This window comes from Pseudomonas sp. SCA2728.1_7, from assembly GCF_018138145.1.
Classification (GTDB): domain Bacteria; phylum Pseudomonadota; class Gammaproteobacteria; order Pseudomonadales; family Pseudomonadaceae; genus Aquipseudomonas; species Aquipseudomonas koreensis_A.
This window is the reverse complement of record NZ_CP073104.1, coordinates 2,515,617-2,571,228: the sequence shown is the minus strand read 5'-3', so window position 1 is coordinate 2,571,228 and position 55,612 is coordinate 2,515,617. Positions and strand designations below refer to the sequence as shown.

At 58.7% G+C, this 55,612-nt stretch carries 57 protein-coding genes and 1 tRNA gene (2 of these 58 only partly in view); 34 read left to right on the top strand and 24 right to left on the bottom strand.

All coding sequences use genetic code 11. The features are described from left to right. The 4 genes in view from KBP52_RS11430 to KBP52_RS11415 are tightly spaced (at most 56 nt apart) and all read right to left on the bottom strand, a layout consistent with a single transcriptional unit that may run on beyond the window. Positions 1-1,397: the 5' portion of a tripartite tricarboxylate transporter permease gene (locus KBP52_RS11430; RefSeq protein WP_007911435.1), read on the bottom strand. It extends 118 nt beyond the left edge of the window; only the first 1,397 of its 1,515 coding nucleotides appear in the window; it begins with the start codon at positions 1,395-1,397; its stop codon lies beyond the left edge, outside the window. Position 1,398: 1 nt separating this feature from the next. Beyond that, positions 1,399-1,857 (bottom strand): tripartite tricarboxylate transporter TctB family protein, encoded by a 459-nt coding sequence (locus tag KBP52_RS11425; protein WP_007911434.1) that lies wholly within the window; start codon positions 1,855-1,857, stop codon positions 1,399-1,401. A gap of 56 nt (positions 1,858-1,913) precedes the next feature. Continuing rightward, positions 1,914-2,891: a tripartite tricarboxylate transporter substrate binding protein gene (locus tag KBP52_RS11420; protein ID WP_034153137.1), complete on the bottom strand. Its 978-nt coding sequence runs from the start codon at positions 2,889-2,891 to the stop codon at positions 1,914-1,916. Positions 2,892-2,944: 53 nt separating this feature from the next. Then, positions 2,945-4,237 (bottom strand): OprD family porin, encoded by a 1,293-nt coding sequence (locus tag KBP52_RS11415; RefSeq protein ID WP_212622772.1) that lies wholly within the window; start codon positions 4,235-4,237, stop codon positions 2,945-2,947. A 236-nt stretch (positions 4,238-4,473) separates the two neighbouring features. Between KBP52_RS11415 and KBP52_RS11410 the strand changes: the two genes are divergently transcribed. Beyond that, positions 4,474-5,145 carry a response regulator gene (locus tag KBP52_RS11410; RefSeq protein WP_034153139.1) on the top strand — a complete coding sequence of 224 codons (672 nt, stop codon included), beginning with the start codon at positions 4,474-4,476 and terminating at the stop codon, positions 5,143-5,145. Beyond that, positions 5,138-6,523, top strand: a complete 1,386-nt coding sequence (locus tag KBP52_RS11405; protein ID WP_141128008.1) for a sensor histidine kinase — start codon at positions 5,138-5,140, stop codon at positions 6,521-6,523. The genes KBP52_RS11410 and KBP52_RS11405 overlap by 8 nt, the downstream gene beginning before the upstream one ends. A 108-nt stretch (positions 6,524-6,631) precedes the next feature. On the opposite strand, the gene KBP52_RS11400 is transcribed toward KBP52_RS11405, so the two are convergent. Both KBP52_RS11400 and KBP52_RS11395 read right to left on the bottom strand, forming a co-directional pair. Next, positions 6,632-7,453, bottom strand: a complete 822-nt coding sequence (locus KBP52_RS11400) for an HDOD domain-containing protein (protein WP_016984704.1) — start codon at positions 7,451-7,453, stop codon at positions 6,632-6,634. 35 nt (positions 7,454-7,488) lie between these two features. After that, complete coding sequence (locus KBP52_RS11395; RefSeq protein WP_123594777.1) at positions 7,489-8,430, bottom strand: folate-binding protein YgfZ; 942 nt, start codon at positions 8,428-8,430, stop codon at positions 7,489-7,491. Between the two features lie 150 nt (positions 8,431-8,580). Here KBP52_RS11395 and KBP52_RS11390 point away from each other — a divergent pair, with 150 nt between their 5' ends. Continuing rightward, positions 8,581-8,835 (top strand): succinate dehydrogenase assembly factor 2, encoded by a 255-nt coding sequence (locus KBP52_RS11390; protein WP_095049216.1) that lies wholly within the window; start codon positions 8,581-8,583, stop codon positions 8,833-8,835. Continuing rightward, on the top strand, positions 8,819-9,271 hold the full coding sequence (locus tag KBP52_RS11385) for a protein YgfX (RefSeq protein ID WP_212622771.1): 453 nt from the start codon (positions 8,819-8,821) through the stop codon (positions 9,269-9,271). Before KBP52_RS11390 ends, KBP52_RS11385 begins: the two co-directional genes overlap by 17 nt. Here the strand turns inward: KBP52_RS11385 and nadB are convergent. Beyond that, the gene (gene nadB / locus KBP52_RS11380; RefSeq protein WP_212622770.1) at positions 9,240-10,856 is read right to left on the bottom strand and encodes an L-aspartate oxidase; all 1,617 of its coding nucleotides are present in this window, start codon (positions 10,854-10,856) and stop codon (positions 9,240-9,242) included. The two genes, KBP52_RS11385 and nadB, sit on opposite strands and share 32 nt — an antisense overlap. Before the next feature lie 558 nt (positions 10,857-11,414). Between nadB and rpoE the strand changes: the two genes are divergently transcribed. From rpoE to KBP52_RS11365, 3 genes are read left to right on the top strand one after another with little or no spacing between them, the layout of a single operon-like run. After that, positions 11,415-11,996: an RNA polymerase sigma factor RpoE gene (rpoE, locus tag KBP52_RS11375; protein WP_003172477.1), complete on the top strand. Its 582-nt coding sequence runs from the start codon at positions 11,415-11,417 to the stop codon at positions 11,994-11,996. 30 nt (positions 11,997-12,026) lie between these two features. After that, positions 12,027-12,614, top strand: coding sequence for an RseA family anti-sigma factor (locus tag KBP52_RS11370; RefSeq protein WP_212622769.1), 588 nt, complete (start codon positions 12,027-12,029; stop codon positions 12,612-12,614). An 8-nt stretch (positions 12,615-12,622) separates the two neighbouring features. Beyond that, a complete protein-coding gene (locus KBP52_RS11365; RefSeq protein WP_212622768.1) occupies positions 12,623-13,588 on the top strand; it encodes a MucB/RseB C-terminal domain-containing protein in 966 nt (321 codons plus the stop codon). Between the two features lie 14 nt (positions 13,589-13,602). On the opposite strand, the gene KBP52_RS11360 is transcribed toward KBP52_RS11365, so the two are convergent. Beyond that, on the bottom strand, positions 13,603-13,764 hold the full coding sequence (locus KBP52_RS11360; RefSeq protein WP_176091700.1) for a hypothetical protein: 162 nt from the start codon (positions 13,762-13,764) through the stop codon (positions 13,603-13,605). A gap of 34 nt (positions 13,765-13,798) precedes the next feature. On the opposite strand from KBP52_RS11360, the gene KBP52_RS11355 reads away from it, so the two are divergent. Next, entirely contained in the window at positions 13,799-15,232 is a 1,434-nt protein-coding gene (locus KBP52_RS11355) for a DegQ family serine endoprotease (RefSeq protein WP_116028860.1), read from the top strand. A gap of 81 nt (positions 15,233-15,313) precedes the next feature. Here KBP52_RS11355 and KBP52_RS11350 read toward each other — a convergent pair whose 3' ends face one another. Continuing rightward, positions 15,314-16,747, bottom strand: a complete 1,434-nt coding sequence (locus tag KBP52_RS11350; protein ID WP_116028861.1) for a M48 family metalloprotease — start codon at positions 16,745-16,747, stop codon at positions 15,314-15,316. 98 nt (positions 16,748-16,845) lie between these two features. Here KBP52_RS11350 and KBP52_RS11345 point away from each other — a divergent pair, with 98 nt between their 5' ends. After that, positions 16,846-17,085 carry a sulfurtransferase TusA family protein gene (locus KBP52_RS11345; protein ID WP_007911399.1) on the top strand — a complete coding sequence of 80 codons (240 nt, stop codon included), beginning with the start codon at positions 16,846-16,848 and terminating at the stop codon, positions 17,083-17,085. 32 nt (positions 17,086-17,117) lie between these two features. After that, the gene (locus tag KBP52_RS11340; protein WP_077571529.1) at positions 17,118-18,188 is read left to right on the top strand and encodes an AI-2E family transporter; all 1,071 of its coding nucleotides are present in this window, start codon (positions 17,118-17,120) and stop codon (positions 18,186-18,188) included. A gap of 131 nt (positions 18,189-18,319) precedes the next feature. Here the strand turns inward: KBP52_RS11340 and KBP52_RS11335 are convergent, their stop codons facing one another. Together KBP52_RS11335 and KBP52_RS11330 are read right to left on the bottom strand one after the other, a co-directional pair. After that, on the bottom strand, positions 18,320-18,793 hold the full coding sequence (locus tag KBP52_RS11335) for a peroxiredoxin (protein WP_127926198.1): 474 nt from the start codon (positions 18,791-18,793) through the stop codon (positions 18,320-18,322). 10 nt (positions 18,794-18,803) lie between these two features. Beyond that, complete coding sequence (locus KBP52_RS11330) at positions 18,804-19,364, bottom strand: glycine cleavage system protein R (RefSeq protein ID WP_034153153.1); 561 nt, start codon at positions 19,362-19,364, stop codon at positions 18,804-18,806. A 330-nt stretch (positions 19,365-19,694) separates the two neighbouring features. Here KBP52_RS11330 and dapA point away from each other — a divergent pair, with 330 nt between their 5' ends. The 6 genes from dapA to KBP52_RS11300 all read left to right on the top strand — a co-directional run bounded on the left by dapA (position 19,695) and on the right by KBP52_RS11300 (position 25,009). Beyond that, a complete protein-coding gene (dapA, locus tag KBP52_RS11325; RefSeq protein ID WP_007911392.1) occupies positions 19,695-20,573 on the top strand; it encodes a 4-hydroxy-tetrahydrodipicolinate synthase in 879 nt (292 codons plus the stop codon). Between the two features lie 17 nt (positions 20,574-20,590). Then, positions 20,591-21,706 (top strand): outer membrane protein assembly factor BamC, encoded by a 1,116-nt coding sequence (gene bamC / locus KBP52_RS11320; RefSeq protein WP_038358367.1) that lies wholly within the window; start codon positions 20,591-20,593, stop codon positions 21,704-21,706. Positions 21,707-21,712: 6 nt separating this feature from the next. Further along, the gene (locus KBP52_RS11315; RefSeq protein WP_007911390.1) at positions 21,713-22,474 is read left to right on the top strand and encodes an MBL fold metallo-hydrolase; all 762 of its coding nucleotides are present in this window, start codon (positions 21,713-21,715) and stop codon (positions 22,472-22,474) included. Positions 22,475-22,502: 28 nt separating this feature from the next. Next, positions 22,503-23,216, top strand: coding sequence for a phosphoribosylaminoimidazolesuccinocarboxamide synthase (gene purC, locus KBP52_RS11310; RefSeq protein WP_077571533.1), 714 nt, complete (start codon positions 22,503-22,505; stop codon positions 23,214-23,216). Positions 23,217-23,299: 83 nt separating this feature from the next. Continuing rightward, positions 23,300-23,389 (top strand) — tRNA-Ser (locus tag KBP52_RS11305). Between the two features lie 501 nt (positions 23,390-23,890). Then, the gene (locus tag KBP52_RS11300; protein ID WP_139353575.1) at positions 23,891-25,009 is read left to right on the top strand and encodes a hypothetical protein; all 1,119 of its coding nucleotides are present in this window, start codon (positions 23,891-23,893) and stop codon (positions 25,007-25,009) included. Between the two features lie 205 nt (positions 25,010-25,214). On the opposite strand, the gene KBP52_RS11295 is transcribed toward KBP52_RS11300, so the two are convergent. After that, positions 25,215-25,976, bottom strand: a complete 762-nt coding sequence (locus KBP52_RS11295) for a hypothetical protein (protein ID WP_240049793.1) — start codon at positions 25,974-25,976, stop codon at positions 25,215-25,217. 232 nt (positions 25,977-26,208) lie between these two features. Beyond that, a complete protein-coding gene (locus KBP52_RS11290) occupies positions 26,209-26,415 on the bottom strand; it encodes a DUF1508 domain-containing protein (RefSeq protein ID WP_212622767.1) in 207 nt (68 codons plus the stop codon). A gap of 403 nt (positions 26,416-26,818) precedes the next feature. On the opposite strand from KBP52_RS11290, the gene KBP52_RS11285 reads away from it, so the two are divergent. Further along, a complete protein-coding gene (locus KBP52_RS11285) occupies positions 26,819-30,319 on the top strand; it encodes a glycosyltransferase (RefSeq protein ID WP_212622766.1) in 3,501 nt (1,166 codons plus the stop codon). A 148-nt stretch (positions 30,320-30,467) separates the two neighbouring features. Here KBP52_RS11285 and KBP52_RS11280 read toward each other — a convergent pair whose 3' ends face one another. Beyond that, complete coding sequence (locus KBP52_RS11280; RefSeq protein ID WP_212622765.1) at positions 30,468-30,659, bottom strand: DUF1508 domain-containing protein; 192 nt, start codon at positions 30,657-30,659, stop codon at positions 30,468-30,470. A 276-nt stretch (positions 30,660-30,935) separates the two neighbouring features. Between KBP52_RS11280 and KBP52_RS11275 the strand changes: the two genes are divergently transcribed. The 6 genes from KBP52_RS11275 to KBP52_RS11250 all read left to right on the top strand — a co-directional run bounded on the left by KBP52_RS11275 (position 30,936) and on the right by KBP52_RS11250 (position 36,646). Beyond that, entirely contained in the window at positions 30,936-31,901 is a 966-nt protein-coding gene (locus tag KBP52_RS11275) for a glycosyltransferase family 2 protein (RefSeq protein WP_077571538.1), read from the top strand. Between the two features lie 3 nt (positions 31,902-31,904). Continuing rightward, positions 31,905-32,615: a class I SAM-dependent methyltransferase gene (locus KBP52_RS11270; protein ID WP_077571539.1), complete on the top strand. Its 711-nt coding sequence runs from the start codon at positions 31,905-31,907 to the stop codon at positions 32,613-32,615. Further along, positions 32,612-32,998, top strand: coding sequence for a GtrA family protein (locus KBP52_RS11265; RefSeq protein WP_212622764.1), 387 nt, complete (start codon positions 32,612-32,614; stop codon positions 32,996-32,998). Before KBP52_RS11270 ends, KBP52_RS11265 begins: the two co-directional genes overlap by 4 nt. Beyond that, positions 32,995-35,091 (top strand): DUF6311 domain-containing protein, encoded by a 2,097-nt coding sequence (locus tag KBP52_RS11260; RefSeq protein WP_123594774.1) that lies wholly within the window; start codon positions 32,995-32,997, stop codon positions 35,089-35,091. The genes KBP52_RS11265 and KBP52_RS11260 overlap by 4 nt, the downstream gene beginning before the upstream one ends. An 87-nt stretch (positions 35,092-35,178) precedes the next feature. Beyond that, positions 35,179-36,099 (top strand): LysR substrate-binding domain-containing protein, encoded by a 921-nt coding sequence (locus KBP52_RS11255; RefSeq protein WP_077571542.1) that lies wholly within the window; start codon positions 35,179-35,181, stop codon positions 36,097-36,099. A gap of 181 nt (positions 36,100-36,280) precedes the next feature. After that, positions 36,281-36,646: a 5-carboxymethyl-2-hydroxymuconate Delta-isomerase gene (locus KBP52_RS11250; protein ID WP_077571543.1), complete on the top strand. Its 366-nt coding sequence runs from the start codon at positions 36,281-36,283 to the stop codon at positions 36,644-36,646. A gap of 3 nt (positions 36,647-36,649) precedes the next feature. On the opposite strand, the gene KBP52_RS11245 is transcribed toward KBP52_RS11250, so the two are convergent. Continuing rightward, positions 36,650-37,585, bottom strand: a complete 936-nt coding sequence (locus KBP52_RS11245) for a LysR family transcriptional regulator (RefSeq protein ID WP_034153164.1) — start codon at positions 37,583-37,585, stop codon at positions 36,650-36,652. Positions 37,586-37,761: 176 nt separating this feature from the next. Next, positions 37,762-38,955, bottom strand: a complete 1,194-nt coding sequence (locus KBP52_RS11240) for a cyanate transporter (RefSeq protein ID WP_212622763.1) — start codon at positions 38,953-38,955, stop codon at positions 37,762-37,764. A gap of 414 nt (positions 38,956-39,369) precedes the next feature. On the opposite strand from KBP52_RS11240, the gene KBP52_RS11235 reads away from it, so the two are divergent. The 4 genes from KBP52_RS11235 to KBP52_RS11220 all read left to right on the top strand — a co-directional run bounded on the left by KBP52_RS11235 (position 39,370) and on the right by KBP52_RS11220 (position 43,643). Continuing rightward, positions 39,370-41,019 carry a phosphoethanolamine--lipid A transferase gene (locus tag KBP52_RS11235; protein WP_123594772.1) on the top strand — a complete coding sequence of 550 codons (1,650 nt, stop codon included), beginning with the start codon at positions 39,370-39,372 and terminating at the stop codon, positions 41,017-41,019. A 163-nt stretch (positions 41,020-41,182) separates the two neighbouring features. Further along, positions 41,183-42,316, top strand: coding sequence for a ribonuclease D (rnd, locus tag KBP52_RS11230; RefSeq protein WP_077571546.1), 1,134 nt, complete (start codon positions 41,183-41,185; stop codon positions 42,314-42,316). Next, complete coding sequence (locus tag KBP52_RS11225; protein WP_008087107.1) at positions 42,313-42,606, top strand: YcgL domain-containing protein; 294 nt, start codon at positions 42,313-42,315, stop codon at positions 42,604-42,606. The genes rnd and KBP52_RS11225 overlap by 4 nt, the downstream gene beginning before the upstream one ends. Positions 42,607-42,710: 104 nt before the next feature. Then, a complete protein-coding gene (locus KBP52_RS11220; RefSeq protein ID WP_212622762.1) occupies positions 42,711-43,643 on the top strand; it encodes a D-2-hydroxyacid dehydrogenase in 933 nt (310 codons plus the stop codon). Positions 43,644-43,765: 122 nt separating this feature from the next. Here the strand turns inward: KBP52_RS11220 and KBP52_RS11215 are convergent, their stop codons facing one another. Then, entirely contained in the window at positions 43,766-44,359 is a 594-nt protein-coding gene (locus KBP52_RS11215) for a nitroreductase family protein (RefSeq protein ID WP_212622761.1), read from the bottom strand. A 279-nt stretch (positions 44,360-44,638) separates the two neighbouring features. Between KBP52_RS11215 and KBP52_RS11210 the strand changes: the two genes are divergently transcribed. Together KBP52_RS11210 and KBP52_RS11205 are read left to right on the top strand one after the other, a co-directional pair. Further along, entirely contained in the window at positions 44,639-45,088 is a 450-nt protein-coding gene (locus KBP52_RS11210) for a YcgN family cysteine cluster protein (protein ID WP_034153170.1), read from the top strand. Positions 45,089-45,123: 35 nt separating this feature from the next. Continuing rightward, positions 45,124-46,353: a hypothetical protein gene (locus KBP52_RS11205; protein WP_212622760.1), complete on the top strand. Its 1,230-nt coding sequence runs from the start codon at positions 45,124-45,126 to the stop codon at positions 46,351-46,353. 102 nt (positions 46,354-46,455) lie between these two features. On the opposite strand, the gene KBP52_RS11200 is transcribed toward KBP52_RS11205, so the two are convergent. From KBP52_RS11200 to KBP52_RS11185, 4 genes are all read right to left on the bottom strand, one after another. After that, positions 46,456-46,833: a DUF2892 domain-containing protein gene (locus KBP52_RS11200; RefSeq protein WP_212622759.1), complete on the bottom strand. Its 378-nt coding sequence runs from the start codon at positions 46,831-46,833 to the stop codon at positions 46,456-46,458. An 81-nt stretch (positions 46,834-46,914) separates the two neighbouring features. Then, positions 46,915-47,385 carry an RNA methyltransferase gene (locus KBP52_RS11195; protein WP_007911337.1) on the bottom strand — a complete coding sequence of 157 codons (471 nt, stop codon included), beginning with the start codon at positions 47,383-47,385 and terminating at the stop codon, positions 46,915-46,917. Positions 47,386-47,577: 192 nt separating this feature from the next. Then, positions 47,578-47,949 carry a YajD family HNH nuclease gene (locus KBP52_RS11190; RefSeq protein WP_007911336.1) on the bottom strand — a complete coding sequence of 124 codons (372 nt, stop codon included), beginning with the start codon at positions 47,947-47,949 and terminating at the stop codon, positions 47,578-47,580. Between the two features lie 48 nt (positions 47,950-47,997). Beyond that, positions 47,998-48,684: a spermidine synthase gene (locus tag KBP52_RS11185; protein ID WP_007911335.1), complete on the bottom strand. Its 687-nt coding sequence runs from the start codon at positions 48,682-48,684 to the stop codon at positions 47,998-48,000. 80 nt (positions 48,685-48,764) lie between these two features. Between KBP52_RS11185 and KBP52_RS11180 the strand changes: the two genes are divergently transcribed. Next, positions 48,765-49,049: a hypothetical protein gene (locus KBP52_RS11180; protein WP_212622758.1), complete on the top strand. Its 285-nt coding sequence runs from the start codon at positions 48,765-48,767 to the stop codon at positions 49,047-49,049. On the opposite strand, the gene KBP52_RS11175 is transcribed toward KBP52_RS11180, so the two are convergent. Together KBP52_RS11175 and KBP52_RS11170 are read right to left on the bottom strand one after the other, a co-directional pair. Further along, positions 49,046-49,519 (bottom strand): cyclic nucleotide-binding domain-containing protein, encoded by a 474-nt coding sequence (locus tag KBP52_RS11175; protein ID WP_077571551.1) that lies wholly within the window; start codon positions 49,517-49,519, stop codon positions 49,046-49,048. The genes KBP52_RS11180 and KBP52_RS11175 overlap by 4 nt on opposite strands. A gap of 202 nt (positions 49,520-49,721) precedes the next feature. Continuing rightward, a complete protein-coding gene (locus KBP52_RS11170; RefSeq protein ID WP_212622757.1) occupies positions 49,722-51,776 on the bottom strand; it encodes a S9 family peptidase in 2,055 nt (684 codons plus the stop codon). Positions 51,777-52,002: 226 nt separating this feature from the next. On the opposite strand from KBP52_RS11170, the gene KBP52_RS11165 reads away from it, so the two are divergent. The 3 genes from KBP52_RS11165 to KBP52_RS11155 are packed head-to-tail and all read left to right on the top strand — an operon-like array spanning position 52,003 to position 53,848. After that, positions 52,003-52,500: an MFS transporter gene (locus tag KBP52_RS11165; RefSeq protein ID WP_212622756.1), complete on the top strand. Its 498-nt coding sequence runs from the start codon at positions 52,003-52,005 to the stop codon at positions 52,498-52,500. Positions 52,501-52,515: 15 nt separating this feature from the next. Further along, positions 52,516-53,292 carry a class II glutamine amidotransferase gene (locus KBP52_RS11160; protein WP_008085906.1) on the top strand — a complete coding sequence of 259 codons (777 nt, stop codon included), beginning with the start codon at positions 52,516-52,518 and terminating at the stop codon, positions 53,290-53,292. Between the two features lie 13 nt (positions 53,293-53,305). Further along, positions 53,306-53,848 carry a DUF2937 family protein gene (locus tag KBP52_RS11155; protein ID WP_007911321.1) on the top strand — a complete coding sequence of 181 codons (543 nt, stop codon included), beginning with the start codon at positions 53,306-53,308 and terminating at the stop codon, positions 53,846-53,848. A gap of 109 nt (positions 53,849-53,957) precedes the next feature. Here the strand turns inward: KBP52_RS11155 and KBP52_RS11150 are convergent, their stop codons facing one another. Then, a complete protein-coding gene (locus KBP52_RS11150; protein WP_212622755.1) occupies positions 53,958-54,869 on the bottom strand; it encodes a LysR family transcriptional regulator in 912 nt (303 codons plus the stop codon). A 159-nt stretch (positions 54,870-55,028) separates the two neighbouring features. On the opposite strand from KBP52_RS11150, the gene KBP52_RS11145 reads away from it, so the two are divergent. After that, positions 55,029-55,612: the start of an MFS transporter gene (locus KBP52_RS11145; protein WP_212622754.1), read on the top strand. 703 nt of this gene lie beyond the right edge of the window; only the first 584 of its 1,287 coding nucleotides appear in the window; the start codon lies at positions 55,029-55,031; its stop codon lies off the right edge, out of view.

The following is a 55,612-nucleotide window of genomic DNA, read 5'->3' as shown; positions in this document are numbered from 1 at the left end:
AGGATCTCCAGCGCACCGTTGGAGATCGACAGGGCACGGCGCAGGTTCTGCTCCATCAAGCCGCCGAGGATGAAGCCCAGCAGTACCGGCGACAACGGGAAGTCGAGCTTGCGCAGGATGTAACCGAAGATGCCGATGCCGACCATCAGGAACAGGTCGAACGTGGTGGCGTGCACCGCGTAGACGCCGATCCCGGTGATGATCGCGATCACCGGCACCAGTGCCCAGTTCGGCACGGCGAGGATGCGGGTGAAGATGCGGATCATCGGGATGTTGAGGATCACCAGCATGATGTTGGCGATGAACAACGAGGCGATCAGGCCCCAGACGATGTCCGGTTGTTGCTGGAACAGCAGCGGGCCCGGGGTGATGTTGTACAGCGACAGGGCGCCGATCATCACCGCTGTGGTGCCCGAACCTGGCACGCCCAGCGTCAGCATCGGCACCAGCGCACCGCAGGCCGAAGCACCAATGGCGGTTTCCGGTGCGGCGAGGCCACGGGCATCACCCTGACCGAATTTGCCACTGGCACCGGCGATGCGTTTTTCGGTCATGTAGGCCACGGCGCTGGCCAGCGTCGCGCCGGCACCCGGCAGCACGCCCATGATGAAACCGAGCAGGCCGCAACGGATGTTCACCACGAACACCGACGACGCTTCCTTGAAGTTGAACATCATCCGGCCGGTGGCTTTCACCGCTTCCTGGCCGCGATGGGTTTTCTCCAGCAGCAACAGAATCTCACTGACCGAGAACAGGCCGAGCACCAGCACAACGAATTGAATGCCGTCAGTCAGGTGGATGTTGTCACCGGTGAAGCGGTACACGCCGCTGTTGGCGTCGATGCCGACACTCGACAGGAACAGGCCGATCAACGCCGCGATGAAGGTCTTCAACGGTCGATCACCGGCCATACCGCCGAGACAGACAATCGCAAACACCATCAACACGAAGTATTCCGCCGGCCCAAAGGCAATCGCCCATTTCGCCAGCAGCGGCGCGAACAGGACCATGCCGCAGGTGGCGATAAACGCACCGATAAACGAACTCCACGCCGACAACGACAGCGCGACACCGGCGAGGCCTTTACGGGCCATCGGATAACCGTCGAGGGTGGTCATTACGGTCGATGCTTCGCCCGGAATGTTCAGCAGGATCGAGCTGATCCGGCCGCCGTATTCGCAGCCCAGATACACCGCCGCGAGCAAAATCAACGCCGACTCCGGCGGCAGGCCGAGAGCAAAAGCAATCGGAATCAGCAGGGCCACGCCGTTGATCGGGCCGAGGCCTGGCAGCAAGCCGACGACAGTGCCGATCAGCGTGCCGGTCAGGGCCGTGACCAGGTTGTACGGGCTCAGCGCAACGCCGAAGCCTTGACCCAAATAACCGAGGGTATCCATATCAGTTCTCCAGCACGTCGAGCAGGCCAAGGGGCAGCGGAACGTCCATCACACGGTCGAACAGCAGGTACAGACCGATGGCCATCAGCGTGGTCACCACGATGCTCGGCATCCAGCGACCGCCATACAGGCGCGCCATTGGAATACCGATAAGGATGCTGCTGAGGATGAAACCCAGCGGTTCGAAGAGACCGGCGAACACCAGCAGCAGTGCGACGCAAATGGCGATCTTGGTCAGGGTTTCGCGATCCAGTGGCGGCTCGTCTTCACTGTGTTTGATCGGCGCCGGGCGAAACACCATGTACAGCAGCGCCGCGCCCATCAGGCCGAGCATCAGCAGAGGGAAGGCACGCGGGCCGACCGGTTCGTAGGAAAAGGCCGCTTGGTACGGCCACGCCATCAGTGCCAGGCCGGCGCAAACCAGCAACAGCACGGAGGCGAAAATGCGTTGAATAAGCATGGGAGCTCCTGTGCCGCGTCCCCGCAAACGGGAACGCAGCCGCTAGACAGAGGCGATCACTGGATCAGGCCGAACTCTTTGGCCAGCACTTTGTAGTCCGCTACCTGTTTCTTCACGTAGGTGTCGAGTTCCGGGCCAGTCATGGCGAACGGGAACAGTTCACGCTGATCGCGCAGCTTGGCGAACTCATCGGAGGCCAGCAGTTTGTCGAACGAGTCTTTCCACCAGGCGTAGTCTTCGTCGCTGACTTTTGGCCCCAGGTAGAAGCCGCGCACCACCGGCCAGACGATGTCGTAGCCTTGCTCGCGAGCGGTCGGAATGTCTTTCATTTCCGGCTCGTCGAGACGCTTGTCGGCGAACACCGCGAGCAGACGCATGTCGCCACTCTGGATGTGCGGCATGGAGTCGGAGATGTCTGTGCTGCCGACCTGGATGTGCCCGCCGAGCAGGGCCGTGGCGATTTCGCCGCCACCTTCGAGGGCGACATAACGCAGGTCGCGTGGGTTGATCCCGGCGGCCTTGGCGATCAGTGCAGTTTGCATCCAGTCCTGGCTGCCGACAGTACCGCCGGAACCGATCACCACCGAGCTTGGATCTTTCTTCAGAGCCTGAACGAGATCGTCGAGGGTCTTGTAGGGCGAATCGCTTTTCACCGCGATGGCGCCGTAGCTCGTGCCTACCGCTGCCAACCAGCGGACGTTGGTCTCATCGAAGCGACCGAACTTGCCCTGGGCCAGGTTCAACAGCGAACCGCTCGACCACGCCACCAGCGTACCGGCATCGGCCGGACGTTGCGCGACCACAGCGTTGTACGCCACCGCGCCGACACCGCCGGGCATGTAGGTCACACGCATCGGTTTGCTCAGCAGTTTCTGATTGACCAGTGCGCTTTGCACCAGTTTGCAGGTCAGGTCGAAACCACCGCCGGGGGAGGCCGGGGCGATACATTCCGGACGTTTCGGTTCAGCCATCAGTTGGCCGGCAAACAGGATGCAACTGGCGGCCAGTGCAACTTTACGCAGTGACAGGTTCATTCGATTCTCCACGGGCATTGTTGTTATTCGACGTGTTTTTCACTTACGGGCATTTACCAAAGGGCAACGCTGTAGCTCACCAGCAAACGCACTTCGTCTGCATCGCGAGCCGAGTAGTTGGAGCGGTAAGTGGCATTGCGCAAACGCACGGCGACATCCTTCAAGGCGCCGCTTTGTACTACATATTTGATCTCGGTGTTGCGTTCCCACTCTTTGCCTTCTTCACCGTTCTTGAGCTTGATGTTGTCACCGCTCAAGTAGCGACTCATGAAGCTAAGACCGGGGATGCCGAGTTTGGCGAAGTCGAAGTCGTAGCGAGCCTGCCAGGAGCGCTCTTCAGCGCCGGCGAAATCGTTGATCTGCACGAAGTTGACCAGATACGGGTCGCTGCCATCGACGTAAGGGAAAGCGCTGTCGCCAGACATGTGCTGATAACCGGCGCTGAACTTGTGCCCGCTCAGCGCGTAGCTGACCAGACCGTTGAGCGAGCGGTTGTCGATCTCGCCGCCACGGGCTGCGCCCTGATCATCGCTGACGGCAAAGCGCAGGTCAGTGGCAAACGTGCCCGGGCCCATCGGCCGCGAGGCAACCAGGCCGAAGAAATGCTGGTTGTAGACTTCGTCGAGTTGGGCGAAGTGGTAACTGCCGGTGATCTTGTCGGTGAACTTGTAATCCACGCCGCCAAAATCAAAGTGCTTGCCGGCAGCGGTGCCAGCGAAACGGCTGTTCTTGTTGTTCAGGGCGATGTCTTCGAAATCGGTGCTGTCGCGATCCTTGGCTTTCTCCAGACGGCCGCCGGTGAAGGTCAGGTTCTTGATCTCTTTGGAGGTCAGCAAACCCCCTTCAAAGGTCTGCGGCAGGATGCGCCCGTCGTTGGGTTTGAGGATCGGCAGTTCAGGAATCAGGCTGCCGATTTTAAGTTCGGTGGCAGAGATTTTCACTTTGCCGGTCAGGCCGACTTTCGAGTACTCGTCCGCCGCGCGCCCGTCATCGTGGGTCGGCAGCAGGCCGGTACCGGTGCGGTCCGGGCTTGAATCGAGTTTGACGCCGAGCATGCCTAAAGCATCGACACCGAACCCCACGGTGCCGTCGGTGTAACCCGATTGCAGATTGAGCATGAAACCCTGAGCCCATTCGTCACGCTTGGATTGCTGGGCGCTGGTGCCATCGCGAAAGTCACGGTTGAAATACATGTTGCGGGTTTCGAAGGTGGCGCTGCTGTCTTCAATGAAGTCGGCAAAACTCAACGGCGAAAAACCGGCAAGGGCGGCGGCACTGACGAGGGCGGTGTGGCTGAAACGGGAAAGGCGAACAGGCGTGGACGCCTGAGGCTGCATGGACGGCATGCGGGTGTACTCCGTTTATTGTTCTTATTGGTCGAAAACGCTTCGAGGCGTTTTTCTTTGCGCTGTGTGGCATCAGCGACGGCAGTCGGAACTGTCCGTGGGCCGACTGTAACGAGCTAACCTTTCGCTAACCTTTCAGCAGACTTTCAAGGTTTTCGGGCTTCACAGCGGCGGTTGCGGCTGTAAACTCCGCGGCAAAGCGTGGCGTTGGCCATCCCTGAACGAGGTAAAAATCCATGCGTGTCCTGCTCGTCGAAGACCATCTGCAACTGGCCGAAAGTGTCGCTCAGGCGCTCAAGAGCACCGGTCTGACCGTGGATGTGTTGCACGATGGCGTGGCTGCCGATCTGGCGCTGGGCAGTGAGGAATACGCCGTGGCGATCCTCGATGTCGGTCTGCCGCGCATGGACGGTTTCGAGGTGCTGGCGCGGTTGCGCGCACGTGGAAAAAATCTGCCGGTGCTGATGCTCACCGCGCGCAGCGATGTGAAGGATCGCGTCCACGGCCTTAATCTCGGTGCCGACGATTACCTTGCCAAACCGTTCGAACTGACTGAACTGGAGGCGCGGGTCAAAGCCTTGCTGCGCCGCAGTGTGCTGGGTGGTGAACGCCAGCAACGTTGTGGCGTGCTGGCCTATGACCTCGACACCCGGCGCTTCACCCTTGGCGAAGAATTGCTGACCCTGACATCCCGCGAGCAAGCGGTGCTGGAAGCACTGATCGCCCGGCCGGGGCGAGTCATGAGCAAGGAGCAACTGGCCGCGCAGGTATTCGGCCTCGATGAAGAGGCCAGCCCCGACGCCATCGAAATCTACGTGCACCGTTTGCGCAAAAAACTCGATGGCCAACCCGTCGCCATCGTGACTTTCCGTGGTCTCGGTTACCTGCTGGAAAGCCGCGATGCATAAGCCCAGCAGCCTGCGCTGGCGCTTGCTGTGGAATCTCGCATTGCTGCTGGTGGTGTTGATGCTCGCCAGTGGTTTGAGCGCCTATTGGAATGGTCGCGAGGCCGCCGACACCGCGTATGACCGCACGTTGCTGGCCTCGGCGCGGACCATCGCTGCTGGCTTGTCGCAACGAGACGGCACACTGAGCGCCGATGTGCCTTACGTGGCACTCGATACCTTCGCTTATGACAGCGCCGGGCGGATTTACTATCAGGTCAATGACATCCATCAGAAGCTGATTTCCGGCTATGAAAACCTGCCCGGGCCGCCGCCGGGGACGCCGCGAACCGACAGTTATCCAGCGTTGGCGCGGTTCTACAACGCCACCTACAAAGGGCAGAACGTGCGCGTGGTCAGCCTGCTGAAAGCGGTGACCGAACCGAACATGAACGGCATGGCGGAAATCCGCGTCGCCGAAACCGATGAAGCACGGGTGAGCATGGCGCGCAGTCTGGCGGCCGATACTTTGCTGCGCCTGGGCATGTTGGCGATCGGAGCGTTGCTGCTGGTGTGGTTTGCGGTCAGTGCCGCATTGCGCCCGTTGGAGCGTTTGCGTACAGCGGTGGAAGAGCGTCAGCCCGACGACTTGCGGCCGCTGCCATTGGTTGAAGTGCAGCATGAGCTGTGGCCTTTGGTGCGCGGGCTCAATCATTTCACCGAGCGCTTGCGTGGTCAGTTCGAACGGCAGGCGCAGTTCATCGCCGATGCGGCCCATGAGTTGCGCACGCCATTGGCGGCGCTGAAGGCGCGGCTTGAATTGGGCCTGCGTTCGAACGAGCCCGAGACGTGGCGCACGACATTGGAGTCTTCGGCGCAAAGCACCGATCGCCTGACCCATCTGGCCAATCAGTTGCTGTCGCTGGCGCGCGTTGAAAATGGTGCCCGGGCGATTGCCGAGGGCGGCGCACAGTTGCTCGATCTGAGTCAGTTGGCCCGGGAACTGGGCATGGCCATGGCGCCGTTGGCGCACAAGCGCGGGGTGGCGCTGGCGCTGGAGGCGGATGAGCCGGTGTGGTTGCGCGGTGAACCGACGTTGTTGAATGAGTTGCTGAGCAATCTGGTGGACAACGCCCTGGCGCACACGCCGCCGGGCGGCAATGTGATTTTGCGGGTAACCGCGCCGGCAATACTTGAAGTGGAAGATGACGGACCGGGCATCCCGCTGGAAGAGCGCGATCGGGTGTTTGAGCGGTTCTACCGGCGCAATCAGCAGGTGGCGGGTTCTGGGCTGGGATTGGCGATTGTCGGTGAGATTTGCCGGGCGCATCTGGCGCAGATCAGTCTGCATGATGGCGAGCAGGCGGGGTTGAAGGTGCGGGTCAGTTTTATTGCCGGGTGATTCTGCGGTGTTCTTGCAGGCCCCTTCGCGAGCAGGCTCACTCCTACACTGGAACGCGTTCTCCTGTAGGAGTGAGCCTGCTCGCGATGGCCACAATAAAGTTTCGGATCAGTAAAACATCGTCCGCGATTCTTCCAGATCTTCACACAGCGCTTTGTTTTCCGGATCAATCCCAAGCTTTCTGAACGCCGGAACTGTCATTGGATCAATCCGCGCAAAAGGGTGATCAGTGTCCTTGTGGCAATACAGGCTCGCCACCTGCACCAGATCGACATAGTCAATTGCAGTCGAGTCGCGCTTGAAGTCCTGATAGCGCCCCGGCAATTCCACCAGTCGCTCCGGGAACTCCCAGACGCGCAGCAACTTGTCACCCAGTAGCGGATGAATGTGATCGATCACATGGTTGAGGCTGACCGGGTCGGACAGTAGTTCATAGTGGTCTTCGGCATAGGTCAGAATCGGCAACACGCCGATCTGGTGCACCAGCCCGCCGAGCGCTGCCTGATCGGGCTTGAGCTGCGTGTAGCGGCGGCACAGCGCATAACTGACCCCGGCAATTTCCAGGCTCTTGCGCCAGACTTCGCGCATCTTTTGTTCGACCACCTCGGAGCGGGCGTGGAAGATCTGCTCCATCACCAGACCGATCGCCAGGTTGCTGCTGTAGTTGATGCCCAGCCGGGTGATGGCCGTGTGCAGGTCGGTGACTTCCTGTGCGGCGCGCAGCAACGGGCTGTTGACCACTTTGATCAGGCGCGCCGACAGCGCCGTGTCACGGCCGATCACTTTGCTCAGGTCGCTGACGCTGATCTCCGGGTCTTCAGCGGCCTTGCGAATCTGCAGGGCCACTTCCGGCAACGTGGGCAGAACCAGGTCATCGTTATCGATGGCCTCAACCAAATCCTGTTGGACTTTTTCCGCCAGTTCGCTCATTTAAACTCTCTAGGGTGTTGCAACAAATGCTGCGATCAGCGCTGGATTTCGCGGTCGCGATCCAGTTCATAAGGCAGGTCGAGCAGATGCAGCGCCGGGCCTTCAAGAGCGCCCAAATGCAAATCACCGGCTTCGGCAGCTTCGGCCTGCAGCACCGCCAGGAGTTCAATGTTTTGCCCGGCGTTGGCGGCCAGCACCACTTCACCAATGGCGCTGTTGTGGCTCGGCGCAAACAGTTGTGTGCCAGGCTCCGGCAAGTCAGCGGCGTCCAGGCTCAAGCGATACAGACGACGCTTGAGTTTGCCCAGGTACTGCATGCGCGCAACGATTTCCTGGCCGGTGTAGCAGCCTTTCTTGAAACTCACGCCGCCGACGGCTTGCAGGTTGAGCATCTGCGGGATGAACAGCTCGCGGGTGCTCGGCATGACCTGGCCGATACCGGCGCGGATCTGGCCGAGCAGCCATTGATTCAGCTCGGTTTCAGGCAGGGCCGCGGACAATTTTGCTTTGATCGCGTCAGCCTGATCGGCCGGTGCCCAGAGCTCGGCGCGATCCGGCGAGACGCGAATCGCAATCAGGCCTTCGTGACGCACGACGCTGTCGGTTTCTGCTGGCAACTCCAGGCCGAGGCTGGTCAAGGCGTTGTCGTCATGGGCCAGACCGAAGCGCACCCAAGTGGCACTTTCGTCGGTCAGTTTCGATTTGGAGAACACCGCGTACTTTTTCAGGTCCGCCAGTTGCGGCTCCAGCAGCTCACTGGCCATCGCCAGAACCACACCGTCACTTTCGAGCAGAATGCGGAAGCTCGACTGCATCCGGCCTTTCTGTGTGCAACGGGCGCCAAGGCTGGCACGGTTGTCGCTGAGGTAATTGAGGTTGCAGGTCAACTGGCCTTGCAGGAATTTTCCGGCATCCGCGCCGCGAACCGCGAGAACGCCTTCATGAGACAGGGTGCAGAAAAAAGCAGAATCGGCCATGGGTCATCGCAGGGTAAATAGACTGGGGCACATCATAAGGGCGCGTTGTTGAAATGGGTAGTTGATAAAGGATCGGTGGTCCCCGACCAAAGCCGACTGTGCGACCTGTCCCGGGGCTGTATACTTGCCGCCAAATTTGAGGAGGGCTCCATGGTCGAACAAGTTGAACTGAATCGCCTCTTTTGGCACAGCCGTCGCGGCATGCTTGAGCTTGACGTGTTGCTGGTGCCGTTCGTGAAAGAGGTTTATGCCGATCTGAACGAGGTGGATCGTGCGTTGTATGTTCGCCTGTTGGAGTGCGAGGATCAGGACATGTTCGGCTGGTTCATGGAGCGCAGCGAGTCTGAAGATCCGGAACTGCAGCGCATGGTTCGCATGATCCTGGACCGTGTCCAGCCCAAGTAACACGTTCGAATGCCGCTGGCATGCCTCACGGCAGTTGCTGGCGGCTTATCTGTTGGCCCAGGCGTTCGCGCTGGGCGCTCTGTTTCTGCTCTCTATTCCACTCTGGGCCAGCGTGCTCGGGGCTTTTGGCTGTCTGCTTCACGGGTTTTGGGTGTTGCCTCGGCAGATTCTGCTGACTCACCGAACGGCTTTCTGCGGATTACGCCGCGATGCCGATGGCTGGCAGTTGTGGAATCTGGCCAATGGTTGGCAAGCCGTGCAGTTGAGGCCGGACAGCCTGGCGCTGCCGTTGATCGTGGTGTTGCGTTTTCGTCTGCGCGGGGAATTGCGGGTCAGATCAATCTGCGTACCAAGGGACTCGCAGGCGGCGGATTTGCACCGGCGCCTGCGAGTACGGCTCAAGTTCAGCCGACGTAGGTGGGCGGCACCAGAATAGTGTCGAGCGCCTCGGGCAGCATGTCTGGATAGTCGAGGGTGTAGTGCAGACCGCGGGATTCCTTGCGTTCCATCGCTGACTGGATCATCAGTTCAGCTACCTGAGCAAGGTTCCTCAACTCAATCAGGTCTCTGCTTACTCGGTAGTTGCTGTAGAACTCGTCGATCTCGTCCAGCAGCAGGCGCACGCGGTGTTGCGCCCGTTGCAGGCGCTTGTTGGTGCGCACGATGCCGACGTAGTCCCACATGAACCGCCGCAGTTCATCCCAGTTGTGCGCGATGATCACGTCTTCGTCGGAATCGGTCACCTGGCTGGCATCCCACGCGGGCAGGGCGTTTGGCGCGGTGACATCGTCCAGTTGCGCGAGGATGTCCGCCGCGGCCGAGCGCGCATAAACAAAACATTCCAGCAGCGAGTTGCTGGCCATGCGGTTGGCGCCGTGCAGGCCGGTGAAGCTGGTTTCACCGATGGCGTACAGGCCGGGCACATCGGTGCGGCCATTCTGATCAACCATCACGCCGCCGCAGGTGTAATGCGCGGCCGGTACGACCGGGATCGGCTGCTTGGTGATGTCGATGCCGAAACCGAGGCAGCGCTCATAAACAGTCGGGAAGTGACTTTTAATGAACGCTTCGGGTTTGTGGCTGATATCGAGATAAACGCAGTCGACACCCAAGCGCTTCATTTCATGGTCGATGGCGCGGGCGACGATGTCGCGCGGCGCCAGTTCGGCGCGCTTGTCGAAGCGGGACATGAAGCGTTCGCCATTGGGCAGCTTCAAATACGCGCCTTCGCCGCGCAGGGCTTCGGTGATCAGAAAACTCTTGGCCTGCGGGTGATAGAGGCAGGTCGGGTGGAACTGGTTGAATTCCAGATTCGCCACCCGGCAGCCCGAGCGCCAGGCCATGGCGATGCCGTCACCGCAGGCGCCATCGGGATTGCTGGTATAGAGGTAGACTTTGGCGGCGCCGCCCGAGGCCAGAATCACAAAGCGTGCGCCGTAAGTGTCGACTTCACCGGTCTTGCGGTTGAGTACGTAGGCGCCGAGGCAGCGCTCGCCGTCCATGCCCAAGCGTCGTTCGGTGATCAGATCAACGGCAACCCGCTGCTCCAGCAACTCGATATTCGAACGCTCTTTGGCCTGAGTCAGCAAAGTTTTGAAGATTGCGGCACCGGTAGCATCGGCCGCATGGATGATGCGACGGTGGCTGTGACCGCCTTCGCGGGTCAGATGGAATTCGAACCCGCCATCTTCAGTGCCGGATTGATCGTCGCGGGTGAACGGAACACCTTGGTCGATCAGCCACTGGATGGCTTCGCGGCTGTGCTCCACGGTGAAGCGCACGGCATCTTCATGGCACAGACCGCCACCGGCGTTCAGGGTGTCCTCTACATGGGATTCGACAGTATCGGTGTCGTCGAGCACGGCGGCAACGCCACCCTGGGCCCAGAAAGTCGAACCGTTGGCGAGATCGCCTTTACTCAATACGGCAATGCGCAAATGACCCGGCAGGGTCAGCGCGAGACTCAAACCGGCAGCACCGCTGCCTATGACCAGAACATCATGTTGGAATTGTTGGCTCATTACAGGATTCCGCTCAAAGCGACCCGGGTCGGGGGTGGCGCAAGACAGCTGGATCGGCGAGTCAAGACAGCCACACAGCCCACTAGTATATAGAGGGGTGGGGCGGCACAATAGCCGGGCCGATATGGCATTGTGAAACTACTGTGAAGGGAAAAAACGGGTGCTTCGTCGGAAGTTTTTTTCCTCCGTTTGGGGAAAAGGCGACTGTATCGGCACTGAAACAGACTTTTTCAGCACAGGGTTGCCCAATGTCGGGTGGTGGCGACTATAAATAATTGGAACTTTTGCCAAAGGCCCAAGATCAATAGTCGGTGCCAGAGATAAGGGACAGTGTCGGCTTCAGTGCGGAATCTGCGGTTGGATTCCTGCCGGCGAAACCGATGACAAGATTATTCGCGCAGCCGGTTTATCCCGAGCTGCGTTTTTCGTGCGTGCCAAATCAGAGCCCGCAGGAAACTTGCCTTGAGGGGGAGAACTTTTGCGAAAAGCCCGAGTCTATGTTTGCAAGTCTGGTCGTTTAGTTATGCAAGTCTCCTCCGGGCTTATCGAGGAGTGTTCATGCTAACCCAGGAAGAGGATCAGCAGCTGGTCGAGCGCGTTCAACGCGGCGACAAGCGAGCTTTCGATCTGTTGGTGCTGAAGTATCAGCACAAGATTCTCGGGTTGATCGTGCGTTTTGTGCACGACACCCATGAAGCCCAGGACGTGGCTCAGGAAGCCTTTATCAAGGCGTATCGAGCACTTGGAAACTTTCGCGGCGACAGTGCGTTTTATACGTGGCTGTACCGTATTGCCATTAACACGGCGAAGAATTACCTGGTTTCACGCGGCCGCCGGCCGCCGGATAGCGATGTAAGTTCCGAAGACGCAGAGTTCTACGATGGCGATCACGGCCTCAAGGATCTCGAGTCACCAGAACGTGCACTGCTGCGGGATGAGATCGAAGGCACCGTCCATCGAACCATCCAGCAACTGCCAGAGGATTTGCGTACGGCTTTAACTTTACGTGAATTCGATGGTCTGAGTTACGAGGACATTGCGAGCGTCATGCAATGTCCGGTGGGTACCGTGCGCTCCCGGATTTTCCGCGCTCGGGAGGCCATCGATAAAGCCCTGCAGCCGTTGTTGCAGGAAAACTGAGACAGCGGCGACAGCCAAGAGAGGAACGCCATGAGTCGTGAAGCCCTGCAGGAATCGCTGTCCGCAGTGATGGATAACGAAGCGGACGAACTGGAATTGCGTCGAGTGCTTAATGCACTGGATGATGTTGATACCCGTGAGACCTGGGCTCGTTACCAGATCGCTCGGGCAGCCATGCACAAGGATCTGCTGCTTCCACGTCTGGATATCGCTGCGGCAGTGTCTGCTGCACTGGAAGACGAAACGGCTCCGGCCAAAGTATCTCGCAGCCCATGGCGCAACATCGGCCGTCTGGCTGTTGCTGCCTCGGTGACTGTTGCCGTTCTGGCCGGTGTTCGCCTGTACAACCAGGACGAAATCGCTGGTGTCGAACTGGCTCAGCAATCCAGTCAGACAACCCTGGCGACCCCACAGGTCAAAGGTCCGGCTGTTCTGGCAGGCTATAGTGAGAGTTCGGAAGCCACTGGCCCTATGGCCAACGGCGTACTGCAAGGTCAACCAGGCTGGCATGATCAGCGTCTGCCAGGTTATCTGCGCCAGCACGCTCAACAGGCTGCACTGAAAGGCACTGAAAGCGCACTGCCATACGCACGTGCAGCAAGTCTGGAAAACCGTTAAGGAGGATCATGCGCGCCATACCTCTACTTTCGCTTCTGCTCAGTGGCTGGTTCATTGTTCCAGCCCACGCTGATGAGGCCCAGGACTGGTTGACCCGTCTGGGCCAGGCCGAGCAACAGCAAAGCTTTCACGGCACATTCGTTTACGAGCGTAACGGTAGCTTTTCTACCCATAACATCTGGCATCGCGTCCAGAATGGCCAGGTCCGCGAGCGTTTACTTCAGCTCGACGGTTCGGCGCAGGAAGTCGTGCGCATTGATGGACACACTCAATGCGTCAGCGGCACCCTGATTGCCGGGCTGGGGGATTCTCCCAACTCAGCCGCTCGTCCTCTCGATCCGCAAAAGCTGAAAAACTGGTATGACCTTGCCGTCATCGGCAAATCGCGCGTGGCTGGGCGGGACGCAGTGATCGTATCGCTGACGCCTCGCGATCAGCATCGTTACGGGTTTGAGCTGCATCTGGACAAGAAAACCGGCTTGCCGCTGAAGTCGTTGCTGCTGAACGACAAGGGGCAGTTGCTTGAGCGCTTCCAGTTCACCAGTCTTGATACTGATGAAGTCCCTTCGGACAAGGACTTGCAGGCCGACGCTGACTGCAAGGCAATTACGCTGGACAGTGACAAGGCTTCGGCGGTCAAGACCGCTCAAGTCTGGCACTCGGACTGGCTACCGCCGGGTTTCGAGCTGACCAGCAGTAACTCGCACAAAGATCCGGAAACCAAGACTCAGGTCAGCAGCTTGCTATATGACGACGGTCTGGCGCGTTTCTCGGTTTTCCTTGAGCCATTGAACGGCCCAACCGTCACCGACACTCGGACTCAATTGGGCCCGACCGTTGCCGTTTCACGCCGCCTGACCACGCCTCAGGGCGAAATCATGGTGACGGTGGTCGGCGAAATCCCGATTGGCACCGCCGAACGAATTGCTCTGTCGATGCGTAACACTGATGGCACTGCAACCAGCAAGCAGTGAGCTGATTTCAGTCATTACCACTTCTTCGTCGAGACGTAGATGAAATGTTTGCTGAGCATTTTCATTTGCAAATAGCCCGGAAATTTTTTATAGGTCAGAGCCTCACGGCTCTGGCCTTGTTTGTTTTTGCCGGAACAAAAATGCCGGTCGGTGGTTTCCGGCGTTCCTTGCTCCATATCGCTTAACCCTGCTCGTCGTAACGGGAGCTGTATGTCGATACCAAGTTTGAAATCTTATCTCTCCATTTTCGCCACCGTGCTGTTGCTCGGTCAGGCAGTCCCTGCTGCACAAGCGGCCGATCTGCCTGACTTCACCCAATTGGTCGAACAGGCGTCGCCAGCCGTGGTGAACATCAGTACCACGCAGAAACTGCCGGATCGCAAGGTGAATCAGCAGATGCCTGATCTGGAAGGTCTGCCGCCGATGCTGCGCGAGTTCTTCGAGCGTGGCATGCCGCCTCAACAGCGCTCGCCGGGCGGTGGTGGTCGTCAGCGTGAAGCGCAGTCGCTGGGCTCGGGCTTCATCATCTCTCCGGATGGCTACATCCTGACCAACAACCATGTGATCGCTGATGCTGACGAGATCCTCGTGCGCCTCGCCGACCGCAGCGAAATGAAAGCCAAGCTGATCGGCACCGACCCGCGTTCCGACGTGGCGTTGCTGAAAATCGAAGGCAAAGATCTGCCGGTGCTCAAACTCGGCAAATCCCAGGACTTGAAAGCCGGTCAGTGGGTCGTCGCTATCGGTTCGCCGTTCGGCTTTGATCACACCGTGACCCAAGGCATCGTCAGTGCCGTCGGCCGTAGTCTGCCGAACGAAAACTATGTGCCGTTCATCCAGACTGACGTGCCTATCAACCCGGGCAACTCCGGTGGCCCTCTGTTCAACCTGAACGGTGAAGTGGTCGGCATCAACTCGCAGATCTACACGCGTTCGGGCGGCTTCATGGGCGTGTCGTTCGCGATCCCGATCGACGTGGCGATGGATGTGTCCAATCAGCTGAAGAGCGGTGGCAAGGTCAGCCGTGGCTGGCTGGGCGTGGTCATCCAGGAAGTGAACAAGGATCTGGCCGAGTCGTTCGGTCTGGATAAACCAGCCGGCGCGCTGGTTGCCCAGATTCAGGATGACGGCCCGGCAGCCAAAGGTGGCCTGCAAGTCGGCGACGTGATCCTGAGCATGAACGGCCAGCCGATCGTCATGTCTGCGGACCTGCCACATCTGGTCGGTGCACTGAAAGCTGGCGCCAAAGCCAATCTGGAAGTGATTCGTGAAGGCAAGCGCAAGAACGTCGAGCTGACCGTTGGCGCCATCCCGGACGAAGACAAAGAACTGGATGCACTGCCTAAGTCCGGCGCTGAAACCACCAGTAACCGTCTCGGTGTTGCCGTGGGTGAGCTGACCGCCGAGCAGAAGAAAACCTACGACCTCAAAGGTGGTGTGGTGATCAAGGAAGTGCAGGACGGTCCTGCGGCCCTGATCGGTCTGCAGCCAGGTGACGTGATTACGCACCTGAACAACCAGGCCATCGGCTCCACCAAGGAGTTCGGCGAGATCGCCAAAGCGCTGCCGAAGAATCGTTCGGTGTCGATGCGCGTTCTGCGTCAAGGTCGCGCCAGCTTCATCACCTTCAAACTGGCTGAATAATCCAGCGGCAGGGTAAAAAAGAAACCGCCTCGAAAGAGGCGGTTTTTTTATGCCTGAAGCTTTTGTCCCGGTGGGTAACGATCAGCCCATCATGTCCTTGATCATCCGCTCCTGCTCCATCAGCTCACGCTGGCGGGCATCGATTCGCGAGGATAGCGGGAAGTTGCTGCCAGCCTTGCGCTTGGCAAAATCGAGCTGCTGGATCGCCTGACGATAATCGCCAACCAATGCAAAGTACTCGGCGCGCGCCTGATGCAGGCCGATGATATTGCCGGACAAGCCACGGGTTTCGGCGACCTGATACCAGACGTCCGGGTCATCCGGGCGGGATTTGAGTAACGCTTCCAGAGCCTTCTCGGCATCCGGTGCGCGATTCTGTTTCAGCAGCAGATCCACACGAACCTGATTCAGCGGATAGTTGCCGGGATATTGCGTGAGCATCCGGTCAACCCGCGATTGCGCATCTGGCAAACGATTATTGGTGATGTCCAGATCGACCTGGGCGAGGTTATAGATAATTTCGTTAGGCGATGTTGCCAGCAATTGCTTGAGGTTCTCGCGAGCCTCGTTCAGCTGGCCGCCCTTGATCTGAGCGATCGCCAGACCGTAACGCGCCACATCGTTTTTCGGGTTCTCGTCCAGTTGCGCACGGAAACGCTTGGCACCCAGGCCAGGGGTTTCTTCATAGATCAGCTGCACGCGCGCGCGGATCAACTGATAGCGCTTGGAGTCTTCTATACCGCCCTGTTTGGCCTGTTCGGCACGGTTGCGGGTGTCAGCAATACGCGATTCGGTCACCGGGTGAGTCAGGAGGAATTCCGGTGGCTTGGCGTCGAAACGATATTGACGCATCAGACGCTCGAACATGGTCGGCATCGAGCGCGGGTCATAACCGGCCTTTTCCAGATTGAGGATACCGATGCGGTCGGCTTCCTGTTCGTTCTGTCGGGAGAAGGTCCGTTGCGATTGAATCGCCGCTGCCTGCGTACCGGCAATTGTTGCGATGCCAGCGTCACCGCCACCGGCCGCCGCGATAACGATGCCGGCCAGCAGCGCAGCCATCATCGGCACCTGCATCCGCTGCGAAGCCTCGACGCCGCGAGCGAAGTGGCGTTGTGACAAGTGCGCCAATTCGTGGGCGAGTACCGAAGCGTATTCGCCCTCGGTCTGCGCATTGAGGAACAAGCCACCGTTGACCCCGACCACACCGCCCGGCGCTGCGAAGGCGTTGAGCTGCGGGCTGTTGATCAGAATGAACTCAAGACGCCGGTCAGTGACCTGGCTGGTCTCCACCAGCTTGTACACGCTCGATTCGACGTAGTCCTTGAGCTGCGGATCGTTGAGTTGTGAAACCTGGCTGCGCAACATCGCCAGCCAGGCGCGGCCGAGCTGGTATTCCTGTTGCGGCGAGACAATGGCAGAACTGGCGTCGCCGAGTGACGGCAGATCGTCGGCAAAGCCTGGTGAGGCGAGCAGGCAAGCGAGCGTCAGCAGGGTAGGGCGCAGAAAAGTCATGCACAAAGCCTTAGAAGACAAAGACCTTACTGTAGCCGGACACCGGAGCTGCGACCAGATATTCTAGGCAGCTCGACGACCCGAACCGGAGTGACGCAATGACTGACGCTGTAGCCCATGACGTGGAACTGGACGCCAGTGGCCTGAATTGTCCGTTGCCGTTGCTCAAGGCAAAAATGGAACTCAACAAGCTCCAGAGTGGCGCTGTCCTCAAGGTCATCGCGACCGACGCAGGCTCGCAGCGCGACTTCCGCACCTTTGCCAAGTTGGCCGGTCATACCCTGCTGCGCGAAGAAGACGAAGCAGGCGTTTACCGTTACTGGTTGAAAAAGGCCTGAAACCGACAGCGTAAAAGACCTAAGGATTATTGATGTTCAAAGTGTTACGCGACTGGATTCAGCGCTACTTCTCCGATGAAGAAGCCGTGGTGCTGGCGGTGCTGCTGTTTCTCGCCTTCACCGCAGTGCTCACCCTTGGCGGCATGCTCGCGCCGGTGCTGGCGGGGATGGTGCTGGCGTATCTGATGCAAGGCCTGGTGGTCACGCTGGAACGCCTGCGCGTGCCGGGTGGGGTGGCGGTGGGGTTGGTGTTCGCGCTGTTCATGGGCGTGTTGATGCTGTTCATCGTCGTGGTGTTGCCGTTGCTCTGGCATCAGTTGATTACCCTGTTCAATGAACTGCCGGGCATGCTCGCCAAATGGCAATCGCTGCTGCTGTTACTGCCGGAGCGCTATCCGCATCTGGTGTCCGACGAGCAGGTGTTGCAGGCGATCGAAGCAGCACGGGGCGAGATCGGCAAGTTCGGCCAATGGGCACTGACATTCTCGTTGTCGAGTCTGCCATTGCTGGTGAACATCATGATCTATCTGGTGCTGGTGCCGATTCTGGTGTTCTTCTTCCTCAAGGACCGGGTCATGATCGGCGAGTGGGTGCGTGGCTACTTGCCGCGTGAGCGTGCATTGATCACCCGGGTTGCGCAGGAAATGAACCGACAGATCGCCAATTACATTCGCGGCAAGGTCATTGAAATCGTTATTTGTGGTGGCGTGACCTACATCGCTTTTGTGGCGCTCGGACTGAATTATGCGGCGCTGCTGGCGTTGCTGGTCGGCGTCTCGGTGGTGGTGCCGTACGTTGGCGCGGTGGTGGTGACCGTGCCGGTGTTGCTGATTGCGTTGTTTCAGTGGGGCTGGAGTGATCAGTTCATCTATTTGATGGCGGTCTACGGAATCATCCAGACACTGGATGGCAACGTGCTGGTGCCGTTGCTGTTCTCGGAGGCGGTCAACCTGCACCCGGTGGCAATCATCTGCGCGGTGCTGTTGTTTGGCGGGTTGTGGGGATTCTGGGGCGTGTTCTTTGCGATCCCGCTGGCGACGCTGTTCAAGGCGGTGCTGGATGCCTGGCCGCGCCAAGAGCCGGCGGTGGCGCCGCTGCTGTAGCGGTTGAGTCAGATTTTGTATGAAGGCTATTCGCGAGCAGGCTCGCTCCCACATTGGATCTGTGGCGTTCACAAGTTCAATGTGGGAGCGAGCTTGCTCGCGAAGGCGTCAATGAGGGCGACGCAAAACCATCAAGCTTTATTCAGATTCTGAGCAGCAGCCAGAACTGCATCCACATGCCCCGGCACCTTCACACCGCGCCATTCCTGACGCAGCACGCCTTCCTTATCAATCAGGAACGTGCTGCGATCAACGCCCAGGTATTCCTTGCCGTACAGCTTCTTCAACTTGATCACGTCGAACAATTGGCAGACGGCTTCGTCCTTGTCGCTGATCAGCTCAAAGGGAAACTCCTGCTTGCACTTGAAGTTCTCGTGGGACTTCAGGCTGTCGCGAGAGATACCGAAAATCTCGGTATTGGCGGCCTTGAACGCGGCGTATTGATCACGAAAGCCCTGACCTTCGGTAGTGCAACCCGGGGTGCTGTCCTTCGGATAGAAATAGATCACCACTTGTTTGCCCTTCAGGGCAGACAGGCTGACGGTCTGCCCGCTGGTGGCAGGTGCTTCGAAATCCGCAACCGGTTGGTCGATGACAACGGCCATGAAAGCTTCCTTACATTGGGTTTTGTGGGCGCCAAGGCTCGATCAGTGCATCGAGGTTCATCGCGTCGGAGAAGTCGAGGAACTGGTCGCGCAGCCAACTGATCTGGGTGCCGGCCGGCAGGGTCACGGTGAACGTGGCGTTGAGCATGGTGCCGCCGGTCTGCGGCGCCTGATACGTGTCGCAGGTCAGGTTTTCCAGTTCGACGTTGTGATCCATGAAGAACTGGCACAGCTCATTGATGATGTCCGGACGATACGCCGAGCTGACATAGGCCACGTACGGCAGCGCCTGCGGACGATTTTCCAGCGGCGCGCTACGCACCACGTTAGCCGTGAAGGCATGTTTCTTGGCCAGGCCTGGCAGGCTGCCCTCCAGGCGGGCGAGGGCGTCCCAGCTGCCGGAGACCTCAAGGACCAGCGCACTGCACTCGCCGTGGCGAGTCAGGCGCGAAGTAACCACGGCGCAGCGATTTTCATGGCTGGCGCGGCACAGGACGTTAGTCAGCTCCATGGGGTTGGCGCCAAGGGCACTGATAACAAGGAATTGTTCGCGAACTGTGGGGGTGGACATGCAGCATTCCTAAAGCGATGAGCGGTCGGTAGGGTTACGGGCATTGGCTGCCGGGGAGTGCCTGTTCTGGCTGTCCATAAAAAGAGGCCCGGCCAGCGCTCGCGGCTCGCTCCACTATAGCGGGAGCGCGTCGATGCGACGCAGGAACGGGGTCTGGGAGGCCGTAAAGGGAGGCTGGAACCCGGCGTACAAGCTGATCAGTACCGATCAAAGTCTGAAGGGTAGCGAAAAGCGACGCCAAGGGGAATGGCGGCAGCGCAGTACTTCGCTTGTGCAAGCATCTTGGCGCCAGTACCATTACCGCTCTCTTTTTCCGGCAGGAGCGGTTTCATGATTGCGGGCAGTATGGTGGCACTGGTCACTCCCATGGATGCACAAGGGCGTCTTGACTGGGACAGCCTCAGCAAACTCGTGGACTTCCATCTCAAGAACGGCACCCATGCCATTGTCGCGGTCGGTACTACCGGCGAGTCGGCAACCCTTGATGTCGAAGAACACATCGCCGTCATCAAAGCCGTGGTCAAACAGGTTGCCGGGCGCATTCCGGTCATCGCCGGCACTGGCGCCAACTCGACCCGCGAAGCCGTCGAGCTGACCCGCAACGCCAAAGAAGCCGGCGCCGATGCCTGCCTGCTGGTTGTTCCGTACTACAACAAGCCGACTCAGGAAGGCTTGTATCAGCACTTCAAACACATTGCTGAATCGGTCGACATTCCACAGATTCTCTACAACGTTCCGGGCCGCACGTCGTGCGACATGCAGGCCGAAACCGTGATCCGCCTGTCCACCGTGCCGAACATCATCGGCATCAAGGAAGCCACTGGCGACCTGAAACGCGCCAAAGCGATCATCGATGGTGTGAGCAAGGATTTCATCGTGCTGTCCGGCGATGATCCGACCGCCGTTGAACTGATCCTGCTGGGCGGCAAAGGCAACATCTCCGTGACTGCCAACGTTGCGCCACGCGAAATGGCTGATCTGTGCGAGGCCGCGCTGAAAGGCGACGCCGACACCGCACGGGCGATCAACGAAAAACTGATGCCGCTGCACAAAGACCTGTTCATCGAAGCCAACCCGATTCCGGTGAAGTGGGCTTTGGTTGAAATGGGCCTGATGCACGAAGGCATCCGCCTGCCACTGACCTGGCTGAGCACACCTTGTCATGAAACGCTGCGCTCGGCTCTGCGCCAGTGCAGCGTCCTGGTTTAATTGAGGAAGTACAACGCATGAAGCGAATGGCCGGACTTTCCGCACTTGCCTTGATTATCTCCAGCACCAGTGGCTGCGGATGGGTCTGGGGCCCGGAAGGTTATTTCCGTGACCGTGGTAGCGATTACCTGGAAGCGCAACAGACTGCACCGATGCAACTGCCACCGGAGGTCAGCACCTCCAAGCGTCTGGATCCGCTGTTGCCGATCCCGCGCAACGTCGCTGATGACACCGCCAAGGGCGAATACATTGTGCCGCGTCCTCAGCCGCTGTCGGCCGTTGCCGATGCCAGCGATTACTCGCTGCAGAAGAGCGGTGATTCGCGTTGGGTCGTGGCCCAGCACCCACCGGCCGAAGTCTGGCCAGTGGCCGTGCAATTCTTCCAGGACAACGGTTTCCGTCTGGACGAGCAGCGCCCGCAAACCGGCGAATTCACCACCACCTGGCAGCATTCCGACGAACTGTCCGCGTCCATGGCCAAGCGCCTGAGCGCAGCCGGCATTGCCAGCGACAGCGAAACCCGTGTGCGTGTTCGCATCGAGCCGGGCGTGCAGCGCAACACCAGTGAAATCTACGTGGTCAGCGCCGAGCGTCCTGCCGGCAGCACGGCCGACGTGGCCTTCACCAACCGTTCGGTCAACACTGGCCTGGACGCGGCGCTGGTCGACGACATGCTCGCGAGCATGAGCCGGATCTCCGAGAAGGGCGGTTCGGTGTCGATGCTCGCTTCGCGTGATTTCGATACGCCGAGCCGTGTCAGCCTCAGCGAAGACGGCAGTGGTAACCCGGTGTTGAACGTCGGTACCGATCTGGATCGTGCCTGGTCGAGCGTTGGCCGTGCACTGGAACAAGGCGAATGGCGCGTTGAAGACATCAACCGCAGCCTCGGCCTGTACTACATCAACCTGGCCGAAAAAGCCGAGAAGAAAGACGACAAGCCTGGTTTCTTCAGCAGCTTGTTCGGCAGTGCGCCGAGCAAGGAAGAAGTTGAAGCCCGTGCCGAGCGTTATCAGGTTCGCCTGAGCAAGGTTGGCGAGAACATCCAGGTGACCGTCGAGAAAAACATCAACACCGTCGCGCCGGCTGAAGTGGCACGTAAAGTGTTGAGCGTGATTCAGGACAACCTGGGCTGATCAACCATGCGTTTTGCCGTTCTCGGCAGCGGTAGCCAAGGGAACGGCACGCTGATCGCCAGTGCAGATACGTATGTGCTGGTGGATTGTGGTTTTTCCCTGCGGGAAACCGAAAAACGCCTGTTGCGCCTGGGTGTGAACCCGGCGCAACTGAGCGCGATACTCGTAACCCACGAACATGCCGACCACGTGCATGGCGTGGGTTTGCTGTCTCGGCGCTACAATCTACCGGTCTACCTCAGTCGCGGCACACTGCGCGGGATGCGCAAACCGATCGAACCCGCAGGCTTTCTGGCCGGCGGCGAGCAACTGCAGATCGGTGCACTGAACATCGGGGTCATTGCCGTGGCCCATGATGCGCAGGAACCGACCCAGTATGTCTTCAGTGATCACGAGCAGCGGCGCTTCGGCCTGCTGACCGACCTGGGGTCCTACTGCGAGCGGGTGCTGGACGGTTATCGGGACCTCGATGCGTTGATGATCGAGTCCAACCATTGCCGCGACATGCTGGCCCGTGGTCATTACCCGTACTTTCTCAAGCAGCGGGTGGGCGGCGAGCTGGGACATTTGAACAACCATCAGGCGGCATTCCTGGTGTCCGAGTTGGGCTGGCAGGGTTTGCAACACCTGGTTCTGGCCCATCTGAGCAGCAAGAACAACCTGCCGCAGCTGGCCCGGCAATGTTTTGTCGACACCCTCGGGTGTGACCCGGACTGGCTGCAACTGGCCGATCAAGATTCAGGGCTCGACTGGCGCCACATCGCCTAGCCCACCTACTTAGCAAGCGGAGCCCATCATGGAAAAACGTGAAGAACTCTACCGCGGCAAAGCCAAATCGGTTTACAAGACCGACGACGCTGACCGCTTGATCCTGCTGTTTCGCAACGACACCTCGGCGTTCGACGGCAAGCGCATCGAGCAGCTCGACCGCAAAGGCATGGTCAACAACAAATTCAACGCCTTCATCATGCAGAAACTCGAAGCGGCCGGCATTCCGACCCAATTCGACAAACTGCTGGCCGACAACGAAGTCCTGGTGAAGAAACTCGACATGATCCCGGTCGAGTGCGTCGTGCGTAACTACGCTGCCGGCAGCCTGGTCAAGCGTCTGGGCGTCGAAGAAGGCCTGAAGCTCAATCCTTACACCTTCGAACTGTTCCTCAAGGACGACGCCAAGGGCGACCCGTTCATCAACGAATCCCACGTTGTCGCATTCGGTTGGGGCACTGCCGAGCAACTGGTTCGCATGAAAGAACTGTCGCTCAAGGTCAACGAAGTCCTGAGCAAACTGTTCGACGACGCCGGCCTGCTGCTGGTCGACTTCAAGCTTGAGTTCGGCGTGTTCAGCGACGGCTCGATCGTCCTCGGCGACGAGTTCAGCCCGGACGGCTGCCGTCTGTGGGACAAGGACACCAAGAAGAAGATGGACAAAGACCGCTTCCGTCAGGGCCTTGGTGACGTCATCGAAGCCTACGAGGAAGTCGCCAATCGTCTGGGCGTACCGCTTTAATCGACGCAAGCATCTGATAGCACGAAGAAATTTTCGAAAGAGGGTTTGCTTTCGGTAAAAGTGTTGTTATGATGCGCGCCGTTGGAGAGATGCCAGAGTGGCCGAATGGGACGGATTCGAAATCCGTTGTACCTTCACCGGTACCTAGGGTTCGAATCCCTATCTCTCCGCCATTATTGAACAAGACGAAGCCCCCGTAATCGTTACTGATTACGGGGGCTTTTTCGTTTCCGGGATTGGGTCGGGGTGTTTTTACCGGCAATAGGCTGTCGGAGGTCCGCGCTAAAGTGCTCTGCGCCGAGACTTCCCGACGATGAACGAAAATAAAGGGATGTAGGTGGCCCTCTCGATGGTAGTGGGGTTAAGGGCGGCTGGAATACCCACCGGTTGGGAGATCGCCTTCGAGCTGATCGACGTTTCTGGAGCGGTTGGCGACTGCTTAAACAGAGTGCCGGGTACTTATCCCGAATTCTCTCGAGAACTTAGGTCGAGAGCTGATAGCTTGGAAGTGTCGCTCAGGTTCATCGCACTATTGCGGCGACACTGCAGTTCTCTTGTTATCTTGCCAATTAGGCTCTTATGTCGATCCGAAGCATGTGCCGCGAAGCCAAGGTGTTCGAGGAGGCAGGCTGCACAGTACGCGGCATCTAAAAGCATCCGAGACGAAACTAAGCGTGCGCTTACCGGTTAGCCCCGATGTCCTGCTTCTCCTGCTTCGTAAGCAAAGCATCTGGTGCCTCTTTGTCCATACAGAACACTGCACAACGGCCGGCATATTTCCAGTCGAACGACTGAGTAACGTGATGGGACATAGAATAGCGGCGGCTACTTCAGGTCGTTCCTCGCTTGCAGTAATGGTTTCAGCAGGTATGATGTTAAGAAACAATATGTATCTGTTATGTTTTCCGCGGCGTGAAGGTCGAGCAATGGAATCTTTGAATAAGCATGTGGCAGTCGGTAAGGATGGGTGGCTCTTTCTCAGAGCAGGGACGAACCACGTCAGTTCGCAGTTAAATGGCACATATCCACTGCCAGATGATTTTGAACAGCAGTGGCGCTTATTGTTTGAGTACAGAAAGAAAGCAGTAGAAAAGCATACTTCAAAATACTCGTTTCTTGTGGTGCCAAATAAAGAGTGTGTGTATGCGGACTTTCTGCCTGACGATATCAATGTTACTGATCGGCGCCCGGTGTTTAATGTACTGAAACAAGCTGAAGGGCTTGTTGAGACTTTATATCCGTTGGAGGGACTGGTCGAGCAAAGTCGTTCAGTTGACGTTTTTCCAAGAAGTGACTCTCATTGGAATCACTATGGTTTTAACGTTGCCTACAGACAGCTTATGAAATCATGGGGCTTGAAAGGTGTCGCGGATTCCGATCTGGTTATTCAAAATGGTCAAATGAATGATTTGGGCAGTAAGCTGAATATGGAGGTTTCCGATGTTCCATATTTTGCCAAGGTGAAGGCGCCAAGACACACGGTTATTGTTGATAATAAAATAAAACCTTTGGGTAATCTTTTTATTTCGGAAATCGATGACCCGTCTCTGCCAACTTGCGTTGTTTTCAGGGACTCGTTCATGACCATTTCTACACATATATTGGCGCAATCCTTTCGAAGACTTGTTATTGCTTGGCAGCCTAATATCGACTACGGGATTCTTGAGCGTGAAAAACCGGATTTTGTACTGAGCCAGCAGGCAGAAAGATTTCTTGTTGCTTGCCCGGATGACGAGCACGGTAAAACAAACGAAGAGTATGTTGCTCAAAAGCTGGCTAAATCTTTGAAATGATTTCAGTGCTTAACGCTTGAGCGAAAAGCATTGAACTCGCAGCTCTGACAGGCGACTTAAGGTACACGGGAAGTGTTCGAATCCCTATCTCTCCGCCATTACATAGAAAAAGCCCCGTAGCTGAGAAGCTACGGGGCTTTTTTGCATCCGCTCGATTGGTCTCAGCCAGCCGAGCGAAAATTTGATGATGTAGGTACCGACAGCATCAACGCATGTCGATCTCGCTGAATTTGAGGGTGAGGGGCTCATCATTCAAATCCTTGAATACGAGCTTGATGGCAGGGGTCTTGGTCAGCTTGTCGTTGCTTTGCTGAAAATTCAAAGTGACGCGCGTAGGGAGATTGCGGATAAGTTGGAATCTTGCCCAAGGGCGATCTTCCACCTGGCCTACTCGAATCGATTCAAATTTCAGAGGTCCTCCCGATTCATCGAACAGGCGTGTGCTCTCATCGAAACGGAAACTGCGATCCACATTCAGGTTCGTCAGTTCAAATGTGCACGTAGGCAATCGACCGATATTTTCGCAGCCATCCAGCTCAATACGGACGTTGTCCAAGACTTCCAAGCGCTTGCCGAGCAGATTGCTCCCTTCGTTCTCAACGATTTTTGCCTGGAGTTTTGCAAATTCGAATGAGGGTTTGGCGTACTCAGTACCCAGGATAAAAAAGCCGAATGACATCCCGGCGATGATGAGAAACTGCAAGCTGCCTCTAAGCAAGGGCGTGAAATGTCGAATTTGCCATTGGATCGAAACCGCACCGAGAAACATAAAGGTGCTGACCAGCAAGACCACGTTTTTCCAACTGATGAAACTAAAGCCAAACACGCTAGGGTCTGGCACTGCGTAGGTGATCAGTGCCCACATGGCGCCTAGCAGAACACCAAGCCCGGCCATGCCTCGCGTTATCAGGGTAGTGAACTTCTGTGTCCGGGAAAGGGGAGCTGTTAAATCCTGCGAAGGGGTCAAAGTTACGAACTCCTTGTTTCGTAGCCTGATCATGTATCCATGATGGTGAATGTCGGGCCGATAGGATGAGAATCCCTGGAGTCAGGGACTGGCGAATTGTGGCAGGTTGCCATTATCCATCTGCGAAGGTCTGGGTAAAGCCGTATGTTGATTGCCGACTAGTCTGACGGGGCGGGTTTCAGAGGTTTTACGACTGGATGCTGCCTATATCCATAGTCAGCATGTTCATTTGTTAAATCTCCTTGGCCGGCGTCTCCCCAGCCTTGATCAGCCCGATCACATGCAAGCAATCCGCCTTGTTCACATAAGACTCGCCACTGGCGATGGTCTCGTGGTTACCCGCCCTCAGTCTCCAGCGCCACTGCCCTTTGCCGGGGCTCGGGGTGCCTCTGGATTGCCTGGACGAGGAATGCGAGGAATGGGACAGATTTATTTTCATCTGATTTCTACCTCTCCGCCATTACATGGAAAAAGCCCCGTAGATGAAAATCTACGGAGCTTTTTCGTTTCTGCGAATCCAGGCTTCGTGGCGATAGCAAAGGCGCTGAAGCGTGTCTTGCGCGGTGAGGTCATCGGCATAGAGGCAATTTAAGTAAGCACAGCCTCTGCCGACATTAGAGAAACGGCGCTCACAGGACTCGCCGACCCATTGAATGCCGTGCTCGCAGAGTAGAGGCTGTCATTATTGGCAGCAATCAGCCGCCAGATCGCCCCTGTCGTCGTTTATCCTCTGTCCAGCCAAGAGGCCAGCGCTCTCACTAAAGTGGATACTTGCTCACCTCGGCTGCGAAAGGCGCATCCAGCGAGTTCCAGCCTCGCTCCCTATTTGAATTGGTTTGAACATGATAATTCCACCATCAGCCCAAGGTGCTCACCGCGTTTCTGAACGTCAGCCCGTCAAGTCAGGCAGCAGCGCCGCTCCCCACGTCGACGAGTGCGAAGTACTGGTTGCGCAGCCGCCAGTATTCGAGGATGGCGAGCCGCCAGTCGGCGTGGTTATCCATGCGTATTACCCCGAAGTGCTGCAAGATATCCTGCGCCGTTTAATCAAACTGCCTGAACGCCTGCATCTTTACGTAACCTGCGTAGCCGGTCGTGACGATGCGGTCTGTGCTCAGCTGACGGCCAGTACATTGAGTTTTTCGCTATACCGGGTGCCGAACCACGGCAGGGACGTTTTGCCGTTTCTGCGGGTGCTACCGTTCTTGCGTGCCGATAATATCCGCACGCTGGTCAAGCTGCACACCAAGCGTTCGCTGCACTTGGGCGGGGAGAACGACTGGGGCGTTGAACTGTTCGATGATCTGCTGGGCCCGGTACGATTCAGTCGAGCACTGGAGCATCTTGCCGACCCGGTGCACGTTCCAATGCTGGGTCCCCAGCGATACCTGCTGCCAGTCACCCGATCCCTCAGCGAAAGCAATCGCGCCTTGCTGGTCACTCTGGCCGAGCGTGGCGGCATTGATCCGCAAGGCATCAACGAAGCGGATTATTTTGCCGGCACCATGTTCTTTGCGCGCACTGAAGTGTTTGCCCCACTGGAGCGGATGCAACTCACGGGCAACGATTTCGAAGCGGAAAGCGGCCAGCTCGACGGCACCCTCGCACACACCCTGGTGCGATTTTTCGGTGTTCTGGCGAATGTTGGCCGTCAGCAGCGCAATCTCGACCTTTATCAGCGCTGGCTGGCGAGTCGGCAACTGGCTGCTGTCGAGGTCGAAGGTTTACCCGCGCGACTGGCGAGCTGGCCACGGCAACCGGACGTGTTGTTGGTGTTGACCGACACTGCGGGTGACATCGGACTGTTGCGTTCCAGCCTGGCAAGCATCGATCGTCAGCTTTATCAGGCGGCGGCCATCGTGGTGCTCTCCAACGCCGAACCTGTTGGTGTGACACCGGCGGCCAATCTGGTCTGGCTACCGCTGGCTGAATCCTGGCCGAGCCAGCTCAATGAGCTGTTGCAGGAGATCGAGGTTGACTGGTGGTACCTGTTACGGGCCGGAGACGAACTTGATCCCCACGCGCTGCTTTTGCTCGCCGAAGGCATTGCACTGAATCCCGGTGTCAGCGCTTGCTACAGCGATGAAGACTCACTGACCGCGGAAGGCTGCCAGGGTCCGGTATTCAAGCCGGATTTGAATCTGGATATGTTGCGCAGTTATCCGTATGTCGGCCGCGCATTGTCCTTCAGTCGCGAGGCCGCGCTGTCTGCTGACGGCTTTGATCCTGCCTTCAGCGAACTGGCGCCCCACGATTTGCTTTTTCGGCTGATTGAAACTCACGGTCTGGGTACTGTCGGGCACCTCGCGGATGTGCTGGTGCATCAGGCCATCAATTTCCCCCAGTGGCTCGGTGAACCCCAAGTCATCGCGAACTCGGCAGCCATCGTCGGGGCGCACTTGCAGCGCCTGGGCGTGGCTCATGAACTGCAGGCCGGACCTTTGCCAATGGCTAACCGTGTGGTCTACCGACATGTGGAGCAGCCGCTGGTCTCGATCCTTATTCCCACCAAGGACTGCCTGCCGATGCTGCTGCGCTGCATCGAAAGCATCATGGAGAAAACCAGCTATACGAATTACGAACTGATCATCGTCGACAACAACAGCGAAACCGACGAAGCCCGGGACTGGTTCAACGGTATGGAGCTGTTGAACGACCCCAAGGTGCGCATCCTGCGTTATCCGCACCCGTTCAACTATTCGGCGATCAATAATTTTGCCGCCAGCCATGCCCGCGGCGATTACCTGGTGCTGCTCAACAATGACACGGCGATCATCGATGGCGACTGGCTTGGTGCGCTACTGCATCACGCCCAGCGGCCAGAAGTGGGGATAGTGGGCGCCAAGCTGTTATTCCTCGACGGGACTGTTCAGCATGCAGGCGTGGTACTCGGGTTGCGCGGCGTTGCAGACCACCCGTTTATCGGCGATTCAATGCAGTCCAACGGCTACCTTCACCGCTTGCATCTTGATCAGAACTACAGCGCGGTCACCGCCGCCTGCCTGATGATCAGCACCGAGCTGTACCAGCAAGTGGGTGGAATGGACGAGGTCGGCCTGGCCGTTTCCTTTAACGATGTGGATCTGTGCCTGAAAGTCGGCCTGGCTGGACGGCTGATTGTCTGGACGCCTTATGCGCTGCTCGTTCACGAAGCCAGTGTGAGCCAGACCAACATCGACACGACCAAGGAGCAAGCCAAGCGCAAACGGTTCAAGGGCGAACAGTCGGTGATGTACCAGCGTTGGCTTGCGCAAATCGCCAACGATCCGGCCTACAATCGCAACCTGACCCTGGAGGGCAGTGGCTTCTCCTCCAAATACCGCACCGATACTGACTGGCACCCGTTTGCCCGTCGTGAGTTGCCTCACGTGCTGTGTCACCCCCTCGACTCTTTCGGCAGCGGACACTACCGCGTGCGTCAGCCTTTCGCTGCTCTGAAAGCCGCGCAGCTGATCGGCGGAACGGTAAGCGACGAGGGATTGCAACCGACGGAACTGGAGCGCATTGCGCCGGACACGATCATTTTTCAGGGGCAGCACACAACGCCTCATCTGGAGTACATGCAGGACACCAAGGCATTCTCCAGGGCGTTCAAGGTTTACGAGCTGGATGACTATATTCTTGACGTGCCCGCTGGCAACTTGAACCACGAATTGCTGCCCAAAGACATCACCAAACGCTTGAAGAAAGCGGTAGGGCTGTGCGATCGCTTGGTGGTGTCGACCGAGCCGCTGGCCACTGCGCTGAAGGGGTTCAGCGCCGATATCCGGGTGATGGAAAACCGTCTGCCGAGCCATTGGTGGAGCGACCTGACCAGCCAGCGCCAGCAAGGCCGCAAGCCTCGGGTTGGCTGGGCCGGCGGCTCGAGTCACAGCGCCGACCTGCAAGTCATCGCCGAAGTGGTTCGTGCGCTGGAAGGGGAAGTTGAATGGGTGTTCATGGGCATGTGCCCACCAGCACTGCGCCCCTATGTCCATGAGTTCCATAGAGGGGTGAGTATCGAAAAATACCCGCAAAGACTGGCCGGCCTGAACCTGGACCTGGCTTTGGCACCGCTGAAAGACAACTTTTTCAACGCCTGCAAAAGCAATTTGCGCTTGTTGGAATATGGCGCCTGTGGTTTCCCCGTGATCTGCTCGGATATCGTTTGTTATCAGGGTGATTTCCCGGTGACGAGGGTCAGGAACCGTTCGCAAGACTGGATTGCCGCTATTCGCGAGCATCTTGCTGACGCCGATGCCAGCGCCAAGGCTGGAGAGGCCCTGCGCAGCGTTGTCCTCGATCACTGGATGCTCAAGGACGAACATCTGTTGGCGTGGCGAAACGCCTGGCTGGCGGACTGAACAACGAGCCTGCATTGCAGGCGGGTCTCTTTCAGGTTTTTCACGCAGTCGCGCAAAGTGCCCTAGCTTGTTCGATACCGGCCCGAAAAAAGCCTCACAGTCTCTGAACTGTGGGGCTTTTCCATTTTCGCAGGGTCGTGCAGAGCGACTAAATCTCCTTGACCGGCGTCTCTCCCTGCACAGCCTTGATCAACCCGATCACATGCAAACAGTCCGTCTTGTTCACATAAGACTCGCCACTGGCGATGGTCTCGTGGTTACCCGCTCTCAGTCTCCAGCGCCATTGCCCTTTGCCAGTGCTCGGGGTGCCTCTGGATTGCCTGTAAATCTCGAAATACATTCAGTTCGCTCCATGCGATTCATTGTGCGACAGCCTGTGTGGCGCATGCTCGCAAGCCTAGCGCAGACGGTTTTTTTGGCTATCGGACATTTGTTTCCAATCGTTCGCGGATGTTTCTGAAGGGCGCGGGCCAGAGCGTGTGGATAGGCCTCTGGATTGGCCAATATGACGCCGTCTGCACCTTGCAACGCCGTCGACGCTCCTGCTTAATACGGGACGGCTCATGGCGTCGAATATCGTTCGGCGACCGACAAACACTATAAGAAGAGCACTCCTTTGACTGAGCACGGAACGCAACAGGCCGGGCAGGTGACGTTATCGCTGGTGGTCCCCGTTTTTAACGAGGAGGACAGCCTCGACACCTTTTTGCGGCGCATCAATGAAGTCTTTCAGGCACAGGCGTTGATCGATCTGGAGCTGGTGTTCGTCAACGACGGCAGCACAGACGCGACCCTCGAACGCCTGCTCGAACATCAACATCAGGATGTTCGCCTGCGTATCGTCGACCTGAGTCGTAACTTCGGCAAAGAAGCGGCGCTGTCCGCCGGTTTGCAGATCGCCACCGGACAGATCGTGGTCCCCATCGATGCTGACTTGCAGGACCCGCCGGAGGTCATTTTGCAGATGATCGAGCGCTGGCGAGAAGGCTTTGAAGTGGTGCTCGGTCACCGCATCAGCCGTCGCAGCGACACCTGGGCCAAGCAGACGTCCGCTCACTGGTTCTATCGCCTGCACAACAAGATTGCCGAACAGCCTTTGCCCGAGAACGTCGGCGATTTTCGTCTGATGGATCGCTGCGTGGTCGACGCCTTGCTGACCTTGCCCGAATCCCGGCGCTTCATGAAGGGCCTGTTCGCCTGGGTCGGCTTTCGTACGACCCACGTCGATTACGAACGCCCGGAGCGCGTGGCGGGGCAGAGCAAGTTCAATGGTTGGCGGTTGTGGAATTTCGCGCTGGAAGGCATCACCAGTTTCAGCACCGAGCCGTTGCGGATCTGGACGTATGTCGGCGCATTGGTGTCGCTGGTGTCCTTTGCCTTCGCCATGTTCATTGTCGTGCGTACGTTGATCCACGGGGTCGACATGCCCGGTTACGCCTCGCTGATGGTGGCCGTGACCTTTCTCGGCGGCCTGCAATTGATTGGCATCGGGGTGCTCGGTGAGTACCTGGGCCGCACGTATATCGAATCCAAACGCCGGCCGGTTTTTCTGGTGCGTCGCGTCTACGACCCCAAGGACTGATACATGGATCTCAAGGAAACCGACATTCTCGGCGACAGCATCGGCGAGCATTGGTATTACTGCTCGAAAGCCGCAGCCACCACACGGTTGCTCGGTGCGGCACCGATCACACGGATCCTCGATGTCGGCGCTGGCTCGGGGTTTTTCTCCCACCATTTGCTGACGCATACCGATGCAAGGGAAGCGTGGTGCGTGGATATCAGCTATCCCGCCGACTCCAGCGCGACCACCGCCGGCAAGCCGGTGCATTACCGTCGCGGGATCGAAACCATCGATGCCGATCTGGTGTTGTTGATGGATGTGCTTGAGCATGTCGATGACGACCTCGGTCTGCTCAAGATGTACGTTGATAAAGTGCCATCGGGTAGTCGATTTCTGATGACAGTGCCGGCGTTCCAGTTCTTGTGGAGCGGGCACGATGATTTTCTCGAGCACAAGCGCCGCTACACGTTGGCGCAATTCGAAACACTGGCGCACGATGCCGGTTTGACGGTGCAGCGCGGAGCCTACTATTTCGGTGCAGTGTTTCCGATTGCGGCGGCGTTGCGCTTGTTGCCGCAAGGCGCGCAAGCGCAACCGCCGCGTTCGCAGCTCAAGCGTCATCATCCCCTGGTGAACACGCTGCTCAAGACACTTTGCAGCCTGGAGCTACCGTTGATGGGCATGAATCGTCTGGCGGGTCTGAGCGTTTTTGTGCTGGCGCAAAAACCGTGACTTCAGCCGAGAAATCAGCGCTGATCCAGCGCGGTGTGCGTTTCGCCGTGACCGGGCTGTTCGTTACGGCCCTACATGCACTGGTCGCGATTTTGTTCATCAACTTCATCAGTCCGCTACCGCCCCTCGCCAACGGCGTGGCTTTTGCCGTGGCGACGCTCGTGTCGTATGTGATCAACACCACCTGGAGCTTCTCGGCCCGATTGCATGGCCGAACCCTGCTGCGCTTTCTGCTGGTTTCGGTCTGTGGGTTTTGGCTGGCGATGTTCGTCGCCTGGGCTGCGCAAATAGCGGGTTTCCACTATTTGCTGGGCATCGCTGCGGTGGCGCTGACGATCCCGGCATTCACCTTCCTGCTGCATAACTTCTGGACGTACCGATGAGGGAATTGAACAAGCATCCAGCCCTCGCGCTGCTGCCGTTGTTGTTGGGTGTGCTGGCGTTCTTTCTGGTGATCGGACCGCGAGCGCTGGATCCGCAGAACATCGCCTGGCTCAAGGAGGGTGATCCGGCGACGCACTATCTGGGCTGGTTATATTTTCGGCATGCGCCCTGGACGTTTCCGCTCGGACTCAATCCGTCTTATGGGCTGGAGCTGGGCAGTGCGGTGATTTTTTCAGACTCCAATCCGCTGTTGGCACTGCTGTTCAAACCGTTTAATGGCTGGTTACCGCAAACGTTCCAATATTTCGGCTTATGGCTGCTGGCCTGTTTTGTTTTGCAAGCCTGGTTTGCCTGGAAACTGCTCGGCCTGATTACCGATAACCCTGTGCTGCGCTTATTGGGTACCGGTTTGCTGGTGTTTTCGCCGCCGATGTTTTTGCGCACCGGCGGGCACCTTTCCCTCGCCGGACACTTCCTGATCCTCGCTGCCCTCTATCTGGCCCTGCATCCGGCGCTTGCGCGGCGACGGCGGGCATGGGGCGTGTTGCTTGCAGCTACGGCGCTGGTGCACGCCTATCTGCTGGTCATGGTGGCTTTGCTCTGGGTTGCCGATCTTTTTGCCAAAGTCATGATCGGCAAGCTGACCCGTCGTCAGGGGCTGATCGAGTTCGGCAGCCTGTTTGCCCTGGTCAGCTTGTGTTGCTGGCAGGCGGGTTATTTCAGCATTGTCGACGGAGCGGGAGGGGGCGGTTTCGGTTGGTATCGGATGAATCTGGTCTCGCTGTTCGATGCGGATGGATGGTCATTCGTCTTGCCAGGTTTTGCCAAGGGCGGTGGAGACTATGAAGGTTTCAACTATCTGGGCCTCGGAGTGCTGCTGCTGGTGCCGGTGGCGGGTTTCGCCATGTTGCGCGGCAATATTCGCGTCAAGGCGTTGCTGAGTCGTTGGCCATGGCTACTGTTGGCGATGGTCGGGCTGAGCCTGTTTGCGTTGTCCAATCAAATTGGTCTGGGCACACAGACGTTCAGTTATCCGCTACCGAAGACGGTCGAGGGACTGGCAAGCATCTTCCGCGCCTCGGGCCGTATGTTCTGGCCGGTGTTCTACGCCATCGTTTTGCTGATTACGTTTCTGGTGGTGCGTGGCTATCGACCGCAGATCGCCATGGGGCTGCTGGCAGTGGCGCTGACGGCCCAAGTCATCGATACCCGCATTGCCTGGGCGGGCTTGAGAGCGGCAAAAATGGTTACGCAAACTTCGACCTGGGCAAGCCCCATGCACGATCCGTTCTGGAGCAGCGCGGCGGCGCACTACAAGAACATCCGTGCATTGATCCCCAAAAATCAGGCGGACCAGTGGCAAGTCATTGCCGACTTTGCTGCCGTTCATGGCATGAAGACCGATGCTGTTTATATGGGGCGCATGAGCCCCAAGGCGCTAGACATCGCTCAACGTGACGCGCAACGCCGGCTGAGTTCGGGGCAATACGAGGCCGATTCGCTGTACATCCTCGACGATGATTCGCTGGACCTGGCCATCAGGAACGTTCACAGCGATACCGACCTGCTGACCAGAGTCGACGACTTTGTCGTACTGGCACCAGGCTGGAAACGCTGTGATCAATGTCTGGCGATGGTTGATGAGGGGCGCTCAATGTCAGCTGTTCCCTTGAGCCAGCCGGGACGGGTGCAAGCGTTCAATCGCAAGAGCCGACAGTTGGTCAAAGGTTGGGCCGCTCCGGAAACCTGGGGTACCTGGAGTGAAGGGCAGGACGCGGAAATTGCGCTGCGGGTTGCGCCACAAGCCTCTTCGATTGTGATCGATGTTCTGGCGTTCGTCATGCCGCCCAAGTTGACGCAACGGGTCATCGTCAGCATCAATGGCGTTGAAGTCTTGTCGACGCGGTTGACGCAGGTTGAGGGCAATCTGTTGGAAATCCCGCTCGATGCGGCCGTGCGCGAAACACTGGTCGATGGCCGGGTGTTGAGTATCCAGGTGCATTTGCCTGACGCCACCAGCCCGCGAAATCTGGGCTTGAACGATGATGCGCGAGTGATGGGGTTGGGGTTGAAATCGCTGACCGTTCGCTAAGACCTCGCTCGGCGCTGCAAAGGTTGATGGACGCCAGCCCCAAGGCCTTTCTACACTGCCGGTATTCCGGGGGGCAGGGGGCAATGGATGAACCGCAATGAACTTCGCAAGGCCGACATCAACCTGATGGTGGTGTTCGAGACCTTGATGCTCGAGCGCAACGTGACCCGCGCGGCCGAGAAGCTGTTTCTCGGCCAGCCAACCATCAGTTCGGCGCTCAATCGCTTGCGCACGATGCTCAACGATCCGCTGTTTATCCGCGTCGGCCACCGCATGGAGCCGACCGCCCGCGCCGAAGATATTTTTCGCCATCTCAAGCCTGCGCTGGATTCGCTGTCGGTCGCGTTGAGTCTGACCCGTGATTTCGACCCGGCCGTCAGCACCATGACTTTTCGCATCGGCCTGTCCGATGACGTCGAGTTCGGTCTGCTGCCGCCGCTGTTGCGCGCGTTGCGCCAGGAAGCGCCGAACGTGGTGTTCGTGGTGCAACACGTCGATTACTGGCGCATTCCCGATCTGCTCGCGGCGGGCGACATCACGGTCGGCATCAGCCAGACCCGAGGCCTGCCGGCCAATGCCAAGCGCAAACTGCTGCGGCACATTCAGCCGAGCATCCTGCGCGCCGACGCCAGTGATACGCCGCTGACGCTGGATGAATATTGCGCGCGCCCGCACGTACTGGTTTCGCACACGGCCAATGTCAGTGGTTTCGCTGATGAGTGGCTGGCGGAGCTCGGTCGCACTCGTCAGGTGGTGCTGTCGGTGCCGCAATACAGTGCGTTGCCGGCGCTGCTGGCCGGCACCGACCTGATTGCCAGCCTGCCGGATTACACGGCGGCGGCCATGGCCACTTCGGGGCTGCTGTTCAAGGAACCCTTTCCGTTCAAGACACCGACGCTGGATTTGTCGATGGTCTGGCTTAGCCATGTGGACAGCGATCCGGCCGAGCGCTGGTTGCGTTCGCGGCTGGAGCAATTCATGAGCGAACGGCCATTGACCGCAGCCTGATGAGCATCACATACCCTGTGGGAGCGAGCTTGCTCGCGAAAGCGGTGTATCAGGCACCTTAAGTGTCGCTGAACGACCGCATTCGCGAGCAAGCTCGCTCCCACATTGGAAAGTCACCGGGAGGGTTGGACAGAGCTGTGCTATATGTACGACCTTTCTGCCAACTCATCGGGGATCTGCAATGCCACACCTGCACATGGAATACACCGCCAACCTGCCGCAGTTGAACGCCGACGTCGCGTTGATCCGCCTCAACAATACCCTGGTGGGCTCCGGTCAGTTCGCGGCGGAGTTCGATATCAAAAGCCGTGCGATTAAAGTCGAGACTTTCAAGGTCGGCACCGCCATGGCCGAGCGCGCCTTCGTCTATGTGAAGCTGGCGCTGCTCAGCGGGCGTTCGCCGCAGATCAAGAAGCAGTTGTCAGAAAGCCTGTTGGCGGTCCTGCAGGACCTGTGCGAATGGCCGGCCGGCGTCGAAGTGCAGCTGTGTGTCGAACTGGTCGATATGGATCGCGAGTCCTACAGCAAAACCGCGATTGGTGTGTAGGACTCAGGCCGCTTCGAGTTCGCTGCACACCTTGACCACTTGCTCGCGTAACCAGAGGTTGGCGCTGTCCTGATCAACGCTCTGGCTCCACTGCATGTCGAGGGTAAAGCCCGGCAAGCCGTTCGGCGCCTCACAATGATTGAACACCGCCTCGTTGGTCAGCAAGCGCTGGATGCGGCGGGGCAAGGTGAGGATGAAGTCGGTCCCGGTGATCATTTTCAATGCCGCGCTGTAGCTGTTCGAGCGCGCGACGATCTGGCGCTTCTGCGCCTGCCGCGCCAGCCAGCCATCGACCATGTTGGTGGTTGATGTCCACGGTGTCGGGAACACATGTCGGCGTTCGGTAAAGGCCTGCAGGCTCAGGCGCGGCTCCAGTGGCGTGGCGCGTTTGTCGAAGACGCAGACCAGATCATCCTCCAGCAGCATCCGCGATTTCAGGTCAGTGTGATGGCGGTGGAAGTTGGGGCCGAAACTGATCACCAGATCGAGGCTGCCGTCGCGCAGCTCATCCGCCGGGACGTCGGTCTCGAACTTGTGCATGTTGACCATCACCGGCAAATCATCGAAATCGAAACGCTTGAGCAGGCGCGGCAGAATCAGTTGCTCGAAGTATTCCGGGGCGCAGATGTTGAAGGTGACGGCTTGTTGGGTCGGGTCGAACGTAGGGGCGCCGGCGTGGCACAGGTTGATGCTTTCGAGGATCTTCTGCACATGGCCGTACATGGTGCTGGCCTTGTAGGTCGGACGCATGCCGGTGCGGGTGTTGATGAACAGTTCGTCTTCGAAACTGGTGCGCAGTTTTTTCAAACAGTAACTGACGGTGGACTGGCTGACGAACAGGGTTTCTGACACATCGGTGACGCTGCTTTGCTCATAAACGGCGATAAACACCATGAGATCCTGCATGTCGAGCTTTCGAAGCAAGTTACTGTTCAGCATCCGTACTGTCTCGCTGTGCTTCTTGCGCTGAATCCGCGCAAACGTGTGCGAACGATCGTAGCGGAACGATGGTGCCAGGACAAAGCCCTGTAGGACGTTTCACAGTCAGTTGTGGGACAGAAAGTTTTACGAACACGACGTCGCCGACAAAACCGCCGAAAAGTGGCCAGAAGCCTTTATCTCGACGAGTGAAAGTGCCGGGCGTAATGCCTGGGATCGAAGTGCCACACCATCAACAGCATCACTCCCATCACAGCGGTCAGCGACCACCAGGCCCACTCGAAACTCCCGAGCCAGTCGCGGATCATTCCGGCCAGCAGCGGCGAAAGGCCGGCGATCAAGTAACCAATGCCCTGCACGAACGCGGTCAGCCCACCGGCGCGTTGCGGGTTGTCGAGGTGATCGAGCGAGACGATCAGGCTCATCGGAAACAAACCGCCAATGCCCAGCCCCAACAGGCACGGCCACAGCAGGCTGAGCTGTTGTGGGCTGAGGATCAGGCCGCAAAATCCGGCGATGATCAGCATCAGTAACACCATCAGAATCACGCGTCGATCGCGGCTGCGATTGGCGATTGCGGGAACCACCAAGCCGGAAATCACCTCCATGGCCGTCAGAAAACCTAACAACAGCCCGGCGTTTTGTTCGCTCCAGCCTTTTTCCACGTAGTACGGCGCGAGCCAGGCCAGCACGCAGGTGTAGGACGCTGTCCCCAAACCAAAGAATATTGCCAGTAACCAGGCGCGGGAATTGGCGAAGAATGAGTCCTTCCTCGCTGCCGCCGGTACCGTGGAGGTCAGTTGGCCGCGTTGCGACCACCAGAATAGAAAAGCGAGTAATGCCAGGATCGCCCAGACGGCCAAACCGCTGCGCCAGTTCCCGGCTTGCATCATCACCAGCGGTGCAAATGAGGCCGCAATGGCTGCGCCGCCCATGATCGACGTGACATACAAGCCCATGCACAGCGCGACGTTGTCAGCGAAGCGCGATTTGATCAGCGCCGGCATCAGCGCCTGAATCAGTGCTATGCCGATGCCGGCCAGCACTGCGCTTGCAATCAATTGGGCAGCAGAGTCGATAAACAGTCGTGACAACGTCGCCAGACCGATGATCAGCAAGGACAGCAATACCGTCCGTTGCTCACCCAGCCGTTGACTGATGCCTATGCCGAAAAACATCGCCAGCCCCATCGCCATCACTGGCAGCATGGTCAGCAGTGAAGCGACAGTGAAGCTCAGCGGGATGTCGCCGCGAATGGCCGACAGTAACGGACCGACCGCCGCCATCGACGGACGCAGATTGAGCGCGACGAGAATGATTGCGAGCATCAACCAGACGGCGGGGCGAGAGGTGGTGCGAACGTTTTCCATCATCAGACCTTTGGGCTGGGCGGATGATTAAGCGCGAAGCGGTCCAGTCCGGGCAAACCAGAAAATCCACAGCCCTTTTTAAAAAGTCGATAACCCTGCACCTTCTGTGGGAGCGAGCCTGCTCGCGAAAGCGGTTTGTCTGCCACCGAAAATATTGGATGTGCCGACCTCTTCGCGAGCAGGCTCGCTCCCCCAATGGACAGCCGAGTTGTTTTTACTGAATCAAAGCTGAACCATTCTCAAATACTTCACAAGTTTCATCACATTGCCAACGGCCAACTAATCGTTGGCGTCTTTTTCACAAAAAATTGATGGTTGCCTGCTTAAAGTTTGTCATGCCTTGGTTAATGAAATTTTCACAATTGAATTTTCTCTCATTGACCGAGGCTCTTCTTTTCAGGAATCGCCCTTTCTATGTTGAAGTTAAAAGCCGTGCGCCCGGAATGGGTGACGTTGATCGCCAGCGCCTTTCTTTTAATCGGCTGCAATGTTGTCCTCTGGCAGCACCTGTTCGAGATCACTGCCGCCGATGGCAAGGGCATCGCCATGCGCGTGGCTTTCGGGGTGATGATCCTTGCGGCATTCAATATCGTGCTGACGGTTCTGGCTTTCCGTCCGTTGCTCAAACCGCTGTTGACGCTGATATTTATGATCAGCGCCGGGGTGGCTTACTTCATGAGTCAATATGGCGTCATGATCGATGCCGGCATGTTTCGAAACCTGGCCGAAACCAATGCAACGGAAGTGCGTGATCTGCTCTCGTTGAAGTTGTTTGCTTATATTCTGTTGCTCGGTGTCTTGCCATCATTTTTGTTGTGGAAGTTGCCGATTAATTATCGTCGCTGGCACCGTGAGTTGTTCAGTAAAGTTATTGTCAGTGTCGCCTCGGCAGCGGTAATCGGCGGCGTGGCCCTGGCCAACTATCAGGGCTTGTCTTCACTGTTTCGCAACCATCACGAAATTCGCCTGATGTTAGTGCCGAGCAACTACATTGGTGCTTCGGCTGGTTACCTGCGTGAACAAGTGGTTTCGGCGCAGCAACCGTTCGTCAAGATCGGCGAAGACGCCCAGCGCAATCCCGATCTGAAACTCCAGCCACGCAAATCCCTGACCGTGCTGGTTGTGGGTGAGAGCGCCCGTGCGGAGAATTTCGGCATCCTGGGCTACAACCGCGATACGACGCCGCAACTCGACAAGGAAACCGGGTTGATCGCCTTTACCGATGTACATTCCTGCGGCACGGAAACGGCTGTTTCGGTGCCGTGCATGTTCTCCAACATGGGTCGCAAGAATTACGACGCCAGCAAGGCGAAGAATGAAGAAGGTTTACTCGATGTGCTCAAGCGTGCCGGTATCGACGTGATCTGGCGTGACAACCAGTCTGGCTGCAAAGGCACCTGTGATCGAGTCACCCTGCAGGATGTCAGCAACCTGAAAGACCCGGCGCTGTGTGCCAACAGCGAGTGCCGCGACGAAATCCTCCTGCAAGGCCTGCAAGGTTTTATCGACCACTTGGACAAGGACACTGTTTTAGTCCTGCACCAGATGGGCAGTCACGGCCCGGAATACTTCAAGCGTTATCCGAAGGAATACGAGCACTTCACCCCGGTGTGTGAAAGTAACGCGCTGAACAATTGCAGCCGCGAAAGTATCGTCAACGGGTACGACAACACACTGGTGTATACCGACCATGTGCTGTCGAGCCTGATCGATGTATTGCGCAGCAATCAGGACAAAGTCGATACCGCCATGTTGTATCTGTCGGACCACGGCGAGTCGCTGGGCGAGTACAACTTGTTCCTGCACGGTACGCCTTACATGCTGGCGCCTGAGCAACAAAAGCATGTAGCGATGCTGGCGTGGTTCTCCGACAACTATCAGAAGGCTTATTCGGTCGACACCCATTGCCTGCAGATGAGCCGCGATAAACCTCTGAGCCAGGACAACCTGTTCCACTCGATGCTTGGCCTGCTTGAGGTCAAGAGCAAGGTCTATCAGCCGGGTCTGGACATGTTTGCCGGTTGCCGAGGTGCGGTGATCGACGGCGTACTCGCCAAGGACTGAGTCCAATCGGCTCCGTCGTTCTGATACGACGGGGCTTTCTGCTTCTTTTGTCAGACTATTCTTGCTCTCTGGCAGGACATTTCGTTACAGCTCTTGCCCTTCACAGGCGCGTAAATCGCCAGTGGCGATATATACTGCGCGCCATTCTTCAAGGGAGAGCCGTGTGGCCATCGATATTCACTGGATTCGCGACAACGAAAGCCTCGCGCAGTTTTGCGCCGAGTGGCAGCAGCTGCCGTTCGTTGCCCTCGACACCGAATTCATGCGGGTCGACACCTTCTACCCGATTGCCGGCCTGCTGCAGGTGGGCGACGGCAAACGCGCCTACCTGATCGATCCGCTGACCATCAACGCCTGGCAACCGCTGGCCGCACTGCTGGAAAACCCGGCGGTGCTGAAAGTCCTGCATGCCTGCAGCGAAGACCTCGAAGTCCTGCTGCGCCTGACCGGTAGCCTGCCGGCGCCGATGTTTGACACGCAACTCGCCGCCGCTTACCTGAACCTCGGGTTCTCGATGGGCTATTCGCGACTGGTGCAGGAAGTGCTCGGCATCGAGCTACCGAAGGGCGAGACCCGTTCCGACTGGTTGCAGCGCCCGTTGTCCGACACGCAAATCAGCTACGCCGCCGAAGATGCCGTACATCTGGCGGAAGTTTTCGTACAACTGCGGCCGAAACTGTCTGACGACAAATTCGCCTGGGTGTTGGAGGACGGTGCCGAACTGGTCGCCAACCTGCGCCGCGAAACCGACCCTTACGAGGTTTATCGCGAGGCCAAACTGGCGTGGAAACTGTCCCGCGCGCAACTGGCCGTTCTGCGTGAGTTGTGCGCCTGGCGTGAAAAAGAGGCCCGTGCCCGCGATCTGCCGCGCAACCGCATCGTTCGTGAGCATTCGCTGTGGCCGCTGGCCCGCACGCAACCGGACAACCTTGCGGCGCTGGGCAAGATCGAAGACATGCACCCGCGTACCGTGCGTCAGGACGGCCAGTTTCTGCTTGATCTGATCAAGCGCTCTGGCAGTGTGGGCCCTGATCAATGGCCGCCCGCTGTAGCGGAGCCATTGCCGATCGAAGCCGCTGCGTTGATCAAACAACTGCGCGCATTGGGCCAGGCTGAGGCCGAGCGCCTGGGCATTGCCCCGGAACTGATGCTGCGCAAGAAAACCCTCGAAGCCCTGGTCAAAAGCGGCTACCCCGAGGGTCCTTACCAATTGCCTGAGTCGCTGCGTGGCTGGCGCCGCGAACTCATGGGTCAGAAGCTGCTCGACAGCCTGGCCACCGCCGGAGAACAGCCTTGAAACGTATTTGCTCTATTTACCAAAGCTCGAAGCGCAAGGGCATGTATCTCTATGTGCTCAAGAGCGATGAGCTGGAACGCGTGCCCGAGGCCCTGATGGCGGCTTTCGGCAAAGCCATATTTACCTTCAGTCTGGTGTTGACGCCTGAGCGCAAACTGGCCAGCGAGGACATCGTCGTGGTCCTGGAAAACCTCGACAAGCAGGGCTATCACCTGCAAATGCCGCCGGCCGAGGACGAGTACATCGAGCACTTGCCCGAAGAGTTGCTGCGACGCAACGACCCGGTCTGATCGGCGAGACTCTGTTCTGAGTCTCGATTTACCCTGGAACGGTTTTTACCGCGATGGCCGCCCGAATCCGGCGGCCGTCTGCACGGTTTGCGAAAGGTTTGAAGATGCGCGTTCTGATTGCTGAACACGACCACGCGATATACGCCCGGCTGCTGCGTCAGGCAGCGCCCGAGGTTGAAGTACTGACCAGCGGCGACTCCGCCGAGCTGGCCCATCAGGCCGCCGATTGCCCGGTGTGGCTCGGCCAGCCCGATTTATTGGCGACCCTGCTGCGTCAGGGTCATCAACCACAGTGGCTGCAATCGACCTGGGCCGGCATCACGCCGTTGCTCGCTGACGGTTTGCGCCGCGATTACCGTTTGACCCGTGCGGTGGGGATTTTCGGTCAGGTGATGGCCGAATACGTACTGACCTACATCCTCGGCCATGAGCGCGAAGTGCTCGCGCGACTGGTCAGCCAGGTCGAACGCAAATGGGACAACCGCAGTGGCCAGAGTCTGGTCGGGCGCAAGGTGTTGATCGTTGGCACCGGTGACATTGGCCAGAGCGTGGCGCAGTTCCTGCTGCCATTTGGCATTGAACTGTACGGCATCGCCAGCAGCGCCCGCGAGCAGGCGCCATTTGTCGAAGTCGGTTCGATGGCCGATCTGCCGCGTCTGGTGGGCGAGGTGGATTACGTGGTCAACCTGCTGCCGAACACCGAGCACACCCACGATATCTACGACGCGGCGCTGTTCAAGCAATTCAAGCCGACCGGGTTGTTTATCAACGCCGGGCGCGGGGTTGCGGTGGTCGATGCCGATCTGGTGGACGCGTTGAAGGAAGGCCATCTGGCGGGGGCGGTGATTGACGTTTGCCGTCAGGAACCACTGCCACAGCGCCATCCGTTCTGGACCGCGTGGGGTTTGCTGCTGACCGGGCACAGCTCGGCACCGACGTCACCGGCGTTGATGGTGCAGCTGTTTGTCGAGAACCTGAAGGCGTATCAGGCGAGCGAAGCGTTGCGCGGGGAATTGGATTTCAACCGCGGGTATTGATACACAGCAATCAATGTAGGAGTGAGCCTGCTCGCGATAGCGGTGTGTCAGACAGCATTAATGTCGACCGACACACCGCTATCGCGAGCAGGCTCACTCCTACAGTTGTTTTACGGTGTGGCTTAGAGGGTGAAGTCGCCTTCCGCCGTCAGTTCGTTCAGCGGGCGACGCGGGCTCGGCTCTTCGCGAGCCTGCAGGTATTCAGCCAGCGTTGCCTTGTCACCGAGTTTGCCGACTGCCACGGCCGCGTGCAGCGCATAACCTTCAGGAATATTCAGCTCCTTGCGCGTCAGCTCCTGATCGAAACCCGCCATGCCGTGGGTGTGCCAGCCACTGATGCTCGCTTGCAGCGCCAGATGGCCCCACGCCGAACCGGTGTCGAAGGTGTGCCACAACGCTGGGGTTTCTTCGGTTGCACCCGGTGCAGTGAAAGTGGTTTTCGAAATCACGATCACCAGCGCCGACGCATGCTGCGCCCAGCTACGGTTGAATTCATTGAGCAGACCCAGATAACGCTCCCAGTTCGGTGTATCGCGACGCGCATAGAGGAAACGCCACGGCTGCGAGTTGTACGCCGAAGGCGCCCAGCGCGCGGCTTCGAAGAAGCTCAGCAGGGTTTCTTCCGGGATCGCTTCGCCGGTGAAGGCACGCGGCGACCAGCGGTCGGTGAATTGCGGGTGAATGGCGTAATCGGCAACGCGAGGGTTGGCACTCATGGAGAGATTCCTTGCTACGGTTGAGTCAGGGATTTGCATGAAAACCCGGCGGGATCAGTTGCGCTGAACGATGGGGTTTTCCGAGCCTGAGGGTTCACCACAATGCAACGCGGTCGAGCGTTAATGGCTTGCGGGCAAGGCTCCTTGCGACTGGCAAAGCTACGCGCCGCCACAAAAACTGACAAGTCCCGCACAACCGGCAGTCGCCAACGCTTGGCCCGCCGGGCCTTGGGCACTAGACTGGCGGCCTTTTCACCACCTGATGTTGATGCTTGAGCCATGGCCGCCAAAGTCGAACCGTTCTGGATACGCAAAACCCTCGATCAACTGGATCACCAGGAATGGGAATCGCTGTGCGACGGCTGTGGTCTGTGCTGCCTGCAGAAACTCGAGGATGAAGAGGACAACAGCGTTTATTACACGCGCATCGCCTGCAAACTGCTCGACCTGAAAACCTGCCAGTGCAGCGATTATCCGAATCGCATCAAGTTTGTCCCGGACTGCATCCAGCTCACCCCGGGCCAGGCCGAAGAGTTCAAATGGCTGCCGCCGACCTGCGGTTATCGGCTAGTCAGTGAGGGCAAGGATCTGCCGTTGTGGCACCACCTGGTGTGTGGCGATCGCGACGCGGTGCACCATGAGCGTATTTCCCAGTCCGGGCGCATGCTTGCCGAAGGCAGCGTGCCGGAAGATGACTGGGAAGATCACCTGATTTTCCGCGCGGGCTGATCGTCCGCCGAATCAAGCTTTACCAAGGAGTGCGTATGGCTGTCGGATTGCCGCAAGCGTTGATGGTTGCGCTGCTGGCGTTGAGCGTGCCGGCATGGGCGGCGAAGAAAGTCGATCTGGATTATCACGTGCGCCTGTTGCCGCAAAGTGATCAGGCCGAGGTGCGCCTGACCTTGGCCAAGGGCGAAGCGGTGCGCAGTCTCGATTTCGATCTTGGCGACGGCAGCCATTACAGCGACTTCAAGGCTGACGGCCAGTGGCTGCTGAGCCCGGGCAAACAGGCGCGCGGGGTCTGGCGCCCCGCCAGCGAAAAGTCCAGCCTGACCTACCGCGTGCGCATCAGCCACGGCCGCAAGAACGGCAGCTTCGACACGCGCATGACCCCGACTTGGGCGTTGATGCGTGGCGACGAACTGGTACCGCCAGCCAAACTCGATCAACAGGACGGCACCGAACTGATCGCGCGTCTGCAATTCGAATTGCCCGACGGTTGGAAGAGCATCGAAACCGCTTGGCCGCGCATCGGCAAAAACAAATTCCGCATCGACAATCCTTCGCGGCTCTTCGATCGACCGACCGGCTGGATGCTCGCCGGACACCTCGGCAGCCGCCGCACACGGCTGGGCGAAACCGAAGTCACCGTGGCCTCGCCGCAAGGGCAGGGTATGCGGCGCATGGACGTGCTGACGTTGCTGACGTTCGTCTGGCCGCAGGTACAGGCGGTTTATCCACGCCATCCGGCCAAACTGTTGATTGTCGGCGCCAACGATCCGATGTGGCGCGGCAGCCTCGGTGCGCATGAATCCATTTACGTGAATACGCGATTGCCGCTGGTCAGCGAAAGCGGCAGCAGCGCGCTGGTGCGTGAGCTGGCGCAGGTGTTCGGGCGGATCAACGACGAGCAGCGCAGCGACTGGATCAGCGAAGGTTTTGCCGAGTATTACGCGATCGAACTGGTGCGCCGTGCCGGTGGCATGAGCGATGAGCGTTATCAGAGTTTGCAGGCGAAACTGGCCAGGGACAGCCAGAAAGTCACGACCTTGCGCGGCGAGCAGATCAGCCCGGCGCAGGTAGCGAAAGCAGTAGTTGTGTTGCAGGAACTCGATCGCGAGATTCGCTTGAAGACGCGCAACAAGCGTTCGCTGGATGATGTGTTGCGTGGGGCGATGCATCTGGGGACGGTGAGTACCAAGGCGTTTGTGCAACTGGCCGAGAGCGTTCTTGGCGAGTCGTCCAAAGTCCTTGATACCGTATTGCTTCAGTGACACCGCTATCGCGAGCAGGCTCACTCCTACAAGGGAACGCATTCCAAATGTAGGAGTGAGCCTGCTCGCGATGGGGCCCTCAACCCCACCGCAAATCTCGGATCAAACCCCGGTTTTCGGCGATTTCACCGAATCATTGCCGGTCACGGTGGCAGTGCTGGTCGCCGCTTCGGCATTGGCTTTCAGCTTGCTCAACTCTTCCCCGGCGCGCTCGATCTTCGCCCGCACGTTATTCATGTCCTGACGGCTCTTCTCGATCAGGCTTTTCACCGAACTGTGCCCGGTAATCCCGCGCGCCATGGCCACGCCGCCGATCGCAACCTGAATCAACCCGAACACACCGCCACGGCGCAGGCCTTTGCCAACCATGATCACGCCGCCCGCGAGCGAGCCAATACGCTCCCAGCCTTCGACGTTCTGCTCGGAACGACTCTGGAACGGGGTGGATTCGATACGTTCGACACGTTTGAGCTCGGTCATGATCTTTCTCCAGGCAATGAGTAATCGATAAACAAGCTGACTGCCAGAGCGGTCAGCTCGTTCCATCGGATGTGCGACGCTTTAGCGGAATTTTGGCCCGGAGCGGGTGTTCAAGCCCTTGGCCATGCGGTCGTAGAGCACGACATTGACCGTGGCGGCGAGGTTCATGCAACCGGTGGTCGGGATGTACACGACGTCTTCGCACCAGTCGCGGATCTCTTTATCCAGCGAGCCGTCTTCTGGGCCGAAGATGTACAGGGCGCGATCCGGGTGAGTGTATTCCGGCAGCGGGCGGGCGCCCTCGACCAGTTCCACGGCGACCGGCACGCAGTTGAGCGGGAGGATCTTTTTCAGATCGTCGATGCCGATCAGCGGGATGTCGTAGTGCACGCGTTTGGTGTCGGTGACGAAGTCGGCGGCGCGTTCATAACGCTTGCCGGTGTAGAACACCGACGCCACGCCATAGCAGCCTGCGGCGCGCATCACCGAACCGACGTTCTCCGGTGATTTGGGGTTATACAAACCAATGCAGCTGTACCGTTTGTCTGCCACGAGCGGGGTGCCTTCGGGAAAAAGAGCGCGATTATACGGGGATTGGGAGAGGGCGGGCAGATTCGAGATCTGTGGTGTCTGGCCGGCCGCCTTCGCGAGCAAGCTCGCTCCCACATTGATTTCGTGTACACCACCAATCAAATGTGGGAGCGAGCCTGCTCGCGAAGGGGCCAGTTCAGGCGCTGAAGATCATCAGTCTTCTTTTTTCATCAACCCGGCGAGCGCGGCAAACGGGTTGTGCGTTGCCTTGGCAATCTTCGGCGTGCTCAGCGAGCCTTCGCTGAAATACTGCTGATCGGTATAGCGCGAGTGTTCGTTGTCGTGGCAATACAGGCACAACAATTCCCAGTTCGAGCCGTCCTGCGGGTTGTTGTCGTGGTTGTGGTCGCGGTGGTGCACAGTCAGTTCGCTCAGGCGCTTGCCGGAAAACTCACGGGTGCAGCGGCCACAGACGTGCGGGTACATCTTCAGGGCCTTGTCGCGGTAGCCCATTTCCTTGTCGCGCTGGTTGTCGGCGAGGATGCGATCCAGCTTCGACGTGTTGGTTGGGGTGGACGAACTCATGGGTTCACCTTTGTAAAAGACTAATGACGGTTATGCGCAGAGTTTAGCTCAGCCCTTGAGCTTCTCGGCAATCCAGATCGTGTGGCGCGTGCCCTTGTTGCCGTGGGCGAAGACCTGGACTTCTTCGGCCTTGAAACCGGCCTTCTTCAATTTGTCGGAAAACAGCCGGTCGGCGCTGGCCGACCACACCGCCAGCACGCCTTTCGGGCGCAGAGCTTTGGCGCAGGCATTCAGACCGGCGGCCGAATACAACCAGCTATTGGCCTTCTGGGTCAGGCCTTCGGGGCCGTTGTCGACGTCGAGCATGATCGCGTCGAAGCCGTTCGGTTCGCTTTGCAGCACTTTGGCCACGTCTTCCTGGCGGATCACCGTGCGCGGATCGAGCAGCGGCCGGCCGGACTTTTCGCCGAGCGGGCCACGGTTCCACTCGACCACGCCGGGTACCAGTTCAGCGACTACCACTTCGGCAGTCTTGCCCAGATGCTTGAGCGCCGAGGCGAGGGTGAAACCCATGCCCAGACCGCCGATCAGCACCCGCGAATCCGGCCGGCCCGCGACCTTGCGGCACGGAATCTCGGCCAGTGCATCTTCGGAACCGTGCATGCGCGTGTTCATCAATTGTCCGCCGTCGCCGCCCTGGATCTTGATGACAAAATCCTCGCCATATTCGAACAGGCACAGGGCACCGCCGCTTTCAGGGATCGGGGTGGTGTCGAGCAGAACGAAACGTTTCATGGAAATCTCTACAAGGGGGAAGGCAAGCAGGCCCGTTGGGAGTAGCCTGAGCGCAGACTAGAGGCCAAACGGAGCCCTTGATGAAGCGCACCATTCTAACGGTCATTGCCCTGGCCGCGCTCTCGATTACTGCGGTGCAGGCGCAACAGATAATTCCGGTCAGCCCGGCGCCGCAACCCGGCTCGCCCGGAACAGCGACACCGACGCCGTATCCGCAGATCACGCCGATCAACATTCCCAAGTCCGGTGCCGGCAGTGGCAGCCCGCCGCTGGTGCCGATCGAAATGCCCAGCCCACCGAGCAAGGATCAGCCGGTGCCGGGCATTGAGCCGAGCGGCACCAAGGCGAAGTCCCCGGGCGGTTAAACCTGTTGCGCCGCCAGTTGGCCGTCGGCCATGCGCAGGCGTTTCGACAGCGAGACGGCGAGGGCGCGGATGATCTTCGCGGCGATCTTCGGCGCGTCGTTGAGCATTTTTTCCAGCGAGTCCTTGCCGAGGTTCAATAGCTGGCAGTTAGTCGCAGCGACGCAGGTGGCCGAGCGGCGTTCACCGTCGAGCACGGCCATTTCGCCGAACGCCCGACCGCTGCGCAGGGTGGCCATGGTGATCACCTGGCCATCGGGCCCGGTTTTCTGCACGGCGACCTGGCCGGTGTGGAGGATGCACATGAAACTGCCGGCATCGCCCTCGCGGAAAATCGCCTCGCCTTCAGCCACGGTGCTGATGCTGAAGTAGCCGGAAGCGGCCGCAAAGTCGGCCAGCTGCAATTGATCGAACAGGCCACAGTCCATCAGCCAGTCGCGGATTTCGTTGTTCAGTAAGGTCGGTTCTGACATGTCGTCACGGTCTTTTTGTTTTCACTGTTTCAGGCTTCACACGGTCCCTTTTAGGAGTGAGCCTGCTCGCGATAGCGGTCGGTCATTCAAATCATCTTTAACTGACATACCGCTATCGCGAGCAGGCTCACTCCTACAGGATATCTGTGGGGTATCGGCCTCTTGGGTCTGCAATTAAGACCCAAGTGACCAACGGAGTTCCTCAGGCCAGACCCAAAACCTTGAAAACAAATGCATATTCGAGTGCTACGTCACGTAATCCCTGATAACGCCCACTCATCCCGCCATGCCCGGCGCCCAACTCGGTCTTGAGCAACAGCACATTGTCGTCAGTCTTGGTCGCGCGCAATTTCGCCACCCACTTGGCCGCTTCCCAGTACTGCACGCGGCTGTCGTTGTAGCCGGCGATTACCAGCGTCGCCGGATAATCCTGCGCACTGACGTTTTCGTACGGCGCGTAAGCCTTGATTCGTTCGTAAACCTCCGGCTCTTCAGGGTTGCCCCACTCGTCGTATTCAGTGACGGTCAGTGGCAGATCCGGGTCGAGCATGGTGTTGAGCACATCGACGAACGGCACTTCAGCAATTGCCACGGCGAACAGATCCGGGCGCTGGTTCAACACCGCACCAATCAGCAGACCACCCGCGCTGCCGCCACTGATTGCCAGTTTTTCAGCGGTGGTGATGCCGTTAAGGATCAAGAACTCGGCGCAGGCAATGAAGTCGCTGAAGGTGTTGTGCTTGTGTTCCTGCTTGCCGGCGCGATACCAGGCTTCGCCCAATTCACCGCCGCCACGCACGTGAGCAATGGCGAAGGCCATGCCACGATCCAGAAGGCTCAGACGGGCGTGGGAGAACCACGGATCAAGGCTCGAGCCGTAAGCGCCGTAGCCATACAGATACAGCGGCACCGCTTTGCCAACCATTTCGCGTTTCATCACCAGACTGATCGGCACTTGCATACCGTCCGGCGCGGTCGCCCACAGGCGCTGGCTGACGTAGGCGTCGGCGTCGAACGGGCCGAGCACCGGGGTTTCTTTCAAAACGGTTTGTTCGCCGCTCGCCAAGATCAACTGGCGCACCTGTGCCGGGCGATTCAACGCTTCGTAACGTAGACGAATACGGTCGCTCTCGAACTCCAGGCTGTTTTGCACATACAGGCTGTAGGCCGCGTCCGGCAATTGCACGCGATAAGGCGTCAGACCGTGTGGGTGAACTTCGATGATCGGCAGGCCACCCTCGCGCAGGCTCAGGGTCATGGCCTCGGTGTTGAGGCTGACGCCATCGAGCATCACCGTGTCGCTGTGGGGGATCAGGTTCTGCCAGTCGGCTTCGGTCGGCGCGGTGCCGCTGTCCGGTGCCTGATACAGGGCGTAGTTGATGCCGTCACGATTGGTGCGGATGAACCACGTCCACACGCCATCGAGCAGACCGTGATCGACATCGTATTCATGATCCTCGACCCGTGGCGCCAGGCAAGTGAACGGCAGGTGCGGTTGATTGGCGTCGAGCGCCCAGACTTCGCTAGTGGTCTTGCTGCCCAGCGACAACAGCAGTTGCTGTTCGGAACTGGAACGGTAGCAGTGCAAGAAGAAACGCCCGTCCGGCTCGTGGAACACCTCTTCGGCAGCGGTGCCATCGAGGCGATAGCGGAACAGTTTGTGTGGGCGATGGGTGTCGTCGAGTACGCCGAAAAACAGCGTCAGGCTGTCGTTGGCCCAGGTCATGCTGCCGTCGCAATCTTCGAATTCCAGTTCGCTGACTTTGTCGTTGGCCAGTTCCTTGACGAACAGCGTGTAGATCTCATCGCCCGAGGCGTCGACGCTGTAGGCCAGGCGCTGATGATCGGGGCTGATGCTGAACGCACCAAGCGAGAAGAACCCGCCGTTGGCCAGCACATTCGGGTCGAGCAGCAATTGTTCGCGGCTTTCGTCGAGGCTCAGGCTGTCGTCCGCCGGGCGTGGGCAGCGGTAGTGCCGTGCGTATTCGTCGCCTGCCGTGGTGCGGGTGTAATACAGGTACGGGCCCCACGGCGAGGGCAGGGACAGGTCGGTTTCCAGAATCCGGCCCTTGATCTCTTCGAACAGGTTTTCACGCAATTCAGCCTGATCGGCGGTTTGCGCTTCCTGGTAGGCGTTTTCGGCCTTGAGGTAATCGAGCACCGCGTCGGTGTCGCGCTCCTGCAGCCAGGCATACGGGTCGGCACCGGGCGCCTTGTGGGCAATCGGGGCACTGATGACGTTGGCGGATTGGGGCATGGAAGGCTCTCGGACAATGTACGGAATAAGGGTTTTCGCAGCGCTTGAAACCGCCGCAGACCCTGTAGGAGTGAGCCTGCTCGCGATAAGGCCGGCACATTCAACATCAATGTTGTCAGGCTGTCCGTCATCGCGAGCAGGCTCACTCCCACAGGTCGCATGTCTATTGGGACAAGCCGCACGGGCGAAAAGTCGTTACTATAAGCGCCTCTTTGCCTGCCTTGCCATGGACACCATGACCGAGAACGACTATCTGATCGCCTGGGGCCTCTACGCCTTTGCCGCTGTGGGCTGCCTGTTGGTATGGATGCGCCTGACTACCTGGATGTGGCGCTGGTTGCGCGAACCGCTGCGCGTGCTGATGGCGGTGTTGCTGTTCAGCCCGACCATCATTGATCCGGTGAAAGCCAAGGTTGCGCCGTCCATTGCCATCACCGCGCTGGATCTGGCCTTCAAGGTTGGCAACAACGCCTGGCGTGCAGTCTCCGATCTGTTCATGTACGGCATGATCGCTTTCGGCATCTACCTGATTTTCGTGCTGATCCGTTTCCCGCTCGAACGTGCTTCGAAGGCGCGCCGGGAACAGGCCGAAGCCGCCAAGGCCGCCGCGCGCGCCGATGACCGCGACGATGATCAACCGTTTGGCGGTGCCGGTGATGACCGTTACGGTCGCCCGCCAGTGCCGAACAATCCGCAGCGCATGCGGGTCGAGCCGCGCCTGTAACCCGAGAGTCCGCACATGTGTGAATTACTGGGCATGAGTGCCAACGTGCCGACCGATATCGTGTTCAGCTTCACCGGCCTGATGCAGCGCGGCGGGCGCACTGGCCCGCACCGCGACGGCTGGGGCATTGCCTTCTATGAAGGCCGTGGCTTGCGCCTGTTTCAGGACCCGGCCGCGAGTTGCGAGTCGGAAGTCGCCAATCTGGTGCAGCGCTATCCGATCAAGAGCGAAGTGGTCATCGGCCACATCCGCCAGGCCAACGTCGGCAAGGTCTGCCTGTCCAATACCCATCCGTTCGTCCGCGAGCTATGGGGGCGCAACTGGTGTTTCGCGCACAACGGCCAGCTCGCCGATTTCACCCCGATCAAAAGTTTCTACCGCCCGGTCGGCGATACCGACAGCGAAGCGGCGTTCTGCGATTTGCTTAACCGTGTGCGTGCAGCATTCCCGGAGCCGGTCGATATAGAAGCGCTGCTGCCGGATCTGGTCGCCGCGTGCGCCGAATACCGCAGCAAAGGCGTATTCAACTGCCTGCTCAGCGATGGCGACTGGCTGTTCTGCTATTGCTCGACCAAACTCGCACAGATCACCCGCCGCGCACCGTTCGGCCCGGCGCGTCTGAAGGATGTCGACGTGATCGTCGATTTCCAGGCGGAAACCACGCCCAACGACGTGGTCACCGTGATCGCTACCGAGCCTTTGACCGAAAACGAAACCTGGACCCGCTACGAACCGGGCCAATGGAGCCTGTGGCGACGCGGCGAATGCGTCAGCCAGGGCAAGACCGAATAAAGGATTGCACCCCATGTTGCTCAGTTATGTACGGCTGGTGTTGTTTGCGGCGGGCCTGTTGATCGGTGTCCAGGTGCCGGGTTTCATCAATGATTACGCGAAACGCGTCGAGGCGCATCTGATTGAAGCGCAGACTGGTCTGCGCGGTTTTCAGGGCACCGCCGAGCAGTTTTTCAAGGGTGATATGCAGGCGCTGGTCGCGCATTACCGCGCCAGTGAAGATCCGGTGTTTCGCAGCGATGCCGACAGCCTGAGCACTTTGCTCAGCCGTCAGATCGCGCTGGACAAGCAGTTCCAGGCGATGCAAGGCCCGTGGTACATCCGCTTCCTGCAAGTGGTGCTGGCCGCCGATCCGGATATCCGCAAGGAAACCTGGAACGGCTACAGCTACCAGATCCTGCTGACCCCGGAAGCGATGATCTGGGGCATGAGCGGCGCGTTGCTGCTGTCGTTCGGCATTGAATGCCTGTTCCGCTTGATCGATTGGGTCGTGCTCGGTGGCCGACGTCTGCGCCAGAGCCGGCCGATTGAAGACCGCGATGTGCGCGGTCTCTGATGATCGTTCCGACGCTCTGCGTGGGAATGCCTCAACGGACGCTCCGCGTTCGGCTTTCGAGGGACGCGGAGCGTCCCGGGCTGCATTCCCACGCGGAGCGTCGGAACGATCAACTTAAAGCGATGTAGTCCTTGCCCACCTTGTGCGCATATGCCCCCAGCACCTGCTGACACAACGTCACAATCTCCTCGACCCACTCAACGCCCACCCGCCACGACACCACCACCTGCAGGTTTGGCGGTCGCTGATCAATATCCAATAACGTCAATTCCCCCCGCGCCAATTCCTCAGCCACCAACACTGGCGGCAGCACACCAATCCCAAATCCATCACGCAATAACCGGGTAATCGCCGACACCGAGTTCACGCAATTCAAACGTGGCGCCAGTACGCCATTGGCTTGCATCAACGCCAGAAGATCCTGATGCGGCCGGGAGTTTTTCGAGTAGGTGATGATCCGTTCCTGCGCCAGTTCGGCAAGGTCGGCGTAGTCGCGGTTGTAGATCGAATTGCTGGCGACAATCCAGCCCAGCGGATGGCTGGCCAGCTCCAGACTGCGCACGCTTTCATGGCGGATCAGGTCGGTTTGCAGAACGATATCGAGGAAGCCTTTTTGCAGCTGATCGCAGAGGTTAAGCGAGGTATCCGCCACCAGCTCGATTTCCACCCGTGGGTACAGATCGGTCATCTGCGCCACCAACGGGCTGAGCCAGGTGTGGATTACCGTGTCCATTACGCCGATACGGACGCGACCAACCTTGCTCGAGCGGGTCTCGATCGACTGTTTCAGGGCGGACATGGTGTCGAGCATCTGCTCGGCATACTCCAGCACTTTCAGGCCTTCGGGCGTCAGGCTGACACCGCGTGAATCGCGCAAAAACAGCTTCACCCCCAGCTCACCTTCCAGTACCGCGATGCGGCTGGAAATCGACGCCTGGGTGGTGAACAGCTTATCGGCGGTCAGGCGAAAACTCTTCAGGCGGGCGACCCAGACAAAGGTCTCGAGAAACTTCAGGTTCATGGGCAAGGCTCGGGTGACAAATTTTTCTTATGGCTAAGGCGGGTTTTTATTCGTTGGACGCAGCAGGGCTGCGCGACGAAAAATCGACGCATCCGGTCCCCACGATAGGCGTCGTCGGGGCTACGAACAAGACCAATAAAAAACCTGCGGAGATAAGCCATGCGTGCTCCCGACACCCTAGAAACATCCACGGCACCGGCGCGTCCGGGGCCGTTCGACTGGTATCGCAACATCAACCAGCAGGAGCGCCGAACGTTCTGGAGCTGCAAGATCGGCTACGGTCTGGACGGCATGGACACGCAGATGCTCAGCTTCGTCGTGCCGACACTGATTGCGATGTGGGGCATCACCACCGGCGAAGCGGGGTTGATTCATACCAGCACGCTGATTGCTTCAGCGATTGGCGGTTGGGTCGCCGGGATTCTCTCTGACCGCATCGGTCGTGTGCGCACCCTGCAACTGACCGTACTGTGGTTCGCCTTCTTCACCTTCCTCTGCGGCTTCGCGCAAAACTACGAACAATTATTGATCGCTCGCACCTTGATGGGCTTCGGTTTCGGCGGCGAATGGACCGCCGGTGCGGTGCTGATCGGCGAGGTGATCCGTGCCAAGGACCGTGGCAAAGCGGTGGGCATGGTGCAATCCGGGTGGGCGCTGGGCTGGGGACTGACGGCGATTCTGTATGCGCTGCTGTTCTCGGTGCTGCCGCCGGAAGATGCCTGGCGGGCGCTGTTCATCCTCGG

Coding starts and splice junctions, on each gene's coding strand:
- KBP52_RS11200 (WP_212622759.1), bottom strand. CDS start 46,833: ATGACCGAGCTCAAACGTGTCGAACGTATCGAATCCACCCCGTTCCAG.
- KBP52_RS11340 (WP_077571529.1), top strand. CDS start 17,118: ATGTTCAAAGTGTTACGCGACTGGATTCAGCGCTACTTCTCCGATGAA.
- KBP52_RS11170 (WP_212622757.1), bottom strand. CDS start 51,776: ATGCCCCAATCCGCCAACGTCATCAGTGCCCCGATTGCCCACAAGGCG.
- dapA (WP_007911392.1), top strand. CDS start 19,695: ATGATTGCGGGCAGTATGGTGGCACTGGTCACTCCCATGGATGCACAA.
- KBP52_RS11290 (WP_212622767.1), bottom strand. CDS start 26,415: ATGAAAATAAATCTGTCCCATTCCTCGCATTCCTCGTCCAGGCAATCC.
- bamC (WP_038358367.1), top strand. CDS start 20,591: ATGAAGCGAATGGCCGGACTTTCCGCACTTGCCTTGATTATCTCCAGC.
- KBP52_RS11395 (WP_123594777.1), bottom strand. CDS start 8,430: ATGGCCGATTCTGCTTTTTTCTGCACCCTGTCTCATGAAGGCGTTCTC.
- KBP52_RS11335 (WP_127926198.1), bottom strand. CDS start 18,793: ATGGCCGTTGTCATCGACCAACCGGTTGCGGATTTCGAAGCACCTGCC.
- KBP52_RS11400 (WP_016984704.1), bottom strand. CDS start 7,453: ATGAGCGAACTGGCGGAAAAAGTCCAACAGGATTTGGTTGAGGCCATC.
- KBP52_RS11205 (WP_212622760.1), top strand. CDS start 45,124: ATGGCTGTCGGATTGCCGCAAGCGTTGATGGTTGCGCTGCTGGCGTTG.
- KBP52_RS11425 (WP_007911434.1), bottom strand. CDS start 1,857: ATGCTTATTCAACGCATTTTCGCCTCCGTGCTGTTGCTGGTTTGCGCC.
- rpoE (WP_003172477.1), top strand. CDS start 11,415: ATGCTAACCCAGGAAGAGGATCAGCAGCTGGTCGAGCGCGTTCAACGC.
- KBP52_RS11175 (WP_077571551.1), bottom strand. CDS start 49,519: ATGTCAGAACCGACCTTACTGAACAACGAAATCCGCGACTGGCTGATG.
- KBP52_RS11315 (WP_007911390.1), top strand. CDS start 21,713: ATGCGTTTTGCCGTTCTCGGCAGCGGTAGCCAAGGGAACGGCACGCTG.
- KBP52_RS11345 (WP_007911399.1), top strand. CDS start 16,846: ATGACTGACGCTGTAGCCCATGACGTGGAACTGGACGCCAGTGGCCTG.
- KBP52_RS11150 (WP_212622755.1), bottom strand. CDS start 54,869: ATGAACCTGAAGTTTCTCGAGACCTTTGTCTGGGTCGCCCGCCTGAAG.
- KBP52_RS11415 (WP_212622772.1), bottom strand. CDS start 4,237: ATGCCGTCCATGCAGCCTCAGGCGTCCACGCCTGTTCGCCTTTCCCGT.
- KBP52_RS11180 (WP_212622758.1), top strand. CDS start 48,765: ATGAAGCGCACCATTCTAACGGTCATTGCCCTGGCCGCGCTCTCGATT.
- KBP52_RS11355 (WP_116028860.1), top strand. CDS start 13,799: ATGTCGATACCAAGTTTGAAATCTTATCTCTCCATTTTCGCCACCGTG.
- KBP52_RS11190 (WP_007911336.1), bottom strand. CDS start 47,949: ATGAGTTCGTCCACCCCAACCAACACGTCGAAGCTGGATCGCATCCTC.
- nadB (WP_212622770.1), bottom strand. CDS start 10,856: ATGAGCCAACAATTCCAACATGATGTTCTGGTCATAGGCAGCGGTGCT.
- KBP52_RS11220 (WP_212622762.1), top strand. CDS start 42,711: ATGCGCGTTCTGATTGCTGAACACGACCACGCGATATACGCCCGGCTG.
- KBP52_RS11330 (WP_034153153.1), bottom strand. CDS start 19,364: ATGTCCACCCCCACAGTTCGCGAACAATTCCTTGTTATCAGTGCCCTT.
- KBP52_RS11270 (WP_077571539.1), top strand. CDS start 31,905: ATGGATCTCAAGGAAACCGACATTCTCGGCGACAGCATCGGCGAGCAT.
- KBP52_RS11390 (WP_095049216.1), top strand. CDS start 8,581: ATGGTCGAACAAGTTGAACTGAATCGCCTCTTTTGGCACAGCCGTCGC.
- KBP52_RS11285 (WP_212622766.1), top strand. CDS start 26,819: ATGATAATTCCACCATCAGCCCAAGGTGCTCACCGCGTTTCTGAACGT.
- KBP52_RS11280 (WP_212622765.1), bottom strand. CDS start 30,659: ATGTATTTCGAGATTTACAGGCAATCCAGAGGCACCCCGAGCACTGGC.
- KBP52_RS11255 (WP_077571542.1), top strand. CDS start 35,179: ATGAACCGCAATGAACTTCGCAAGGCCGACATCAACCTGATGGTGGTG.
- KBP52_RS11155 (WP_007911321.1), top strand. CDS start 53,306: ATGTTGCTCAGTTATGTACGGCTGGTGTTGTTTGCGGCGGGCCTGTTG.
- KBP52_RS11185 (WP_007911335.1), bottom strand. CDS start 48,684: ATGAAACGTTTCGTTCTGCTCGACACCACCCCGATCCCTGAAAGCGGC.
- KBP52_RS11250 (WP_077571543.1), top strand. CDS start 36,281: ATGCCACACCTGCACATGGAATACACCGCCAACCTGCCGCAGTTGAAC.
- KBP52_RS11240 (WP_212622763.1), bottom strand. CDS start 38,955: ATGGAAAACGTTCGCACCACCTCTCGCCCCGCCGTCTGGTTGATGCTC.
- KBP52_RS11365 (WP_212622768.1), top strand. CDS start 12,623: ATGCGCGCCATACCTCTACTTTCGCTTCTGCTCAGTGGCTGGTTCATT.
- KBP52_RS11410 (WP_034153139.1), top strand. CDS start 4,474: ATGCGTGTCCTGCTCGTCGAAGACCATCTGCAACTGGCCGAAAGTGTC.
- KBP52_RS11360 (WP_176091700.1), bottom strand. CDS start 13,764: ATGGAGCAAGGAACGCCGGAAACCACCGACCGGCATTTTTGTTCCGGC.
- KBP52_RS11370 (WP_212622769.1), top strand. CDS start 12,027: ATGAGTCGTGAAGCCCTGCAGGAATCGCTGTCCGCAGTGATGGATAAC.
- KBP52_RS11350 (WP_116028861.1), bottom strand. CDS start 16,747: ATGACTTTTCTGCGCCCTACCCTGCTGACGCTCGCTTGCCTGCTCGCC.
- KBP52_RS11235 (WP_123594772.1), top strand. CDS start 39,370: ATGTTGAAGTTAAAAGCCGTGCGCCCGGAATGGGTGACGTTGATCGCC.
- KBP52_RS11210 (WP_034153170.1), top strand. CDS start 44,639: ATGGCCGCCAAAGTCGAACCGTTCTGGATACGCAAAACCCTCGATCAA.
- KBP52_RS11245 (WP_034153164.1), bottom strand. CDS start 37,585: ATGCTGAACAGTAACTTGCTTCGAAAGCTCGACATGCAGGATCTCATG.
- KBP52_RS11160 (WP_008085906.1), top strand. CDS start 52,516: ATGTGTGAATTACTGGGCATGAGTGCCAACGTGCCGACCGATATCGTG.
- KBP52_RS11405 (WP_141128008.1), top strand. CDS start 5,138: ATGCATAAGCCCAGCAGCCTGCGCTGGCGCTTGCTGTGGAATCTCGCA.
- KBP52_RS11215 (WP_212622761.1), bottom strand. CDS start 44,359: ATGAGTGCCAACCCTCGCGTTGCCGATTACGCCATTCACCCGCAATTC.
- KBP52_RS11260 (WP_123594774.1), top strand. CDS start 32,995: ATGAGGGAATTGAACAAGCATCCAGCCCTCGCGCTGCTGCCGTTGTTG.
- purC (WP_077571533.1), top strand. CDS start 22,503: ATGGAAAAACGTGAAGAACTCTACCGCGGCAAAGCCAAATCGGTTTAC.
- KBP52_RS11420 (WP_034153137.1), bottom strand. CDS start 2,891: ATGAACCTGTCACTGCGTAAAGTTGCACTGGCCGCCAGTTGCATCCTG.
- KBP52_RS11165 (WP_212622756.1), top strand. CDS start 52,003: ATGGACACCATGACCGAGAACGACTATCTGATCGCCTGGGGCCTCTAC.